The following is a 56,806-nucleotide window of genomic DNA, read 5'->3' on the forward strand; positions in this document are numbered from 1 at the left end:
GGGATCAGGTAAGGGTGAAAGGGTGCGGTAAGAGCGCACCGCGCGGCTGGTAACAGTCCGTGGCACGGTAAACTCCACCCGGAGCAAGGCCAAATAGGGGTTCACATGGTACGGCCCGTACTGAACCCGGGTAGGCTGCTTGAGCCAGTGAGCGATTGCTGGCCTAGATGAATGACTGTCCACGACAGAACCCGGCTTATCGGTCAGCTTCAACTTCTTCTAAAACAATACGTTGGTGTGTCTCAGGCCTTAACAGGTGAAAATATGACACAGACTGTGATACAGACGAGGCACACCAACGGCTGTTCCATCCCGAATATCTTAAAGCGTGGCAACCGCTACAGCCTTCATTTCAGACTGCCTTCAGGCGGTTTCTTTCGTGCATCCCTGGGATGCGATTCTGCCAGTAGAGCAAGGTTCATACGCTGTTGATATTTTTTTCTGTGTGCAATTTCGGGAGGGGGTACTTCTGGAATCTTTGCGGCGGGGGGGAGTTGGGTAAATCGCCGGGAATTTTACCCGGCAGACGGTATGACGTACTAATTAAACGTACAGTTGCCGCCAGACGGCGCACCAATGAAAAGCTGCATCTTTTCGCAAGTCACGGTGATCTTCTGACCCTTCTTCAACTTCGATGCTTGCGCCTTCTCTGAATCAGCCATGCTCAGACTGACAGGCATGAATCGATTACCGCTCTCAAAACGAAGAATAACGTCATTCGTGAAGTTTTTGGTTATATCCTGAACGGCCCCCGTTACCTCCACCTTTCGACCTCCAATCTTGTCATCGGCTGCGACTTCATTTTCATCGTACAGCGCTGCCAAATCTTTTGCCGTCGTCCGATAGACACTTTCATCTGAAGCCATCGCCTTTGGTTTTGCAACGGCGGGTTCTGCTGGAGTTGGATAAAGCAGGCTGGAAACAAATATCGTCATAAACTCCTTTTGCATCGCGATATCAGCCGCAACCCCCTGACAGCTATCAATTACAATCTTGTCTGTTTTGGTGATTATCTTCCCTTTTTCTTTAAGTGCATGACCTGCCGCCGCGCCCATGATGAGCGAATCGTGGATTTCGTAATAGCTCGGAGTATCTTTCTTCATGCCCTGCGTTGCTTGCTTTATCAGCTCATCCTCAGAACCCCCTTTCAACGTCTGCTCACAACTGGCAGTAATCAGCGTTCTTACGTAAGCCGCCAGATATTCAGGATATGCCTGTACTTCGCCTGACGGAACGCCAGCAGCAATTGAAGCAAACGAAGCGAGCACTAAAGGTAACGCTATGACTTTTCTCATTTTCACTTTTCCGTATGTAGTTTCCCTGATGACTTATAATAGATTTAATCGATCGAAATCAATTAAATTGATCGTTTTTACAGATCAATAATTGAGACGTATCTTACATACGCCGCTTGCAGGAAAGCGGCAGAAATCAGCTTCAACGGAGGTTTAGAGATGGTAAGAAATGTGTTGTTGATGGGGATTATTTTTGCTGCGTTTAGTGCCACCGCCGGACGCGTGACAATGAGCAACCCGGAACAGTCCACCACGGCGAACGGGCAGACCCTGTGCGTCTACTCCAACAGCATCTACACCTTTACTTATGTCACCAGGTCGAAAAAATGCCCGTATAGCAGAACTTTCGACACTGCCGACAGTGAATAGAAAAACCGGAAATATTCACGAGATGAATAATGTGAAACGCAATTTCATTTTGAGGAAAAACCGCTTCCTCTGTATGGATGTTATTTGTACAATTTATCTTTCGGGATTTTTCACAAATAAGTACAGGACGTTATGAGCAAGAAGATTCATTTTTACGCACCAGCGACAAACGATTACATCAGCCCGACTTCGCTTTTCTCAGTCGCCCGAATGACAGTAAATGATGATGGGGTCCAGTGGTTAGAGACTCAATGGGTTGGCGGTGGTGAGTATCGTGGAATGGCTCTATACACCTCAGCGCTTGATGCGGCGATTGCTGCCGAGGTACTGAACCAGAGTGAAAGCCCATCAGAATGGCAGGTTTACCCCTTCTCTGATATCAACATCACAGAGATGATGAGAGATGATGATCAATACGAAAACTCAAAAATCACATTACGGTATCATGCTTGTGTTTGGCTTCTCAATTGACGATTTCAGAAACCTTGTCCTCAATTCGGCACTCTACCGCAGCCTGCAATTTCCTGAATCATTCCCCATCGGTGACGGCTTAGACCCCATAACGAATAAAGCTATCCTCAAGTTTGATGAAAGCCTGTTCGAGGGGATGAATGGTTACTGGCATGAAGAATTTGCAAACTATTGCGACGCGATGGACAAGCAGAACGCTCTGCCTCTCGAGCTCATCAAAGAGCACGCCCGAAATGCAGTATCAACGGCGCTTGTCACCTCAACACCAATGCTCAGCACTTCCTCGCAATACTGCGTAACCAGCTATTCCATCGAAAAACAAATGTGGATTGTGTCTTCCCTGGCGGTGAATGGCGCTAAACCCGCGAACAAACTTCATTAAGGATGATTCTATGCCAACTGGTCATTTTCTACGTATCGGCGATAAAACCTCATGCGGTGGCAGTATTCTCTCAGGCTCCCCGAATCACAGCTTTGGTGGCATTGCGACCGCGAGGAATGGTGATTCTGTATCGTGTGGAAAAGATAGCAAAATCTATCATATCGCTGGCGGCATCCCTTCCTACTCTATTCACGGCGTTGCAGCCGCTGGAACTTTGCACAGCCGCAGCACATGCCCCTGTAGGGCAAGATTCATTTCATCATTTCCAAATGCTTCTTACTGGGTTGAAGAAGAAAAGAAAGTTAAAGCCGCTCCTGCTGCTGCTCCACTGGTAGCCGCTGCACCTGCTCCTGAACCTGCAAAAGTTGCTGAACCTGAACAACATGCACAGGTAGCAAAGAAGAAGGTAGAAGCAAAGCGCGACCCTGTAGACTCTGGTTTTTGCGTTCTTCCATACGGTGCCGAAACCGGAGCCTATGAACCGTGGTTATTCGAAAGCGAACCACCAGCGGGAACACGTGAACTTTACCGCTCGCTGAACGGTGCAGGTAAGGAATACAAAGCCGGGTCTATTCTGCTGGTGGTCGATCCTGATAAGCAGGACAGTGAGCAAATCGCACATATGCAGGCCGCAAAACAGCGTATTGATACAGCGTTAGCGCCTCTCTCACACCAACAGGCGAATTTTCTTTTCAAGCACAAAGACACCATTGAGATGTTCGCCGCTGCTGCCAGTACGGCGAGCGATACCTACGGATATTCAGGACAAGCGACCGAGGCCGCGAAGGGGTATTTCGAACAGGTAGAAAAAATCCTTGTCGAGATTGAAAAAACCTACAAAAACCAGTACATCACCAGCGGCACACTGATCGGAGAACAATTCTTCGTTGAACGCCGTCGCCTGTTTGGTCAACTTGATAGCGTCCTCAAGATGTTCATGAAGCATCGTTTCATGTTCAATGAATACACCGACCTGAAAAGCGCCCTTGGTCTGTCCAGCAGTTCAATCACTCATCGCTGGAATGAAACAGGCGTTAGTGATATCGAAGGTTACGCGACACACATTGAGAAGCTGGCGAAGTACGTCAAGTGGATGGAAACCGCCGGGAAGATTGGCATCGGCCTTTCTGCCTTTGATACCGCAGCGAAGATCACCGAAGCCTGCACCGTAGGGCGAGATTGTGCCAAAACTTCGTTTACCTCCATTGGGGAATTTGCGGGTAGCTTAGCTGGGGGGGCTTTGGCAAGCAGAATTATCCAAAGCAGCGCAGCAAGTTCAATCTGTGCCGTAGTACTGGGGGCTGCAACCATAGAGGCAGGTGGTGCAGGTGCCTTGCTCTGCACGATCGGCGTAAGTGGTGGTATAGCATACGGAACTGATAAAGCTCTAAGCGAACTGTCCGGGGCTACTGGCGAATTCATTGGGGAAAAACTGGGCCTTTATGAGGTAACCAGCAATGATTGATATAAAAATGATTTTTATAATAACGATGTTTATAGGCTTATTATTCTTGGCAGCCAGCGTTATAGCCTCACTTCTGAACAGGAAGAGATTTAAGGAGGTCTGCCAGCTATACAAAGAGAAGTTCGGCAGTCTTCCCGATGCCGTATTACTGTTCGAAAACGTTAACTCGCTTTACTTCAAGGGCGCATACGGCATAAAAACGCAGTTCATAATCATGCCGCTATTGTGGAATAAAAGCTCAATACTGACCAAAAATGATGATAAAGATTTCATCCGGGGACTACCAAAACGGATTATCAGACCATTTTATGTAGAGGCAATTCTTGGTCTGATTAGTATAGTATTTTTTGTCATTGCAGGGATTTTGATGTTGGCGATAAAACGCGGTTGGGTGTGAAAGGCGCGTGCCTTGGCTGGCTTTGCACTGCAACACAAAGTGCGATACAGTCTGCGGCACAAGACAACTCCAGCGCCGCAGATGCCTGACGTATGGTTGAACGAAGCCGCCTTATCGGTCAGCTTCACTCATATAAAGACGCCCGCAGGTGAAAACCTGTGGGCGTTTTGCTTTTCTGGGCCAGAGATCAGTACTCCCGAACACACTGAATGTATTTCTGCGTCGACCGCTGAACAATGCCTGCGGCATCGCTCGGGATATCTTTTCCTTCAAATGCCCCATACAACGCATCGAACGGCACGTTTTCCAGCCTTTGTGCGATATCGGCGACGGTCGTTTCGGAAAGGGGGAGCATGTTGGGATAACTCCACATAAATGACACGCTCTTCGCTCCCGGTGCCACCTGAATAATATCCCCGGAGAGCAGCACGCCATTATCTTTCTTATGATGGAGCACACAGCCGCCAGCAAAATGGCCGCCGAGGCGTAGCAGCCTCACATGGCTATTAATATCGAATGATTCCCCCTGCCATAAATGAATATGAGGGCTGTCGCGTTGGGTCCACGCTTTGTCATCGGCATGCAAATAAATGGGCGCGTCAAATGCCTCCGCCCAGTCCTGCATCGTGGTGTAATAGTGAGGATGTGAAATCGCAATAGCTTTCAGTCCTCCCAGCGCGGTGACAATAGCCCTGGTGGCATTATCCAGATTGGCGATGCAGTCCCAGAGAATATTGCCTTCAGCACTTTGCACAATAAAAGCACGTTACCCGATGGCAAAGTCGGGCACGGTTTCAACGCTCAGAAGCCCCGGAGATATCTCTTTCCATTTATTAACGTGACTCGCATGAAGCGCAGAAGGCGTTATCCACGCCTGCCCGCTTACCGGAATATATTGCCGCTCGTCCTCGCAAATCGGACAGCATTCAGGCTGGCTGCCGCTCATCTCATAGGAAGTACCACACGCTTTGCATAACGTTATCATCGCGATCCTCGATGCCTGTTTACGGATAATCGAGCATGGCACAGTGCCGGTCGGGGATGTGTTGTATCGTGCTTAAGGCATACTTTTCTACTCTCGTTACGCCTTGAAATCTCTCCCCGACAATCCTGACATTTTCATTAACGGACTTTGCATTGCTTATATTTCCTCTGACGAAGCGAGGAGCATAATTATTTTGCAAATGCTGTTATCTCTATAAGCTTTTCCATCAATGATGAGAGGATGTAAAAATGAAAGTGACTTCTCTGCTGGCGGGTGCTGTATTTGTTTTTCTTTCCGGGGCCGCGCTGGCGGTGACACCGGAGCATATCAATTCCGATCGCGCTGACGGGTTGCAAAAAGTCGGCACTGTTCAGGTCTCGGGTGTCCCCGGTTCACCGGATGATGCGGTGAATGCGCTGAAAGCCAAAGCGGAGCAGCAGAACGCCCGCTACTTCCGGGTCGTTGCTCTGGGCAATTCTGCCGACTCCAGCCTCTGGCGCGGCAGTGCCGTACTTTACAAATAATGTCGCGGTTGCAATGCGTTGAGCTGTCCGCATTGAAGACTTCTCTAAAAAGCTCCATTCCTTCTCATGGAGCTTTTTATTTTGACCGCTGCAAGCGCAACGCGAAACGCATTGAAACCCCTTCTCCACAATCCTGTCACAAAGATTAACTGACTTTGCATTTGTCTTATATCGCCTGACTGAGCGGGCGACATACTTATTGATGTAAACGCTTCTACATCTCTTCTTCGAGGGTGATAAAAATGAAAACGACTTCTCTGCTGACAGGTGCTGCCTTCATGTTACTTTCTGCGGCTGCGTTGGCTGCTGGTCCAAAACAGGTCGATTCCGATCAAGCCAGTGGGTTGCAGGAAATGGGGACCGTACAGGTTTCTGGTGTGGCGGGTTCTTCTGACGATGCCATTCATGCACTCAAAGCAAAAGCGGCTCAGGATAATGCCGGTCACTATCAGATTGTTGCGTTGGGCAATTCATCTGACTCAAGCCTGTGGGGTGGTACAGCGATTCTGTACAAATAAAGACCTCGCAAGCACGCCTTACTCAATGCCTCACGATGCCTGTGAGGCTTTTTTATGTCCGCCCTGTTATTGTTGCCAGGATGCGATAAATGTTAACAACTATTCATTAGTCTGATGGGTTTTCCTCGTAATAACCTGAATAAGTAACAACTGATGTGAGCGCGATCGTATTTACCCTCATGGAATATTCTTATATTTAAATTATTTTTATTTCTTAAAAATATCCTGCTGTCTTATTGTGTAAATAATCACCTCTAACTGCTTTAAATATAATCTAAAACTCGTGTTTTTTAATAAATCAAGAGATTATTATTATCACCATAAAATAAAGTTATTCGTCTGATGTTTATTGATTGATATCAGACTAATGTGGGTTTGTGGTTTTTGTAATTTGTTGTTTTTAAATGTTTATATCGCTTTTTGTGATGAGTGTTGGACAACGGTCCAGATGAATTGTGAGTCATCGCACATACTCCGCTGTGGGTAATTACTAGAATCGCTCTCGAAAAATGGAATATGGATAGAGCGATATGGAAAATGTAATTCTGCCAAAAACTCAGCACCTCGTCGTTTTTCAGGAGGTGATTAGATGTGGCTCTATAGGTTCTGCTGCTAAACAGCTCAAATTAACGCAACCGGCGGTCAGTAAAATTATCAGTGATGTCGAAGCCTATTTCGGTGCTGAATTGATGATTCGCAAAAACACCGGTGTGACGTTAACAAGCACAGGTCAGGTACTGCTCGCCTATGCCGAATCCATAACCCGTGAAATGAAAAACATGGTCAGCGAGATCAACAGCCTCAGTTCGGGCGGCGTGGTCGATGTGTCATTCGGATTTCCGTCACTGATAGGCTTCACGTTTTTGCCTGAAATGATGAAAACATTCAAAGAACTGTTCCCGACCGCGCAGGTGTCCATGTTTGAAGCGCAGCTGTCATCCTTCCTGCCCGCACTGCGCGATGGCCGTCTCGATTTTGCGATCGGCACGCTGGATGACGATATGCAGCTTCAGGATCTGCACGTTGAACCGATGTTTGAATCTGAATTTGTGGTGGTGGCTAATCAGTCCCGAACATGCCGGGGAGCGATCACGCTGGAGTCGTTGAAAAACGAACAGTGGGTCCTCCCGCATACCGAAATGGGCTACTACAAACAGCTGCTTGCCATCCTCGAAAAACATCACATCAACCCAGACCACATTGTTAAAACCGATTCCGTTGTCACGATCTATAACCTGGTGCTGAATGCCGATTTTTTAACGGTGATCCCGTGCGATATGACAACCCCTTTTGGATCGGAACAATTTATTACGTTACCGCTTAAAGACACGTTGCCCTTGGCTCGCTATGCGGCTATTTGGTCTAAGAATTATCGAATTAAAAAATCAGCTTCGGTTCTCGTTGAACTGGCGAAACACGCCTCTTTACAGAAAGGAAGAAAACGAAGGCCGCTGGTCGAAGTATGTTGAATTAAATAAATATTAATATAACAGAGTTCTGTTATTCAGACCTCTATACCCTGTTATTGCCTGACATCAGAATAATGCCTGAAAAGAGGAACCTATGCACATTACTTACGATCTCCCGGTTACGCTCGAAGATATTCAACAAGCCAGGCAACGTCTTGCCGGGAAAATATATAAAACTGGCATGCCAAGGTCGAATTATTTGAGCGAACGCTGCAAAGGTGAGATCTATTTAAAATTCGAAAATATGCAACGTACCGGCTCTTTTAAAATTCGTGGGGCATTTAATAAACTGAGTTCATTAACCCTTGAAGAACGCCGTATAGGTGTGGTGGCCTGTTCGGCCGGGAACCACGCTCAGGGCGTGTCTTTATCCTGCGCCATGCTGGGCATTGACGGAAAGGTTGTGATGCCGCGCGGAGCGCCGAAATCGAAAGTGGCCGCCACGCAGGATTACTCGGCGGAAGTGGTGCTGCACGGAGATAACTTCAATGACACCATCGCCAAAGCCAGCGAAATCGTCGAAATGGAAGGGCGTATCTTTATTCCCCCTTACGATGACGCGCAGGTTATTGCCGGGCAGGGCACCATCGGTCTGGAAATTTTGCAGGACCTGTATGATGTCGATAACGTCATTGTGCCTATCGGCGGCGGCGGCTTAATTGCCGGTATTGCAACGGCGATTAAATCCATCAACCCAACCATTAAAATTATCGGCGTGCAGTCTGAAAACGTGCACGGTATGGCGGCCTCCTGGCAGGCAGGAACGATTACCCAACACCGCACTAACGCGACATTAGCCGATGGTTGCGACGTGGCACGCCCTGGCAATCTGACGTTTGAAATTGTCCGTGAATTAGTGGATGACATTGTGCTGGTCACCGAAGATGAAATTCGTGACAGCATGATTGCGTTAATTCAGCGCAATAAGGTCATTACCGAAGGGGCCGGGGCATTAGCCTCTGCGGCGCTGCTCAGCGGTAAGCTGGATCACTATATTCAACACCGTAAAACCGTCAGCATTATTTCTGGCGGAAATATCGATCTCTCCCGCGTATCACAAATTACCGGCTTTGTCGGGGCGTAACTGCGCCTGCGAACCGGTCTGACTATTTTCGCTAAGGACACGATATGAGTAATACTGAGACCCTGGTCGCCGGCCAGGCAAAAACCTCGGCATGGCGTAAATCGGATACCACCTGGACACTTGGGCTTTTCGGCACGGCGATTGGTGCCGGGGTGCTGTTCTTCCCGATTCGGGCAGGTTATGGCGGCCTGATCCCCATTTTAATCATGCTTCTGCTGGCCTACCCAATCGCCTTTTATTGCCACCGGGCACTGGCTCGCCTGTGCCTGTCAGGGAAAAATCCCTCCGGTAACATTACCGAAACGGTGGAAGAGCACTTTGGTAAAACCGGCGGGGTGCTGATCACCTTCCTCTATTTCTTCGCGATTTGCCCGCTGCTGTGGATTTACGGTGTCACCATTACCAACACCTTTATGACGTTCTGGGAAAACCAGCTCGGCTACGCGGCGCTGAACCGCGGCGTGGTGGCGCTGTTCCTGCTGCTGTTGATGGCTTTCGTTATCTGGTTCGGTAAAGACCTGATGGTGAAAGTGATGAGCTACCTGGTGTTCCCGTTCATTGCGAGCCTGGTGCTGATTTCACTCTCCCTGATCCCTTACTGGAACTCGGCGGTTATCGATCAGGTGAGCCTGAGCGATATCGCGTTCACCGGGCATGACGGCATTCTGGTCACCGTGTGGCTGGGCATCTCCATCATGGTGTTCTCTTTTAACTTCTCGCCGATTGTCTCTTCTTTCGTGGTCTCCAAGCGTGAAGAGTACGAGAAAGACTATGGCAACGCCTACACCGAGCAGAAATGTTCGCAGATTATCTCCCGCGCCAGCATGCTGATGGTGGCGGTGGTGATGTTCTTTGCCTTTAGCTGCCTGTTCACGCTCTCTCCACAGAACATGGCGGAAGCGAAAGCACAGAACATTCCTGTGCTGTCTTATCTGGCAAACCACTTCGCGACCATGACCGGCACCAAATCCACGTTTGCGACAGTGCTGGAGTTCGGCGCATCCATTATCGCACTGGTGGCGATTTTCAAATCCTTCTTTGGGCACTATCTGGGCACCCTCGAAGGGCTGAACGGCCTGGTCCTCAAATTCGGCTATAAAGGCGATAAAACCAAAGTCACGATGGGTAAACTGAACACCATCAGCATGGTCTTCATCATGGGCTCCACCTGGGTCGTGGCGTACGCCAACCCGAACATTCTGGACCTGATTGAAGCCATGGGTGCGCCAATCATCGCTTCGCTGCTGTGCCTGCTGCCGATGTATGCCATCCGTAAAGCGCCGTCTCTGGCGAAGTACAAAGGCAAAACGGAAAACATTTTCGTGACCGTCATTGGCCTGCTGACCATCCTGAACATTGTCTACAAGCTGTTTTAACTCTCCGGGCCACGAGTGTCTGTGGCCCGACTTCATTCGACAGAGAATGCTCAACATAAGGACGAGCGGAGAATTCTAATGATTGAATTTCCTGTAGTGCTGGTCATTAACTGCGGTTCCTCTTCTATTAAATTTTCAGTCATGGACGTGGATTCGCAGGATGTTTTACTGGCGGGTATTGCCGAAGGTATTAATACGGAGCGTGCCACATTAAGCGTCAATGATGATGCGCCCGTTGAATTATCAAAACAACATTACGAATGTGCGCTCAGTGCCATTTCAATGGAGCTGGAGAAACGGAATTTAATGCGCAGCGTGGCGTTAATTGGTCACCGTATTGCGCATGGCGGCAGCATATTTAATGAATCGGTGTTAATTACGGATGAAGTGATTGAACTTATTCGTCAGGTTTCACCCCTGGCGCCTCTGCATAATTTCGCCAACCTGAACGGGGTGGGATCCGCTAAACACCTATTCCCGGGCGTGAAGCAGGTGGCGGTGTTTGATACCAGCTTCCATCAGACGCTGGAGCCTGAAGCTTATCTGTATGGCCTGCCGTGGCGTTATTTCGAAGAGCACGGTGTGCGGCGTTATGGTTTCCATGGCACCTCACATCGCTACGTGGCGCAACGGGCTTATGAAAAGCTCAGTCTGGATGAACATGATTCTGGGTTGGTGATTGCTCACTTAGGGAATGGCGCCTCTGTTTGCGCGGTTCGTGACGGGAAAAGTGTCGATACCTCGATGGGCATGACGCCGCTGGAAGGGCTGATGATGGGCACCCGCTGTGGCGATGTCGATTTCGGGGCGATGGCCTGGATTGCCAGCCAGACCGGGCAAACGCTCAGCGAGCTGGAGCGGGTCGTGAATAAAGAATCCGGCCTGCTTGGGATCTCTGGTTTGTCATCGGATTTACGCGTGCTGGAAAAAGCCTGGCATGACGGTCATTACCACGCACGCTTAGCGATTAAAACTTTTGTGCACCGTATTGCCCGGCATATTGGCGGACACGCCATGGCATTAGGCCGCCTTGATGCCCTTATTTTTACCGGTGGTATCGGTGAAAACTCAGCGCTCATTCGTCAGCTGGTGGTTGAGCATTTGCAGGTATTAGGCATAGAGCTCGATCCGGAGAAAAATAAGCTGCCAGGAAGAGGCGGGGAGCGAATTATTTCCACGCCAACCTCCCGCGTGGCCTGTGCGGTTATTCCTACCAATGAAGAAAAAATGATTGCCATGGATGCGATTGCGTTAGGAAAAATACACGCACCCGCCGAATACGCCTGAAAAAGTGAAGAGAGAGTGACGTCATGAAGGTGAATATCGATATTAACGATATGCAGTATGCCGATGCCTGGCAGGGATTCAGCGGTGCCGACTGGAAACGCGAAATTAATGTCCGTGATTTTATCCAGAATAACTACACCCCTTATGAGGGCGATGAAACCTTTCTTGCGAATGCCACGCCTGCGACTACGGCGCTGTGGCAACGGGTGATGGAAGGCATTCAGGTGGAAAACGCCACCCATGCGCCTGTCGATTTCGATACCCATGTCGCGACCACCATCACCGCGCATGCGCCGGGCTACATTGAGCAAAGCCTGGAGACGATTGTCGGCCTGCAAACCGACAAACCGCTGAAGCGCGCGCTGCATCCGTACGGCGGCATCAACATGATTAAGAGTTCCTTTGATGCCTATGGCCGCGAGATGGACCCGCAGTTTGAATACCTGTTCACGCATCTTCGTAAAACGCACAACCAGGGCGTGTTTGATGTGTATTCCCCCTATATGCTGCGCTGCCGTAAATCCGGCGTGCTGACAGGGCTGCCGGATGGCTACGGCCGCGGGCGGATTATCGGCGACTATCGCCGGGTGGCGCTCTACGGCATCGCTTATCTGGTTCGCGAGCGTGAATTACAGTTTGCCGATCTGCAATCTTCCCTTGAGCGTGGCGAAAACCTGGAAGCCACGATCCGTCTGCGTGAGGAGTTGTCAGAGCATCGCCGCGCACTGCTTGAGATCCAACAAATGGCAGCCAGCTATGGGCATGACATTTCTCGCCCGGCCCGCACGGCGCAGGAAGCCATTCAATGGCTCTATTTCGCTTATCTGGCTGCGGTGAAATCGCAAAATGGCGGCGCGATGTCGCTTGGGCGAACGGCTTCTTTCCTCGATATTTATATTGAGCGCGACATGAAAGCGGGGCGCCTTGACGAAACTCAGGCTCAGGAACTGGTCGATCACTTCATCATGAAGATCCGCATGGTGCGCTTTCTGCGCACGCCGGAATTCGACTCGCTGTTCTCCGGCGATCCGATTTGGGCAACCGAAGTGATTGGCGGCATGGGGCTGGACGGCAGAACGCTGGTGACGCGCAGCTCGTTCCGCTACCTGCATACTCTGCACACCATGGGGCCCGCGCCTGAACCGAACCTGACCATTCTCTGGTCGGAAGCGCTGCCGATTGCCTTCAAGAAATATGCCGCGCAAATGTCGATTGCAACCTCGTCGTTGCAGTATGAAAACGACGACCTGATGCGTGCAGATTTCAACAGCGACGACTATGCCATCGCCTGCTGCGTCAGCCCGATGGTTATCGGCAAGCAGATGCAGTTCTTCGGCGCTCGCGCCAATCTGGCGAAAACGCTGCTGTACGCAATCAACGGCGGAGTGGATGAAAAACTGAAGATTCAGGTCGGGCCGAAAACCGCGCCGCTGATGGATGACGTGCTGGATTACCCCACCGTGATGGCAAGCCTCGATCACTTTATGGACTGGCTGGCGGTGCAGTACATCAGCGCCCTGAATCTCATTCACTATATGCATGATAAATACAGCTACGAAGCGTCGCTGATGGCGCTGCACGATCGCGATGTGCATCGCACGATGGCGTGCGGCATTGCAGGGCTTTCCGTGGCTGTTGATTCGCTGTCTGCCATTAAGTACGCGAAAGTGATGCCGGTGAGGGATCACAACGGGCTGGCGGTCGATTTTGTTATCGAAGGTGAGTATCCGCAGTACGGCAACAATGACGAGCGCGTCGACAGCATCGCCTGTGATTTGGTCGAACGCTTTATGCGTAAAATTGCGGCCCTGCCAACCTATCGCGACGCGGTCCCGACACAGTCGATTCTGACCATCACCTCGAACGTCGTTTACGGACAGAAAACCGGAAACACGCCAGACGGACGCCGGGCAGGAATGCCGTTTGCACCGGGCGCAAACCCGATGCACGGCCGCGACAGAAAAGGGGCTGTGGCCTCGCTGACTTCCGTCGCAAAACTGCCTTTTGCCTATGCCAAAGATGGGATTTCTTACACCTTCTCGATTGTTCCTGCCGCGTTGGGCAAAGAGGACGGGGCAAGGAAAACGAATCTGGTGGGCCTGCTCGATGGCTATTTCCACCACGAGGCGTCCATCGAAGGCGGGCAGCATCTCAACGTCAACGTGATGAACCGCGACATGCTGCTGGATGCGATTGAACACCCGGAAAAATACCCGAACCTGACCATCCGTGTTTCAGGGTATGCGGTGCGTTTCAACGCGCTGACCCGTGAGCAGCAGCAGGATGTGATTTCCCGTACCTTCACCCACGCGTTATAGCCGCCTGATGCGCACTCGGGCTCAATAGCCCCGAGTGCGCTGGGCAAACCGGAGTGTGGATATGATTAGCGCATTCGATATTTTCAAAATTGGCATTGGCCCCTCCAGCTCGCACACCGTCGGGCCAATGAATGCGGGTCAACAATTTATCAGCCTTCTTACTGACTGCGGTGACCTGCTCAACACAACCCATATCACGGTCGACCTTTACGGTTCGCTGTCGCTGACCGGAAAAGGGCACGCCACCGACGTCGCCATCATCATGGGGCTGGCGGGCCATAGTCCGCAGTACGTGGACATCGACCGCATTCCGGCCTTTATTCAGGAAGTGACCCGCAGCGGGCAACTGCCTGTGGCTGGCGGCGTGCATCAGGTTAGTTTTTCCGTTGTGGAAAGCATCCATTTTCATGCTGAAGCGCTGCCACGCCATGAGAATGGGATGACGATCACTGCATGGCGTCAGCAGCTTCCGTTACTGAGCAAAACGTACTACTCCGTGGGCGGCGGATTTATTGTCGAAGAAGAACGCTTTGGTCAGGTGTACGAACTGGAAACGCCGGTGCCGTACGCGTTTCATTCGGCGAGTGAATTGCTCACGTTGTGCGAGCACAATGGGCTCTCGGTTTCCGGGCTGATGATGCAAAACGAACTGGCTTTGCGCAGCAGGGACGAGATTGACCGTAATTTTGCCAGCCTGTGGGAGGTGATGCTCGGCGGCATTGAGCGAGGAATGAATACGGAAGGTGTGCTGCCTGGCCCGCTCAGCGTGCCGCGTCGCGCCGTGGCCCTGCGCCGTATGCTGGTCTCCAGCGATACGCTCTCAAGCGATCCGATGAACGTTATCGACTGGATCAACATGTTCGCGCTGGCGGTCAGTGAAGAGAACGCGGCGGGAGGGCGCGTGGTGACTGCGCCAACCAATGGTGCCTGTGGCATCATTCCGGCAGTGTTGGCCTATTACGATAAATTCCGTCGCCCGGTGAACGTCAATTCGATTGCCCGCTATCTGCTGGCCGCCAGCGCCATTGGGGCGCTGTACAAAATGAACGCTTCTATTTCCGGCGCGGAAGTGGGCTGCCAGGGCGAGATAGGCGTCGCCTGTTCGATGGCGGCTGCGGGGCTGATGGAACTGTTAGGAGGAAGCCCCAGCCAGGTTTGTATCGCGGCAGAAATCGCCATGGAACATAACCTCGGGCTGACCTGCGATCCGGTTGCCGGGCAGGTGCAAATTCCGTGTATAGAACGCAATGCGATTAACGCCGTGAAGGCCGTGAATGCGGCGCGTATGGCGCTGCGCCGAACGTCTGAGCCCCGGGTCTCGCTGGATAAAGTGATAGAGACGATGTATGAGACCGGGAAAGACATGAACGACAAATACCGCGAAACGTCGCGCGGCGGGCTGGCGATAAAAGTCCTCTGTGCCTGATTTTCCTTCCTGTTTTCATGGCGCATTTCGGTGCGCCATGCCTGTTTTACTCACGCCGTCTATCTGCTTTAAATACAAATTTGTATGAATAATTCATTACACACATTCACGGGAAGGTGAAAAATAATGCGCTCTCTTCCATGGCACCCTTAACAGGATGAAATAATGAAAAAAATGACACGCATTGCCCTACTGACGGCTTCTCTGATTGGCTTCACCGGTCTGGCTCAGGCGGCAGACGTAGCGCCAGCGCCTTCTCAGGACCCGGTTGTTCAGCATCTGAAACTGAGCAATGAGCAGGTGGCGAAGATCAAAAACCTGCATGATGCGATGGTGAAAAACGTGGGACAGGTTTCCATGAAGGATGTGAAAGACGGCGCGATTATTGACGTGATCCAGTCCGGAAAATGGGACGAGAAAGCGGTGAAAAGCCAGCTTGAAGCATTCAGTAAAGTTGAACAGCAAACCCGTTATTACCGTGTGAAGTACTACTTCGACGTGAATCAGGTGCTGACGCCAGAACAGCGTAAGCAAGTGCGTAAAGATTTGATTGAGTCTGCCAGCGAATAACGCACAGACGCTAACGCCGGGTGGGCCGGCCTGGTGTAGGCCTGGCGCTGGCCTATGGCGTGTCTTACGTCGGTGTTTGGTAGGTCTGGCAAGCGCAGTGCCACCGGGCAATAAAGCAAAAGCCCGCAACGCTTAAGCTTTGCGGGCTTCTGTCATATCAATTGCGCTTCCTGCGCCAGCCGAACCTCAGCTTCTGCAACAATTGCCGCCAGTTCATCAGGCACGTCATCGCAGCCAAATACTTTTCGTGTTTCTTGCTCAGTTGCCGCGGTATTCGTTTCGGCGACGGCTTTTTTCGACGCCGTTTTCTTCTGGTGTTTCTTGCTCACAGTGACCTGCCGGTGTTCAGGGCTATACCGGTAAATCTATCAGCAAACCGCGCAGCGGCGTATCAGCAACAAGTGTTATGTTAGCCTCGTCACGAATAAAAGCGCCGTCGCCACAGGTAAGGGCTTCCCGCTCTTCGCCAGGTGTGACTGCGTGAACCGTGCCATGGATAGACTGCAAATACGCGCGTGGCCCATGCAGCTGGAAGCTCAGTTGTTCACCTTTCTCCATCTGAATATGGTGTATCCAGACCTGTTGGCGCAGCTGCAAACTTTCCTGACTGCCGTCCGGCGATGCGATGAGCTGGCGGGCGCCATCGGTGAGCACCAATTTTTGCACCTGAGAATTTTCGCGCTCCGGACACGCATCCAGCCAAAGCTGCATTCTCGTCAGGGATTTCTCTTTGCTGAGGTTGTGTTCGCTGTAGCTGATGCCCGGCTGAGTGGCAATCAGCAGCGCTTCGCCCGCTTTCGCCTGAACATGGTTGCCTTCGCTGTCCCGATACTCTGCTTCCCCTTCAAGGATGATATTCAGGATATCGACTTTCGGGTAGGTGCGAGCCTGGAATGACGCGCCCGGGCCGAGCACTTCCTGATTCAGGACGCGCAGGGAGGCGTAGCCCAGTAGCTTAGGATCGAAGTAGTGTCCAAAGGAGAACGTGTATCGGGCCTGCAGCCAGCCGAAGTCTGCTTGTCCACACTGTTTGGCTGTTCGGGTAGTAATCATAATTCTTGACCTCTCTTTACACTAAAACAATGGTAAAGCTATGGACGCTGTATTGTTAGCCAGTTATTCTGCCGGGTATGTTCAAATTTACTGAATGAGAACGCCATGGCTAAAGAAAGGGCATTGACGCTGGAAGCGTTAAGAGTAATGGACGCCATCGACAGACGCGGCAGTTTTGCCGCCGCCGCCGATGAGCTGGGACGCGTGCCGTCTGCGTTGAGCTACACCATGCAAAAGCTGGAAGAAGAGCTGGATGTGGTGTTGTTCGACCGTTCAGGGCATCGCACAAAATTCACCAACGTGGGGCGAATGCTGCTGGAACGCGGACGCGTCCTGCTGGAAGCCGCCGACAAACTCACTACGGATGCAGAAGCGCTGGCGCGCGGTTGGGAAACGCACCTGACGCTGGTCACCGAAGCGCTGGTGCCCACGCCGGAGCTTTTCCCGCTGATTGAAAAACTGGCGGTGAAAGCCAATACGCAGTTATCCATCATCACCGAAGTGCTGGCGGGCGCGTGGGAACGGCTGGAGCAGGGCCGGGCGGATATCGTGATTGCCCCGGACATGCATTTCCGTTCCTCCTCAGAAATCAACTCACGTAAGCTGTACTCGATACTCAACGTGTATGTTGCCGCGCCGGATCATCCGATTCATCAGGAGCCAGAACCGCTTTCTGAGGTGACGCGAGTGAAATACCGTGGCGTGGCGGTGGCCGATACGGCACGCGAACGTCCTGTGCTCACGGTACAGCTTCTGGATAAACAACCGCGTTTAACAGTCAGTACCATTGAAGATAAACGCCAGGCGCTGCTGGCCGGATTAGGCGTGGCTACCATGCCTTATCCGCTGGTGGAGCAGGATATTGCAGAAGGGCGGTTGCGGGTGGTGAGCCCGGAATACACGAATGAAGTGGATATCATTATGGCGTGGCGGCGAGACAGTATGGGCGAAGCCAAAGCCTGGTGCCTGCGTGAAATCCCGAAATTGTTCGCCGGAAAGTAAGCTCTGGAGCAGGCCGGGTAGGCGTAGCGCCACCCGGCATTTTTTATCAGGAAACGATCCGTTGCGGAGCGTCTGCCGCTTTCGGATCTGGCCCGAAGCGGTTATCGCCTGGCGTGCCGTTCTGGCAGTTAAAGACCAGAATAACCAGCCAGCCGACAATCGGAATCAGCCAGATTAGCAACCACCATGCCGAGCGGTCGGTATCATGCAAGCGGCGGAACTGCACAGCCAGCGTGGGCAACAGCACCAGCAGGCCATAAATGCTCGCCAGCACGCCTTCTCCGCTCGCACGCTCCCAGCCAAGTATTTTATCAATAATGCTCAGCACGCCCGCCAGCACGAAACTCACCAGCACGAACATCCAGTATTCTTTACGGCGCGCACGGCCACCAAACCCGATGTAATTCTTGAGTACTTTTAGATACCAGTCCATTTTCCTTGCCTCGATAGTCAGTCAATTACTTGTTTTTTAAGCAATCGAGGTAAGGATAGATGGAATTGATCAATTAAAAAAGGGCATCCTCTGATGCCCTTAGAAATTAGCGGAAACGCACATCGCGGCCATGGGGCTCATCAAGATCCTGCCACGGCCCGATGGAGATGATGCCCGTCGGGTTGATGGTTTTATGGCTGCGGTAATAGTGGTTGCGGATATGGTCCATATTGACCGTTTCCGCCACGCCCGGCAGCTGATAAATATCGCGCAGGAAACCGTACAGATTCAGGTAGTCGCTGATGCGGTGCTTGTCGCATTTGAAGTGGGTGACGTAAACCGGATCAAAGCGAACCAGCGTGGTCCAAAGGCGAATGTCGGCTTCGGTCAGCTGATTGCCCGTCAGATAGCGATGCTGGCCGAGAAGTTGCTCGACGCGTTCCAGCGACTCAAACACCTTGCCCACCGCTTCGTCGTAAGCTTCCTGGCTAGTGGCAAACCCGGCTTTGTACACGCCGTTGTTGATGCTGTCGTAAATCCAGTCGTTCAGCTCATCAATCTTGCCGCGCAGCGCTGGGGGATAATAATCACCGGCGCGGGCGCCCAGCCCGTCAAACGCCGTATTCAGCATGCGGATGATTTCTGCCGATTCGTTGCTGACGATGGTGTGATTCTTTTTATCCCACAATACCGGCACGGTGACGCGCCCGCTGTAGTGAGGAAAGGCGCGCAGATAGAGCTGGTAGAGAAACTCGTGCTGATACAAGCTGTCGCCGGTTGCGCCCGGGAAGCTGTCATCAAAGGTCCAGCCGTTTTCAAACATCAGTGGATTGACCACGGAGACATCAATAAACGGTTCAAGGCCTTTCAGCGCGCGCAGGATGAGCGTGCGGTGCGCCCAGGGGCAGGCGAGGGACACGTAGAGATGGTAGCGATCTTTTTCAGCGGCAAAACCGCCTTCTCCGGAGGGGCCTGGTGCGCCATCGGCGGTCAGCCAGTTGCGAAACGCTGACACAGAACGTTTGAAACGTCCCCCGGTTGATTTCGTGTCATACCAGGTATCATGCCAGACGCCGTCAATCAGTTGTCCCATGGTTCTTTCTCCATCAAATGACAAAAGCGAGGAAGTCTCCTCGCTTTTGGGATGCATTCAGTATAGATGCCTTACCACTTTTTGTTCAGCACGCGGTCAATACTGAACGCGCCAGGGCCTGTCACGGCGAGCAGGATAAAGCCGCCAGCGATGGTCAGGTTTTTCATGAACATCAGCGAGTTAACGCCTTCAGCAAAGTTGCTGTGGAAAATAAACGCGGTCAGCAGGGTAAAGGCTGCGGTGATCAGCGCCGTTGTACGGGTCAGGAAGCCAAACAGGATGGCCAGGCCGCCGCCAAACTCAAGCAGGATGGTCAGTGGCAGCAGTGCGCCCGGGACGCCCATGGCTTCCATGTACTGTTGGGTACCCGTATAGCCGGTGATTTTGCCCCAGCCAGCAGTGATAAACAGGATTGGCATCAGAATGCGCGCGACCAGTACACCAACATCTTCTAATTTTTTCATTTTACTCTCCATCAAACCACACAGGCGGCCATATTGATTTATTGTGCAATTTCGCGGAGATACCGCGTACTTGCTGTCGATGGAAAGGAGTGTAATCGGGGCGGTGCGGGATTGTTAGCAAGGAAAACTGTCAGTCTTCTTCAAATATATTGAGTGTTGGAGAGATTGCCTGATGGCGCATTCGCTTATCAGACCTACAGGGAGGAAAAATTTGTAGGCCGGTTAAGCGAATGCGCCACCTGGCACAGGCAGCATTAACGCGACTGCTGCTGGCGCAGCGTGCTTTTGACCAGCCGCCAGGCGCTCCAGGCACCAAAGCCGCGACGGCCCCAGCGTACCAGGAAGCGAGGGTGGCGAACTGACCAGATGGCCATGATACTGCTGCCAACCAGCGCCCACGAGCGCAGGTTAAGCAGCGTGTTCCAGCCACGATCGTAGACGCCGGTCGCTTCCATCCAGTCACGACGACTGGCGGAAAGATCCAGTCGCTGCTGCTGGATTTGGCTTAGCAGACAGGCTTTTCGCTTTTGCAGCTCGAGCTTGCTACTCACGTTCGTCATCCTCAAGCAGTGCCCGGTCGTTTGCCAGCTCATTACGCGTATGGCGTAAGAAAGTAGAACGACGCGCTTTTCTGAGCGTCCAGATAGCGCCAATCAGCGCCAGCGCCAACAGCACCACGGTGGTGGCTATCATGGCGTTAAGACGATATTGCGGATCGATCGCCCAGATGACCAGCACCATCAGGCTCATCAGCCCAAAAGCCGCGAACAGCATGGTCAGGCCGAGCATCAGCAGCATCTGGAAGAGATTGGCTTTCTCCTCTTCCAGCTCAACGACGGCAAGCCGTAGCCGGGTTTCGACCATCTCGACGATAATCGTCACGATACGCTGTCCGATGCCGAAGACGCTTTTCCCCGGCCCGTGTGTGTGATGAGAGTCAGCCATAATTAACGTCGCGTCAGCAGCACACCCAGCACCAGCCCAACGGCTGCACCGATCCCGACGCCTGTCCATGGGTTTTCACGAACGTAATCGTCAGCATGCCCTGCCGCCTGACGAGCTTGTTTGGCGAGCGCGTCGCTGGTTTCACCCAGACGATGACGGCTGTCTTTCAGAGCGCGTTCAGCTTTGCTGCGCAGCTTGCTCAGCTCTTCTTTGGATTTGTCGCTGGAGGAGTTCAGCACTTCTTCCAGGGTGTCGGTCAGGGATTTCAGTTCGGCACGCAGATTTTCTGAGGTGGTATCTTTTGACATGATTTTCTCCAGTGTAAGATGTTCAGATTTCCATTAACTCAATAGTCACGAGACTCCAGCGCTTTCAGTTCGTTCTGCGCTTCAGTGAGTTTGTGTTCACGTTTACTGATTTTCTCCGCATCGCCTTTGGTTTTGGCTTCTTCAAGATCATGGCGTCGTTCAGCGACTTCTTCTTTCTGCTCCGCGACTTTCTTGTGATGATCCTCGCGCAGCTTGCTGTCGCTGCAGTTGGCTTTGACTTCGCGCAATGCCTTGTTGAGGCCATCAATACGGCTCTGGTTGTGATGCTTTTGGGCGTAGTGGATTTCGCGCTGGATGTCCTGTTCCTTCTCCTGACAGGGGCTGACGGCAGAAGCCGTTGTGCTTAGCATGACAAGACCAAAAGCCAGAACGATGCGGTATTTCATAGATGAAACCTTCCCTTGTGTCGTGGGTAATTTCAGGCATTACCCCACCCAGTCGATGAAATCAGGCGAGTGACTTCCGCCTGTTCAATCATAGTAAGTAAACGGGAAATCACCAAAGCCTGTGAAAAGATTCAGAATCCTGGAAGGGATTAACCGAAGCGGCGCGGGGCATCGCGAAGACGGGACAACCACTGTGGTGCCAGGTCCTGATCCTCATCCTGTTGGGCAATGATGTAGCCGTGCGGCAGCGTTCTGTCGAGCACTTCCTTAGCGGCGGCGCTCTGGTCGCTGGATTCAAATTTAATCACCAGACCGTCATTTTGCGGCGTGATGCTCTTAAAGCGAATACCGTTGGCATCCAGGTGATGCCAGACGGAAAAACCGTCAGGCATGCTGATGTTTGAGCTTAGCGGGCGAATGGCGAGCGTGGACTCGCGCTTTTGCAGCGCTGCCCACATCCACAGCGTTGCGCACAGCAGAAGTAAAACGCCGAGGCTGATGCTGAACCGGCGAAGGGTAACATTCCGAAGCCCCATGGTTAGCTCCGGTTGCCGTATTTTTTCTTCCACAGAACGACCAGCGAGCCGATGAGGCCAAAGACCAGCAGCACCACGGGCAGCAGCATCAGGCAGGACATCAACGCGTCTTCGTATTTGAGGAACACCGGCGTTTTCCCTAACAGGTAGCCGAGGCTCGTCAGGATCAGCACCCACAGCAGGCCGCTCATCCAGTTAAAGAACTGGAAGCGTGCGCTGCTCAGGCCAGAAAGGCCTGCAATGGTGGGCAGTAACGTACGGACGAATGCGATAAAGCGGCCCACCAGCAGCGCAGACAGGCCATGCTTATGGAACAAATGATGTGCGCGCTGGTGATAGTGCGCGGGCAGATGTGAAAGCCAGTTTTGCACAATGCGGGTGTTGCCAAGCCAGCGCCCCTGAATGTAACTCAGCCAGCAGCCAAGGCTTGCGGCGGTGGTGAGCAGTAACAGGGTTTGCGGGAAGCCCATCGCGCCTTTGGCAATCAGTACGCCAACCAGCACCAGCAGGCTATCGCCCGGCAAAAAGGCAGCCGGCAGCAATCCGTTCTCAAGGAACAGGATCATAAACAACACAAAATAGAGCATGCCGATCATGGAGGGGTTGGCGAGGGTTTCGAAATCCTGGCTCCACAAGGCATTAAGTAATTGGGTTAACAGTTCCATTCACGATTCCTGGTACATCGATTAATGTCACGCCTGAACGCGTTGAGTTGCCGCACGAGGGTTGTCTTTTATCATTATGGTCGTCGGCGATGCGTTCTGAACTTTTCCATGTTTTTTCTGAATTGGCGAAAGCCAAATTCGTAAACGTCAAAATGCATCTAAGTGTAACAAAGCCTTTGGTTTCACGTCACAGAAATTGCAGCTTGTTGCACATTGATTTTGCTGGTTGAGGCGGGGAAGGGCGAGGGATTTTACACAGGCTGACACTATATTTTGTTAACTTACCCTCAGGCCTGGGCTGAGGGTAAGATTATCCTTATTTTGAACCGGTTGCGGCGGTATCGAGATGAACAACCGGATTTTCCGCAAACAAGTAGCGATCGGCATTGAATTCAAAGTCATCGCTGGTTTCGTTAAACAGCATCAGTTTGGTGTTTTCAAGATGCTGCCACATCGCGAGTTTTGCCGCATGTGGGTCTTTACGAATCAGCGCTTTAAGGATTTGGTCATGATCGTCACACCAGTTATCGACGGTGCGAAGATCGATATGATCGTGCAGTTTTTTCCAGTACGGGTTGTGAACACGCTGAGTCCACATTTTTTCCACGATTGCCGCTAACGCCGTATTTTGGGTGGCCAGCGCAACCTGCACGTGGAACTGAAGATCCCACTCTGAATCACGGAAGCACTTCTCTTTGCGCGCCTTCTCCTGGATCTCCATCAGCTTCATGATGTCCTGCTTGGTGACCTGAGTGGCGGCAAATTCGGCAATATTACTTTCGATAAGCTGGCGAGCCTGCAACAGCTCGAAAGGCCCGTAATTGGCAAATTCGAGTGATTCATCCGGAACCTGATAGTGCTTCGCCGTACTGGAGATGACATGAATGCCGGAGCCTTTACGGACTTCTACATACCCTTCGACTTCCAGCATGATGATGGCTTCACGAACCACCGTGCGGCTGACGTTTTTCTCATCGGCAATAAAGCGCTCTGCGGGGAGCTTGTCACCCACAAGATAGACGCCGTGCTCGATGCGATCTTTCAGCTCAGCAGCGAGTTGTTGGTACAAACGGCGTGATTCAGTGATTTCCATATACGCTCCAGGAAGGGTACGGCAGGTGAGATTTGTTATACCACTTTTACCCCATTCTCACCAGTCGGAAACAGCAAAAAGCCAACCCTGAGGCCGGCTTTCAAAGAGCGTAAACCAGACTTAGTTTTGCGTCGCCGGGCTTCCTACCGTCTGGGCAACCTCAGAAGCCGGTTTGTTTTGCAGAACCGTCCAGATAACCAGCGCACCAATCAGGTCGAACACCGCCAGTACTGCGAACAGTGGGCTGAAGCCCAGCGTATCGGCCAGTGCACCCACCACCAGAGCAAACAGGGTGCTCGCGGTCCAGGCCGCCATGCCGGTCAGGCCATTTGCGGTAGCCACTTCGTTACGACCAAATACGTCGGAAGAGAGCGTAATCAGCGCGCCAGACAGAGACTGGTGGGCAAAGCCACCCACGCACAGCAGCGCAATCGCCACATAAGGGCTGGTGAACAGGCCGATCATGCCAGGGCCAATCATCAGCACCGCACCCATGGTGACCACCAGTTTACGGGAAACGATCAGGTTCACACCAAACTTGCGCTGGAACAGAGGTGGCAGGTAGCCGCCAACGATACAGCCCAAATCCGCGAACAGCATAGGCATCCACGCAAACATCGCGATGTGCTTCAGGTCAAAGCCGTAGACTTTAAACATGAACAGCGGGATCCAGGCGTTGAAGGTACCCCAGGCCGGTTCTGCCAGGAAACGTGGCAGCGCGATGCCCCAGAACTGGCGGTTGCGGATGATCTGCCAGGCAGACATTTTCTTGCCATTGTCTTTCTGGTGCTGAGCTTCCTGACCGCCGATGATGTATTCACGTTCTTCGTCGGTTAATTTTTTCTGGTCACGCGGGTGTTTGTAGAAGATAAGCCAGGCCATTGCCCAGGCAAAGCTCAGCACGCCGGAGATGATGAACGCCATCTGCCAGCTGTGCATCACGATGGCCCACACGACCAGCGGTGGCGCAATCATACCGCCAATGGAGGAGCCGACGTTGAAGTAGCCGACGGCAACAGAACGCTCTTTCGCCGGGAACCACTCGGAGCTGGCTTTCAGGCCAGCCGGGATCATCGCAGCTTCCGCCGCACCGACGGCACCACGAGCGACAGCCAGACCGCCCCAGCTGCCTGCCAGCGCGGTCGCGCCACAGAAAACAGCCCACAGCACGGCAAACATCGCATAACCAATTTTGGTGCCGAGCAGGTCAAGCACATAGCCTGCAACAGGCTGCATGACGGTATAAGCTGCTGAATAAGCGGCGATAATATAGGAATATTGCTGAGTAGAAATATGCAGTTCTTGCATTAACGTCGGTGCGGCCGCAGCCACAGTGTTACGGGTGAGATAGCCCAGAATGGTGCCCAGTGTCACCAGGGCGATCATATACCAACGTAACCCTTTAATTTTACGCATGTAAACCTCGTCGTTTTGTTTTATCCGCGCTTAGCACGGTCACCTTCCCGGGTGACGGGAGGATGATTAAGTAACGGTGAGGCGTAACAGGAAAACCTGATACGGCCCGAACCTTGCCATCAATAAACTTGCGAATTCGGTGTCCGTACCGATAACTCCGGGGTGAAATTCCCCGGTAATGCACTCCGTCGGCTTGTAGGTTGCGACGGCAGGAAAGATAACTTGTCATACAACTTTAAAAGGTGAGAACCGTCACAAAAGCAGGAATAGCTGTAGGGTCTTTCTTTGCGGCTGGGAAAGCGAGAAATGGCGCGGTCTGGCGGGATATTTACCTCTTTTTAAGTATATTATTTGTCGGCTTTTATTGATCTCACTCACGAAAAATTCTTCGGTTGCTGGAAATTGGTGTGATAACTTTGACACCATTGCAGTTAAGCATCTGACGCACTCCTTCAGAGGAAGACGATAATGACTCAGTTTATGACCGAAGATTTCCTGCTCGACACCGAATTTGCCCGCCGTCTGTACCACGACTACGCGAAAGACCAGCCGATTTTCGACTACCACTGCCACCTTCCGCCGCAGCAGGTTGCCGAAAATTACCGTTTCAAAAACCTGTATGACATCTGGCTGAAAGGCGACCACTACAAATGGCGCGCTATGCGTACTAACGGCGTGGCTGAACGCCTGTGTACTGGCGATGCAACCGATCGTGAGAAATTCGACGCCTGGGCCGCAACGGTGCCGCACACTATCGGCAACCCGCTATATCACTGGACGCACCTTGAACTGCGTCGTCCGTTTGGTATCACCGGCAAGCTGCTGTCGCCCTCTACCGCTGATGAAATCTGGAACCAGTGCAACGATCTGCTGGCGCAGGAAAACTTCTCTGCTCGCGGCATCATGCAGCAGATGAACGTGAAAATGGTGGGCACCACTGACGATCCAGTCGATTCTCTGGAGCATCACGCCACAGTGGCGAAAGACAGCACTTTCACTATTAAAGTGCTGCCAAGCTGGCGTCCTGACAAAGCGTTCAACATCGAACAGGCCACCTTTGGCGACTACATGGCGAAGCTTGGCGAAGTGGCTGATACCGATATCCGCCGTTTCAGCGATCTGCAAACCGCGCTGGGCCGCCGTCTGGATCACTTTGCCGCCCACGGTTGTAAGGTGTCTGACCACGCGCTGGACGTGGTGCTGTTTGCTGAAGCCAGTGAAGCGGAGCTGGACGGTATTCTTGCCCGTCGTCTGTCTGGTGAAACGCTGAGCGAGCGCGAAGTGGCGCAGTTCAAAACGGCTGTGCTGGTCTGGCTGGGTGGCGAATATGCTCGTCGCGGCTGGGTGCAGCAGTATCACATCGGCGCGCTGCGTAATAATAACCAGCGTCAGTTCAAACTGCTGGGTGCTGATGTTGGTTTCGACTCCATCAACGACCGTCCGCTGGCTGAAGAACTCTCTAAATTGCTGAGCAAGCAGAACGAAGAGAACCTGCTGCCGAAAACCATTCTTTACTGCCTGAACCCGCGCGACAACGAAGTGCTGGGCACCATGATCGGCAACTTCCAGGGCGAAGGGATGCCGGGCAAGATGCAGTTCGGTTCCGGCTGGTGGTTCAACGATCAGAAAGACGGCATGGAACGTCAGATGACGCAGCTGGCGCAGCTGGGCCTGCTGAGCCGCTTCGTCGGTATGCTGACCGACAGCCGCAGCTTCCTGTCTTACACCCGCCACGAATATTTCCGCCGCATTCTGTGCCAGATGATTGGCCGTTGGGTGGCTGCGGGTGAAGCGCCAGCGGATATCCAGCTGCTGGGCGAAATGGTGAAAAACATCTGCTTTAACAATGCCCGCGATTACTTCGGCATTGAACTGAACTAAACCCTGAGGTTGGTTGATATGCAATACATCAAGATCCATTCGCTGGACAACGTGATTGTCGCGCTGGCTGACATCGCAGCGGGCGAGGAAGTGACCGTCGACGGTGAGACAGTTCGCCTGCAGTCCGACGTGGTGCGCGGGCATAAGTTTGCTCTGCGTGCGATAGCGAAGGGGGAAAACGTCATCAAATATGGTCTGCCTATTGGTCATACGCTGATTGACATTGCGCCCGGGGAACATATCCATTCCCACAACACGCGTACGAACCTGAGCGATCTCGACGAGTATAGCTATCAACCAGACCTGCACTCCTCGCAAAGCCAGGCGGCAGATCGTGACGTTCAGATTTACCGCCGTGCGAACGGTGAGGTTGGGGTACGAAACGAGCTGTGGATCCTGCCGACAGTGGGCTGCGTGAACGGGATTGCGCGTCAAATTCAGACGCGCTTTCTGAAGGAAACGAATGAGGCCGAAGGCACCGATGGCGTGTTCCTGTTTAGCCACACTTACGGCTGTTCCCAGCTTGGCGATGACCACATTAATACCCGCACCATGCTGCAAAACATGGTGCGCCACCCGAACGCGGGCGCTGTCTTGGTGGTTGGTCTGGGCTGTGAAAACAACCAGGTCGATGCCTTCCGTGAAACGCTGGGGGAGTTTGATCCTGAACGCGTGCACTTTATGATTTGCCAGAAGCAGGATGATGAAGTGGAAGCGGGGCTTGAGCATCTGCATCAGCTGTATGACGTGATGCGCCATGACAAGCGAGAGCCGGGCAAACTGAGCGAACTGAAGTTCGGACTTGAGTGCGGCGGGTCCGATGGCCTGTCTGGTATCACGGCCAACCCAATGCTGGGGCGTTTCTCTGACTACGTGATTGGCAACGGTGGCACCACCGTGCTGACGGAAGTGCCGGAGATGTTTGGCGCCGAGCAAATCCTGATGAGCCATTGCCGCGACGAAGCGACGTTTGAAAAGACCGTCACCATGGTCAACGACTTCAAACAGTACTTTATCGCGCACAATCAGCCTATTTACGAGAACCCGTCACCGGGCAACAAAGCCGGGGGAATCACCACGCTTGAAGAGAAATCGCTGGGCTGTACGCAAAAAGCGGGCTCCAGCCAGGTGGTCGATGTGCTGCGCTACGGCGAACGTCTGAAAACCCATGGCCTTAACCTGTTAAGCGCGCCGGGTAACGATGCAGTAGCCACCAGTGCGTTAGCGGGCGCAGGTTGCCATATGGTGCTGTTCAGCACCGGGCGCGGTACGCCTTATGGCGGTTTTGTGCCGACAGTGAAAATCGCCACCAACAGCGAGCTGGCCGCGAAGAAAAAGCACTGGATTGATTTCGATGCCGGGCAGCTCATTCACGGGAAAGCGATGCCGGAAGTGTTGAATGAGTTTGTCGACGCGATCGTCGACTTCGCCAACGGCAAGCAAACCTGCAACGAGAAAAACGATTTCCGGGAGCTGGCGCTGTTTAAATCTGGCGTGACGCTTTAACAAGATGTCCGGCAACGCAGGCAGAGGAAGAAACGGCAACCCTGGGGTTGCCGTTTTGCTTTATTAGCTGTGCAGGGCGTTTTTCGCCAAACGTTCGTCTTCGGCCAGGCACGCCGCAGCGGTGAACAGTACGTCGGTGGAGGAGTTCAGCGCGGTTTCGCAGGAGTCCTGCAACACGCCGATAATAAAGCCGACGGCCACAACCTGCATCGCGACATCGTTCGGAATACCGAACATGTTACAGGCCAGCGGGATAAGCAGCAGTGAGCCGCCAGCCACGCCAGATGCACCACACGCACACAGCGCCGCTACCACGCTTAACAGCAGAGCTGTTGGCACATCTACAGGAATGCCGAGCGTATAAACGGCCGCCAGCGTCAGCACGGTAATGGTGATGGCCGCTCCCGCCATGTTGATGGTCGCACCCAGCGGAATGGAAACGGAATAGGTATCGCGGTCGAGGTTAAGCTTTTCCGCCAGCGCCATGTTTACCGGGATGTTAGCCGCAGAGCTACGGGTAAAGAAGGCATACACGCCGCTTTCACGCAGGCACATCAGTACCAGCGGATACGGGTTACGACGAATTTTCCACCACACCAGCAGCGGGTTAATCACCAGCGCCACCAGGAACATACAGCCGATCAGCACCGCCAGCAGATGCGCATAACCCCAGAGTGTTTCAAAACCGGTGGTCGCAAGCGTGGAAGAAACCAGACCAAAGATGCCGATCGGAGCGAAGCGAATCACCACTTTCACAATAAAGGTGACGGCGTCAGACACGTCGTTAATCAGGTTTTTGGTGCTGTCATTGCCGTGGCGTAACGCGAAGCCCAGACCCACAGCCCACACCAGAATACCGATGTAGTTGGCGTTCAGCAGAGCATCAATGGGGTTAGAGACCATGCTCATCAGCAGGCCACGCAGCACTTCTACAATGCCGGATGGTGGCGTGATATCTCCCGCGCCAGTGCTCAGATGCAAAGTAGAAGGGAACAGGAAGCTAAACACCACGGCGGTCAGTGCCGCAGAGAAGGTGCCCAGCAGGTAAAGAAACAGGATAGGGCGAATACTGGTTTTCTGGCCGTGCTGGTGGTTGGCGATTGAAGCCATAACCAGCATCAGAACCAGAACCGGAGCGACGGCTTTCAGTGCGCCAACAAACAGCGTACCGAACAGGCCAACCGCTTCGGCGGCAGGTTTGGAAATCCAGGCCAGCAGAATACCGAGCACCAGACCAACCAAAATTTGTTTCACAAGACTGCCGCCAGCGAGACGCTGCAGCAAGCCAGAGGGGCGTTGCGTAGTCATTTAACTTTTCCTTCAGTCGTAATGTCGTTTCATCCCGGCGACTCTTTGGTCACATTTGGCAGGATGTAACAAATGTTTGCACGGTTGAGTATAAGGATGTTCGGGCGGCGGGGAAGGGGAAAGTGCTGATTATTTCGTCCATGTCTTATTTTTTAACTGTTGACTAACATTTATTTGACATAAACCGCAAAAGAACATTGCCCGACGGCACTTCGTTTGCACGGGCCTACGAGCTCATCCTTTGTAGGCCCGGCAAGCCTGCGCCGCCGGGCAATGAGATTAGAGCGGCTGCTTTTTATCGTTCTGGTGGTTCACCCACATATTGATAAGCAGGGTCAGCACCAGGATGCCAAACACCACGCCAAGCGAGATGGCAATGGGGATGTGGTAGAAATCGACAATCAGCATCTTGATCCCGATAAACACCAGAATCACCGACAGACCGTACTTCAGCATCGAGAAGCGTTCTGCCACGCCCGCCAGCAGGAAGTACATCGCACGCAGGCCGAGGATCGCAAACAGGTTAGAGGTCAGCACAATGAACGGGTCGGTGGTCACCGCGAAGATAGCCGGAATGCTGTCTACCGCGAAAATCACGTCACTCAGCTCGACCAGAATCAGCACTAACAGCAGCGGCGTCGCATACAGCAGCCCGTTCTGACGCACGAAGAAATGCTCGTTCTCAATCTTATCGGTCATGCGCAGATGACCACGCAACCAGCGTACCAGCGGTTTATCGCCAATCCCGGAGTCGTCATCTTTCGCCAGTGCCATCTTCACGCCGGTAAACAGCAGGAAAGCACCAAACACATACAGCAGCCATTCGAACTGCGAAATCAGCCAGCTTCCGGTGAAGATCATAATAGTACGCAGCACGATCGCGCCCAGTACGCCATAAACGAGCACGCGGCGCTGTAGCGCAGCAGGCACAGCAAAGTAGCTAAACAGCATCAGCCAGACGAAGACGTTGTCGACGGCCAAAGACTTCTCAATCAAATAACCGGTGAGGAAAGCCAGCGCCTGCGGATCGGCGACGGCACGGCCCTGGGTCTGAACGAGATACCACCAGAAAGCGAGGTTGAACAGCAAAGAGAGCGTGACCCAAACCAGCGACCAGCTTGCCGCCTGTTTCATGGTCATGGTGTGTGCGCCGCGACGTCCCTGTAACAGCAGGTCGATCGCCAGCATAATGACGACCACAACAGCGAATCCGCCCCAGAGCAACGGTGTGCCGACAGTATTCATAATCTATCCTTTAAGCAAAAAAAAACGGCTAACGTCCAAAAGACGATAGCCGTTATGGGATTTTTTGCCCGGACCTCGCCTTTCGGCAAGGTCTCACTTACAACAGGAAAGGTCTCAGACTGCTGAACCCTTTCCTGTTGCCCGGCGACCGGATGCTTTCGCATCGTAATGACGATCCACCGGCAAACAAGTTACTCCCCATTGCGTGTTGCAAAGTATTACAGAGCATCGATAAGGTCAATGCCCTGTAACACCTGTTTTACATTCTTTTACGCGGTCGCGCTTTCGTTCACGCCATCGGCCGGGAAGACCACGCCGGTCTGACGACGAATTTCCGTGGACAATTTCGCGGTAGTGCGGCTCACGGCAAGTCCTGGATGATTCACTTCATTTTTTTCGACCAGCCGCGCAAACAGTTCTGCTTCGTACAACATGGTGTTGATGTGCTGCGGTTGGGTCAGATCCTGCGCTTTGCCGCCGCGAGGCACGAAGGACACTTTCTGGCATTCCGAAATTTTTTCGATAACCAGTGAACCGTCTTCACCCTGAACTTCGCTCGGCAGGACCGAATCGCTCACTTTGGAGTGCTGCAGCGTCACGCTGAAATCGCCGTAATCCAGCACCGCCACGCCATGAGCATCCACGCCACTTTCCAGCAAGGTCGCGGTCGCTTTTACGCCGTGCGGCTCGCCCCACAAGGCCACGGCCGACGCCAGGCAGTAGAAGCCGATATCCATAATCGAGCCGTTAGAAAACGCCGGATTGAAGGTGTTTGGGTTTTCACCGTCGAGATAACGCTGATAGCGAGAAGAGTACTGGCAGTAGTTGATCAACGCCTTACGCATCTTGCCCACTTTGCTCAGCGCCTGCTGCAATTGCAGGAAGTTCGGCAGGCTGGAGGTCTTAAACGCTTCGAACAGCACAACCTGATTTTCCCGTGCGACCTCAATAGCCTGTTCCACTTCAGCGATGTTTGAAGCCAGCGGCTTCTCGCAAATCACATGTTTTTTGTGGCTCAAAAACAGCCTGGTCTGCGGGAAGTGCAGGGAGTTCGGGCTGGCGATATACACCGCGTCGATCTCTTCGCTTTGCGCCATCTCTTCAAGCGAAGTGAACAGATGTTCAACCATATAGTCGCTGGCGAAAGCCTGGGCTTGTTCAAGACTGCGGGAATAAACGGCGGTGAGCTTATAACTGCCGGTTTCATGGGAGGCGTCGACAAACTGGCGGGTGATCCAGTTTGTGCCAATGACTGCGAGACGAATCATGAGAGTTCACGTACTCCAAAAAAGGGACCTTTTGCCACTTTAGCACGGCCTCATGACAAAACCAGTGCGCCCTCACGCAGAACCAGGCAGTGACAGCTGGGTGAGCCACAGGCGGGTATCAAACTCAAGCTGGTGATACTGCGGCTCCATATGACAGCACAACTGATAGAACGCTTTGTTGTGGTCTTTTTCTTTTAAATGCGCCAGTTCATGTACCACAATCATCCTTAAAAAGGCTTCCGGAGAGTTGCGGAACACCGTGGCGACACGAATTTCCGCCTTTGCTTTCAGCTTGCCACCCTGAACGCGTGACACCGCCGTGTGCAACCCCAACGCATTTTTGAGCACATGAATTTTGTTGTCGAACATCACTTTGTTGATCGGCGGAGCGCTGCGCATATAGCGGTTTTTCAGCTCCTGGGTGAAGGCCCAAAGCGCCTTATCATTCGTAATATCATGGCTTTCCGGATAGCGCTTTTTCAGAACTTCGCCAAGGCGCTGTTCGGCTATCAGGGTACGAACCTGGGCGAGCAACGGCTCGGGATAACCACTTAAGTACGTCAGTTCGCTCATGCTTGTCTCGAATTACGGGAAAAAAGGGTATACTCACGCCCCCCAACGGGGATTCCACCGAATTTTATCATCCAGGAGGGCCGATGAGCCAATCAGACAACGGTTTCCGTTCACTGACACTAAAACGTTTCCCGGAAACGGACGAGGTCAGCCCACTTCAGGCGTGGGAAGCGGCAGACGAGTATCTGCTGCAACAACTGGACGGCACCGACATCAGCGGCCCGGTCCTTATCTTTAACGACACCTTCGGCGCGCTGGCCTGTGCGCTGGCTGAACACAAGCCCTACAGCATCGGCGACTCGTATTTAAGCGAGCTGGCGACGCGTGAAAACCTGCGCCATAACGATATCCCGGAAAACAGCGTCACCTTCCGCGACAGCACCGCAGAGTATCCTCAGGCACCGGCGGTTGTGCTGATCAAAATCCCGAAAACGCTGGCGCTGCTCGAACAACAGTTACGTGCATTGCGTAACGTAGTGACGCCGGAAACTCGCATCATTGGCGGCACCAAAGCGCGTGATGTGCATAACTCCACGCTGGGGCTGTTCGAGAAAATCCTCGGCACGACTACCACGTCGCTGGCGTGGAAAAAGGCGCGTCTCATCCATTGCACCTTTACAGCGCCTGCGTTGAAAGAAGAGTCGCAAGTGACGAGCTGGAAGCTGGAAGGCACAGACTGGACCATCCACAACCACGCCAACGTCTTTTCTCGTACCGGCCTGGATATCGGCGCGCGCTTCTTTATGGAGCATCTGCCGAAAGATCTGGAAGGGGAGATTGTCGATCTGGGCTGTGGTAACGGTGTGGTCGGCATGACGCTGCTGGAACAAAACCCGCAGGCGGGCGTAGTGTTTGTTGATGAATCGCCAATGGCGGTCGCTTCAAGCCGACTGAACGTGGAATCCAACATGCCGGAAGCGCTGGATCGCTGCGAGTTTATGATCAACAACGCGCTCTCCGGTGTGGAACCCTTCCGCTTCAACGCGGTGCTGTGTAACCCACCGTTTCATCAGCAGCATGCCCTGACCGATGGCGTGGCATGGGAAATGTTCCACCACGCGCGCCGCTGCCTGAAGATCAACGGCGAGCTGGTTATCGTAGCGAACCGCCACCTGGATTATTTCCACAAACTAAAGAAGATCTTCGGCAACTGCACCACCGTCGCCACCAACAAAAAGTTTGTGATCCTCAAAGCCGTGAAGCTGGGTCGTAAGCGCTAGTTTTATCCGGTTGTCTCCCTCTCCCCGGCCCTCTCCCAAAAGGAGAGGGAGAAAGCTAAGCCTGCCTCCGATCGTTTCCCTCTCCCTGAGGGAGAGGGCTAGGGAGAGGGGGAAAGACGATATCCTCTCTAATCACCCGATAAGGCACGGTCCTTTTCTGGAAGCGTGTACGCAATTCTCCAACTAATCCCCACTTATCCCGCGTAAAGTCTGGTGAAGTTCTTACGCTTTCCCTTAATTTTCCTCGTCGGCGCTTAACTTGAAGAGTTGCCAGTTTGGCAACTTTGCGCATTGCATAACCATTTTGTCAGGGACATAATGAGCTTCGTTTGGTCGCCCTGATCTTTTTTGAAAGCCAGAAGTTTTATGTTCGTCATGTGTTTACGCACAAAGAGTACGATTCATTCACTGCCATGCACCGTACTAAAGGGAAAAACAGATGGTTATAGCTGACATTCTGCAAGCGGGCGAAGCGCTGACGGCGAGCGCGCCTTTTCTGGCGAAGATTCAAAACGAAGAGCAGTATGACGACGCGCTTGAGTTCGTCGAATATCTTCTGCTTAACGATCCCGAGAATCCCTTACTGGATATCGCCTGTAACAATATTACCGCCTATGAAAAAACAGCGCCGGAGTTTGCCGAGTTTAATGCGCTTAAGGCATCGATTCCTTCAGGCGTTGCCGTCCTCAGCACATTGATGCATCAGTACAAGTTAACCCTCTCCGACTTCCCGGAAATCGGCAGCAAATCGATGGTATCACGCGTTGTGAATGGCAAACGGAAGCTGACGCTGGAGCATGCCAAAAAGCTGTCGAAGCGGTTTGGCATCTCACCTGCGATGTTTATCGACTAACACTCTCCCCGGCCTGGGGAGAGTCGTTAAATCTCCAGCGCCAGCTTCGTGCCCTGAGCAATCGCCCGACGGGCATCCAGCTCCATCGCCACATCACAACCGCCAATCAGATGCACAGGCTTCGCGGCAGCACGCAACGAATCCTCCAGCTCGCGACGCGGCTCTTGTCCGGCGCAAATAATCACGTGATCGACGGCCAGCAGCTGCGGCTCACCGCCGATCGTCACGTGCAGACCCTGATCGTCGATCTTCTCGTAGCTCACGGCCGGGATCATCTTCACACCGCGCGCCAGCAAGGTTGTGCGATGGATCCAACCGGTTGTTTTCCCTAACCCTTCGCCGGGTTTGCTGGCTTTGCGCTGCAACATCACTATCTGGCGCGGGCTTGGGTGAAGCTGCGCGCCTTCAGGACGCAATCCACCTTGTTGGCTCAGGCTGGTATCAATGCCCCATTCCACACAAAATTCGGCGATATTCTGGCTGGTGGCCGCACCCGGCTGGCTTAAATACATCGCGGTATCAAAGCCAATCCCACCGCAGCCGATGATGGCCACTTTCTGCCCGACCGGGGTTTTATCGCGCAGTACATCGAGATAGTTCAGCACTTTCGGATGATCGATCCCGTCGATGGCAGGCATTCGCGGCTCAATACCCGTCGCGAGGATCGTTTCATCAAATTCCGCCAGGTCTTGCGCGCGAACAAAGCGATTCAACTCAACTTTCACACCATGCAGGTCGAGCATCCGGCGGTAATAGCGCAGGGTTTCGTAAAACTCCTCTTTGCCGGGGATCTGTTTGGCGATGTTGAACTGACCACCAATTTCACCGGCCGCATCAAACAGCGTGACCTGATGCCCACGGGCGGCGGCATTGACGGCGAAAGCTAGCCCCGCCGGCCCCGCGCCAACAACCGCCAGATTTTTTTTCTGTCGGGCAGGCACGATCGGCATTCGTGTTTCATGGCAGGCGCGCGGGTTCACCAGACAAGAGGTCACTTTGCCCATAAAGATTTGGTCGAGGCAGGCCTGATTGCAGCCAATGCAGGTGTTGATCTCATCGGCCCGGCCACTTTGCGCTTTGGAGAGCAACTCGGCGTCGGCAAGGAATGGCCGCGCCATCGACACCATATCCGCATCCCCGCGCTCGAGGATCTCATCGGCAACCTGCGGGTCGTTAATGCGGTTGGTGGTGACCAGAGGAATGTTCACTTTGCCTTTGAGCTTACGCGTCACCCACGTGAAAGCCCCACGCGGCACAGGCGTGGCGATAGTCGGAATACGGGCTTCGTGCCAGCCAATCCCGGTGTTGATGATCGTTGCTCCCGCCGCTTCAATGGCTTGTGCGAGCTGGACGGTTTCCTCGAAGTTGCCACCGCCTTCTACCAGGTCCAGCATGGATAAACGGTAGATAATGATGAAGTCGTCGCCGACCCGTTCACGCACGGCACGAACGACTTCGACGGCAAAGCGCATGCGTTTCTCCCAGCTTCCGCCCCATTCGTCTTCACGCTGGTTGGTGCGCGCCGCCAGAAATTCGTTAATCAGATAGCCTTCCGACCCCATCACTTCCACGCCGTCATAGCCTGCTTCACGGGCGAGCAGGGCACATTGCGCAAAGTCGTCAATCAGCACCAGAATTTCATCGTGCGTCAGCGCGTGCGGCTTAAAGCGGTTGATGGGGGCCTGGATCGCAGAAGGTGCCACCGGGCGAGGCTGATAGCTGTAACGCCCGGTGTGGAGAATTTGCAGCGCAATTTTGCCGCCTTCTTTATGCACCGCGTCCGTCACCGGGCGATGATGTGCCAGCTGGCTGGCATCGTTAAGCACCGCGCCGCCTTCCATCCCGACACCGGAAGGCGCAGGTGCTACGCCGCCCGTAACAATCAGCGCCACGCCGTGACGGGCACGCTCGGCATAAAACGCGGCCAGCCGTTCGGTGCCGTCCGGGCGCTCTTCCAGCCCGGTGTGCATCGACCCCATCAGAACGCGGTTCTTCAGGGTGGTGAAGCCCAGATTGAGCGGGGCAAACAGTGACGGGTAGTGGCTCATAATCGCTTCCAGTGTAAAATTATTGTTATGTGGTCGGATGAGTTGTTAATTTAGCTTTCGTAAGGCAAAAGGGGAAAGGGGGCGTGCGGTGATTGTGATAGCGGTCAAATTACGTCAGCGGTAAGGTGATGCACACCTGCAAACCGCCTTCCGGGCGATTTCGCAACCGCAGTTGTCCTCCGAGGCGTGCAACCAGCTGTGCCGCGATAGCCAGCCCCAGGCCCGTGCCGCCAGTGGTGCGGTTGCGGGAGTTCTCAATGCGATAAAAGGGCTGCAACACCGCCTCCAGTTCCTCCTCGGGAATGCCTTGCCCATTGTCGGTGACGGAAATAAGCAGAGTATTCGCCCCGCTACGGGTGAGCGACAGCTCAGCATTTCCGCCATATTTCAGGGCATTATCAAGCAGATTGGTAATAACCCGCCGCAACGCCTGCGGGCGCGTGGTGATAGCCAGGGTGGGCGTGCTGCTCTGAAACGTCACATCGTGCCCGATATCAGTGTAATCACAGGTGAGGCTGTCCAGAAAAGCCGGCAGTGCAATGCGCTGAAGCGGCTCTTCCAGCCTGTCGGCCGAGCGGGCATAAGCAATGCCTTCCCGGACGAGCTGCGTCATGGTGTCGAGATCCTGCGTCAGCTTATCGCTCAGGGCAGGATCGTCCGCCATTTCTACCCGCAGCTTCATACGGGTGATGGGCGTTTGCAGATCGTGAGAAATGGCGGCAAGAATGTGCGCCCGCTCTTTCAGGTGCCCCTGGATCCTCTCCTGCATGGCATTGAAGGCGCGTGCAGCTTGCTGAACTTCTCGCGGCCCTTGTTCCGGTAAAACCTGTGCCTCACCGGACGTGGGCTGCAGGCTGTCGACAGCACGAATAAAGCGGGTGAACGGACGGATCACCATTCTCACCGTCAGCCAGGCGCAGAGCAGAACCAGCAACAACTGAACACTCACGACCACCGGCAGCCAGCGGGCGACAGGGGGCATCTGCGGGAGTAAATCGAGCGTCAGCGGGCTGCCATCATGCAGCGTGATGTGAGCCTGAATATGGGAGACCGGGCCGGGGATGGCGGTAAAATGCAGAGGATAGCGCCCCTCCAGGGTTGCCGCTAATGAGCGAATGGCGTCGCGGGAGCGTTTGTCGCTGGGAGGATGACCTGTCTCACCGGGGCCCAGAATATAGCGATAATTGCCGCGCGCAAGCTTAGGCAGCCACTCATGGCGTTCCGCAGCAGGTAAGCGATCGAGGATCGCCACGCTGGTCGCCACGTCGTACTCAAGGTTTCCCAGCATCACATTGCGCACGCTGCTGGTGCGTTCGATCATCACCAGCGTCAGGCTCAGGCCGTTGGCCAGCAGCAGTCCTACCAGCACGACAACACTGAGCCTTGCCAGCAGCGATCGTGGCCACAGAGTCATTCCCGGCGTTCTTTTATCATTACCGGCATCGCCAGCACATAGCCTTCGCTGCGCACGGTTTTAATATAAGCAGGCGTGCGCGCATCGTCGTTAAGGCGCTGGCGCACGCGGCTGATCAGCAGGTCAATAGAGCGTTCAAAGAGTTCAGCGTCCCGGCCCTGCGTCAGATTAAGCAGCTGGTCGCGCGTGAGTACTCGCTGAGGATGATCGAGAAACACCCGTAAAAGCCGATATTCCGCGCCGCTCAGGGCAATGAAGGTGCCGTCGTTATCCAGCAGCTGGCGGGTGGCGGTGTCCAGCTGCCACTCGCCAAAGGCGATTAACCGCCCGGCTTCGGTGACCTGCAGGTTCGGGGGCAGCGTGCGGAAGCGGCGGAGGATCGCTTTGATCCGCGCCAGAAGCTCACGAGCGACAAAGGGTTTGATGACATAATCATCGGCCCCCATTTCCAGGCCAATTATCCGGTCAGTGTCGTCGTTCCGCGCGGTCAGCATCAGAATCGGCAGATCTTTATGCTCACCGCTGCGCAACTGGCGGCACAGCGTCAGGCCATCATCGCCGGGCATCATCACATCCAGCACCACCAGATCCACATGCTGTTTCTCCAGCGCGGCGCGCATCTCTTTGCCGTTGCCCGCCCCGCTGGCGCGATAACCTGATTTCAGCAGGTAATCCACCACCAGCTCGCGAATATCGCGGTCGTCATCGACAACCAGAATATGGTCAATGTGATCCACCCGACGCTCCTGACGTTGAAAGGGAAGTCTGGGAAAAAGCATAGCCGCTTTTAGCGTGAAAGCAGGTCAGCGTCGACCACGGCTTTGGCAAACTCCTGCGGCGCTTCCTGCGGTGGGTTATGGCCGATATTGCCGGTGAAAGTGAGGTGCTGATACTTGCCGGTAAATTTGGCGGCGTAGGCTTTAGGGTCCGGATGCGGCGCGCCGTTATCATCCCCTTCAATGGTAATGGTCGGCACGCTGATGGCGGGCAGCGTCGCCAGTTTTTGCTCATAAGCGCTGTACTTCGCTTCGCCTTTTTCCAGACCCTGACGCCAGCGGTAATTGCTGAGCGTCACCGCGACGTGATCCGGGTTATCGAGCGCTTTGGCGCTGGCGTTGAAGGTGGCATCGCTAAATTTCCAGCCGGGCGAGGCCTGTTGCCAGATAAGCTTTGCGAAGTCATGGGTGTTCTGCGCATAGCCTGCGGCCCCGCGTGGGGTGGCAAAGTAGAACTGGTACCACCATTGCTGTTCCGCTTTGGGAGGCAGCGGCTTTTCACCAATTTGCTGGCTGCTGATCAGGTAGCCGCTGACCGACACCAGGGCTTTTACACGTTCGGGCCACAGGGCGGCAACGATATCTGCCGTTCTGGCCCCCCAGTCATAGCCTGCAAACACGGCCTGTTTGATGTGCAGCGCATCCATCAGATCCACCGTGTCTTTTGCCAGCGCTGAGGGTTGACCATTACGAGGGGTCTGCGCAGAGAGGAAGCGGGTGGTTCCAAAGCCGCGCAGGTCCGGCACAATCACCCGATAGCCCTGGCGGGCCAGCTGCGGTGCGACATCGGCAAAGCTGCGTGCGTCATAGGGCCAGCCGTGCAGCAGGATCACCGCCTGGCCATTTTTCGGTCCGATGTCGATATAGCCGACGTTCAGCACGCCGGCCTGAATATGCTGCTGATTTTCGACATCGAAAGAGGTCGCTTCGGCCTGGCAGGCCGCGACGGTGGAGAGGGAAAGGGCGGCAACCCACGATGATGCTGTCAGTCTGGTGAACATGATGATCGCTCCGTTAAGGGTTATGTTGACGGAGCTATTTCATCATTGGGATGTATAGGGCATGTGTTCTGTCCCCGCCCTTTTTGCATGATTCTGTATGCGGCCTGGCCGCGGATACAGTGTGATACAAAGTGCTGCGCTTCCCTCTCCCTAACCCTCTCCCAGAGGGAGAGGGGACTAAAGCGGTTCTCCCTCTCCCTCAGGGAGAGGGCCGGGGAGAGGGGGAGCGTACCAGCCCCGGAGCCTGCCACATTGACGTCGTCAACCCGCTGTCCACCAGGCCGAGCTGATCGGCATACACTTTCTGCCATTTCTCCAGCATGCCGTTGTACAGCTCGCGGTGCTCCCGGTTTGGTGTGAACACCCGGCTCCAGCTCACCAGTTTCTCCCCTGTGCTTGCCATATCGGGATACACCCCGGCACCTGTTCCTGCCGCAATGGCACAACCCAGCGCGGTGGCTTCTTTGACTTCAGGCACTCGCACGGGCAATCCGGTGACATCGCTTAAAATCTGGCTCCACAGTGCGCCTTTTGATCCCCCGCCGGCGAAGACCAGGCTGTCGAACTTCACGCCGGAGAACTGAGAGATCTGCGCCAGGTTACAGGCTGAGACAATAGCGGCATTCTCTTCCAGCGCACGGAACAGCGTGGCTTTATTGCATTTCTCCGGGTCGATGGAGAGGTTAATGAACGAAGGCGCGGCGTGATACCACTGCTTGAAATGCATCGCATCAGAGAAAATAGGCATCACGCCGTGCGAGCCCGCAGGCACGCGGCTCGCCATCTCTTCCAGCAGGGCATAGGTATCGGTACCCAGACGTTCAGCGATCAGTTTTTCTTCCGCACAAAACGCATCGCGGAACCAGCGCATGGTCAGCCCGGTGAAAAAGGAGATCGACTCCGCCTGCGCCATGCCGGGGATCACGTGTGGATTCACGCGGATATTCATGTCCGGATCGGTGCGAACCTCCGGAAGATTCACTACCTGTTGCCAGAAGGTGCCGCCCAATACGGCGGTTTGCCCGGCTCGCACCACGCCCAGGCCCAGACAGCCAAGCTGCACGTCGCCGCCGCCCATCACCACGGGTGTGCCGACTCTCAGGCCACTTTGCTGCGCCGCTTCTTTGGTGACGGCGCCCAGCAGCGTGCCGGTTTCTTTTACCGGGGAGAGAATGTCCGCCCGCAATCCGGCCATGTCCAGCAGCGCCGGACGCCAGTCGCGGCTGAACAAATCGAGCATACCCGTGGTGCCCGCATTGGAAGGATCGACGGCCAGCTCGCCGGAGAGTTTCGCCGCCAGCCAGTCGCTGATCATGGTGATGGTGGCAGCTTTACGATAGATATCCGGACGGTGATGCGCCAGCCACAGCAAGCGCGGCATCGCGGAGAGCGCCAGCGTTTGACCGGAAACGCCGTACACCTCGGATTCAAAACGGTAGTCGTGAATTTCTTTCAGCTCAGAGACTTCATGACTGGCGCGGGCATCGACGTTGGCGCAGGCCCAGATGGCGTCGCCATTGCGGTCATAAAGCACTATCCCTTCGCGCATGGAACAACAGGCGACAGATTTGATGTCGGCGGCGCTGATATGCGCGCGTTCCAGCGCCTGACGGATGCACTGGCAGGCGAGCTGCCAGTTGGTGCCAAGGTCGAACTCCATCGAGCCGGGAACGCCTTCGACGCTCAGGTGCTTCCATTCGGCCTGGCCGACGGCTATCTGACGGCCTGCCAGGTCGAAAATCACCGCCCGAATGCTGCCGGTGCCGGCGTCTAACGCTAAAAGGTAACTCATGACGTGCGCCTCGCTGTTGTCGCGCGGCGCGCGGCGGTTATCCCGCCAGCGACAGCACCGCGCGTGCTGTTGTCTCTTCCGTTACCAGACCATTGATGCGCTTGCCGATAAGGGCCGCATAAATGGCCTGCGCTTTTTCTTCTCCCCCGGCGACACCGATGATGGTCGGCAGCTGCGCCAGCTCATCGAGGGTCACGCCAAGCAGTTCGCGGTGGATTTCCAGTCCTTCCACCCGTTGCCCGTCCGCTTGCAGGAAATAGCCGAGAATGTCGCCGACGGCACCTTTACGGGCGTACATCAGCTGCTCGCCTTCGCTGATGTAGCCGGAACGCAGGATCGTCGCGTCTTTCCGCTGATCGATAGCGCCAATCCCGACAACCGCCGCATCTGCCGCCCCCGCCGCCAGGATCACATCCCTCACGCTGGATTCACGCCGCAGGATCTCCGCCACTTCCGGAGACGACACGCGTAACGGCGCAGGGATCATGCTCACGCTGCACGCCGCATCCAATTGCCCGATGCCCGTCATATAAGGCCCTACGCCGCCAGAGAGTGTCACCAGCCTGATCTGCTGAGAGCCGATAAACCCGCTCAGGTGCTGAATGCAGCTCATGGTCGCTTCGCCAAACCCGACGGCCAGCAGTTGCCCCGGCTCCAGCACGCCCATTAAGGACTGCGCGGCCCCGACGCCTAATCGCGTATTCATCGGTGGCGTGTTCAGGGCTGGCAACACGCGGGCGATTTTCAGCCCGAAGCGCTGCTGTAATTCGGTTTCCAGCGCCAGACATCCCTCATAGCGAGAGTTGATCTGCACGCGGATCACCCCCGACTGGCGGCCTTTTTCCAGCAGCCGGGAAATCTTCAGCCTCGGCAGGCCCAGGCGCTCGCCAATGTCGTTCTGGGTCAGGCCGTCGTGGTAGTAACACCAGGCCACCCGCGCCACCAATTCTTCTTCCGCCAGCGCCAGCCCGGCGTAGCGGCTCTCTTCCGTAATGCGTTTTTCGCTCATAAAGTGAACTCTTATAAAAATCTAGATCATATGTTCGCAGTTGCGCGGACTGAAAGTGTGAAGCCACTGGCAAAACCAATCTTTCTTCACTGACAGCCTGTGCAGGGCGATCCAAACGCTAAAACTGTGATCCTTGCACGGTTGTAAATATAGTTCACGGTCTACGCTTTTGAACATTATTAATTCTAAAAATCATTTGTTCAACTGAGGCGTGATGATGAAGTCACTGATTGAAGCCCGCCAAATCCGCAAACAGTTCTCCGGCATCGCCGTGCTGAAGGGCATTGATTTCACTCTGCTTTCCGGCCAGGTGCACGCGCTGATGGGCGGTAACGGGGCGGGAAAATCGACGCTGATGAAAATCGTCGCCGGGGTAGAAACGCCGGATGAAGGTGAACTGATTATTAATGGCAAACCTTTTGCGCGTCTGAAGCCGGGCCAGGCGCACCAGTTGGGGATCTATCTGGTGCCCCAGGAGCCGATGCTGTTTCCCAACCTGACCGTGCGGGAAAACATTCTTTTTCGTCTGCCGCGCCAGGCGGGTGTCGACGCTCGTCTGAACGAAAAGCTACAGCAGTTGAACTGCCAGCTCAATTTGCAGGCCACCGCCAGCACGCTGGAAGTGGCGGATCAGCAAATGGTGGAGATCCTTCGCGGGCTGATGCGTGAAGCGCAAATCCTGATTCTGGATGAGCCCACGGCGTCTCTCACGCCGGGTGAAACTGAGCGGCTGTTTCGCCAGATCCGCGCGTTGCAGGCCTTGGGCGTCGGCATTGTCTTCATCTCTCACAAACTCCCGGAGATTCGCGCTCTCGCAAGTCATGTCTCGGTGATGCGGGATGGCGCAGTGGTGCTGAGCGGTGCCACGGCCGATCACAGCGATGCTGAGTTGATCGCCGCGATGACGCCCGTCAGCCGCGACAAAGACCTGAGCGATACGCAAAAGCTGTGGCTGGCGCTGCCGGGGAATCGGCGTACTCAGCCGCAGGATTTCCCGGTGCTGCGGGTGGAGGATCTGACGGGCGAAGGGTTTATCGATCTGAATCTGGAGGTCCACGCCGGGGAGATCGTCGGTCTGGCAGGATTGGTCGGTTCCGGGCGCACCGAGTTTGCCGAAACGCTGTATGGGCTGCGTCCGGTCAGAGCCGGGCGCGTGTGGCTGGAAAATCGTGATATCAGCCTGCACAACACTCGCTCACGGCTGGCAAGCGGGCTGGTGTATTTGCCCGAAGACCGTCAGGTGTCCGGGCTGTTTCTGGACGCGCCGATTCGCTGGAACACGGTGATGTTTAACCAGCCGTCCTTATGGCAGGAAAATAAACGTGAGGCGGCGGTGGTCGAGCGCTATCACCGCGCATTGGGCATCAAGCTCAACCATGCCGATCAGCTGGTGCGCACGCTGTCGGGCGGTAATCAGCAAAAGGTGCTGCTGGCGCGCTGTCTGGAGGCGAATCCGTTGCTGCTTATTGTCGATGAACCTACGCGCGGCGTGGATGTGTCGGCTCGCGCGGATATCTATCAACTGCTGAAAAGCGTGGCGGCGCAGAACGTGGCGGTGCTGATGATCTCCAGCGATCTCGATGAGTTTCCCGGCCTGGCGGACAGGGTGCTGGTGATGCATCAGGGGAGGCTGAACGGCGAGCTGGCAAAACAGGCGGTCAGCGTCGACAGAATGATGAACCTGGCCTTCGGAGGGCAGGCATGAAAACGTTGCTGAAAAATCGCGAGCTGACTGCATTGCTTGCCATCGTGGCGCTGTTTGCGGTGCTGGTGGCGCTGAACCCTTCCTACTTCAGCCTGCAAACGCTGGCGATGATTTTCTCCAGCTCGCAAATCCTTTGCCTGCTGGCATTGGGGGCCGCGCTGGTGATGCTGACCCGCAATATCGACGTTTCGGTTGGGTCGACCGTCGGCCTGAGCGCGATTGCGGTTGGCGTGGCGCTCAACAGCGGTTACGGCTTACCGGTCGCCATCGTGTTTGCGCTGGCGATCGGCGCGCTGGCCGGGGCTTTTAACGGGCTGCTGGTGGTGGGATTTCGCATTCCGGCGATTGTCGCCACGCTCGGCACTCTTGGGTTATATCGCGGCGTGATGCTGCTGTGGACCGGCGGCAAATGGATTGAAGGGCTGCCGGATAACCTGAAGGCGCTGTCGGAACCGGTTTTCGTCGGCATCTCGCCGCTGGGCTGGCTGGTGTTGGTACTGCTGCTGGCAGGCGCGTGGGCGCTGGCTCGCACCACTTTTGGCCGCGATTTCTATGCGGTGGGCGATAACCTCGCCGCAGCCCGACAGCTGGGCGTGGGCGTGAACCGTACGCGCATGCTCGCTTTTACCTTCAACGGTATGCTTGCGGCCTGCGGCGGCATCATCTTCGCCGCACAGATTGGCTTCGTGCCGAACCAGACCGGCAGCGGGCTGGAGATGAAGGCGATAGCCGCCTGCGTGCTGGGAGGCGTCTCGTTGCTGGGCGGCACAGGCACGCTGATTGGCGCTTTCCTCGGCGCGTTTTTCCTCACCCAAATCGACACCGTGCTGGTGCTGTTCAGGCTGCCCGCCTGGTGGAATGACTTCATCGCCGGAATGGTGCTGCTGGGCGTGCTGGTGCTTGACGGGCGGCTGCGCCAGGCGCTGATGCGTCATCAACGGGCGCAGAAATACAGCCGTTTCCAGCCGGGCAACAAAGGGGGAAAGCACGTCACCCCGTTCCCAAAACGTAAAAACAAAGAGGTCGCGTAAATGAAGCTGAACTGGGAAAGCGCGCTGCTGATTTTACTGGTGCTGGAAATCGGCCTCTTCGGGGCAGTGAACCCGCGAATGCTCGATGTGAACATGCTGCTGTTCAGCACCAGTGACTTTATCTGCATCGGCATTGTGGCGCTGCCGCTGACGCTGGTGATCATCAGCGGCGGCATCGACATCTCGCTTGGCTCCACCATTGGCCTTTGTGCTATCGCGCTGGGCGTGATGATGCAGGCGGGCTGGCCGATGAGCGTCGCCATTCCGCTGACGCTGGCGCTCGGTCTGCTGTGTGGCCTGGTGAACGCCGCGCTGATTCATTACACCGGGATTAGCCCGCTGGTTATCACGCTTGGCACGCTTTATCTCTACGGCGGTGCGGCGCTGCTGCTTTCCGGCATGGCCGGGGCCACAGGCTATGAAGGCATCGGCGGTTTCCCGGACAGCTTTACCGCCTTCGCCAATCTGACCCTTTTGGGTCTTCCTGTGCCGCTGGTGCTGTTTATCGTCATCACCTTTTTCTTCTGGCTGCTGGCTCACCGTGGGCGCTTCGGCCGCCATCTCTTTTTACTCGGGCAAAACCCGCGCGCGGCGCGCTATGCCGCGTTGTCGGTCAACGGCATACCGTATGTGCTGTACGGCCTGGTGGGGCTGGCTTCTGCCATTGCGGCGCTGGTGCTGGTCTCTTACTTCGGCTCAGCACGTTCAGATTTAGGCCGTGATTTGCTGATGCCCGCACTGACGGCAGCCGTGCTCGGCGGGGCGAATATTTACGGCGGGTCGGGATCGGTTATCGGTACTGCGCTGGCGGCTTTGCTGGTGGGGTATCTGCAACAAGGGCTACAGATGGTCGGCATTCCCAATCAGGTATCCAGCGCGCTTTCCGGGGCGCTGTTAGTGGTCGTGGTCATGGGGCGTTCGCTGAGTCTGCATCGTGAAGGGGTGCGCACGGTGTGGCGTCGGCTTCTTTCGCGCAAAACAATCGGAGCATGAGATGAAAGCAAAACTGTGTGTGCAGCTGAGCGCCCTGGCGCTGGCAATGAGCGTGGTCGCCGTGCAGGCGGCGGATAAAATTGCGTTTATCCCGAAACTGGTGGGCGTGGGCTTCTTCACCAGCGGCGGCAACGGCGCGAAAGAAGCAGGCAAGCAGCTCGGGACAGACGTTACCTACGATGGGCCAACAGAGCCGAGCGTGTCCGGCCAGGTGCAGCTCATCAACAACTTCGTTAATCAGGGCTACAACGCCATCATCGTGTCGGCGGTGTCGCCAGACGGGCTTTGCCCGGCGCTGAAGCGCGCAATGCAGCGCGGCGTGAAAGTGCTGACGTGGGATTCTGATACCAAGCCGGAATGCCGCAGCATCTACATCAACCAGGGCACGCCGGAACAGCTGGGCGGCCTGCTGGTCGACATGGCCGGAAAACAGGTCACTAAGCCCGACGCTAAAGTCGCGTTCTTCTACTCAAGCCCAACCGTGACCGATCAGAACCAGTGGGTGAAAGAGGCGAAAGCCAAAATCGCCAAAGATCATCCTCAGTGGCAAGTCGTCACCACTCAGTTTGGCTATAACGATGCCACCAAATCCCTGCAAACCGCCGAAGGCATTCTGAAAGCCTATCCGGACTTAGATGCCATCATCGCCCCGGATGCCAACGCGCTGCCCGCTGCGGCTCAGGCTGCGGAGAACCTGAAGCGCCAGGGCGTGGCGATTGTCGGCTTCAGTACCCCGAACGTCATGCGGCCTTATGTGGAACGCGGCACGGTGAAAGCGTTCGGCCTGTGGGATGTGGTGGAGCAGGGCAAGATTGCGGTTAACGTCGCCGATCATCTGCTGAAAAAAGGCGATCTGAACGTCGGCGACAGCGTGACGGTGAAAGACATTGGCGAGTTAAAAGTCGAGCCAAACAGCGTTCAGGGCTACCAGTATGAAGCCAAAGGCAACGGCATCGTCCTGCTGCCAGAGCGCGTGGTGTTCACCAAAGACAACATCGGCAAATACGATTTCTGAGGGAGGGAACAATGGCAGATTTAGACGATATCAAAGACGGGAAAGATTTCGGGCTCGACCGCCCGCAGAAAAATGCGCTCTATACCCTGAAAGGCTGCGGTTCGCTGGAGTGGGGCATGCAGTCGCGGCTGGCGCGCATCTTCAATCCGCAAAGCAACCGCACGGTGATGCTGGCTTTCGACCACGGTTACTTCCAGGGGCCGACCACCGGGCTTGAGCGCATTGATTTGTCGATTGCGCCGCTGTACGGCGAAACCGATGTGCTGATGTGTACCCGGGGTATTCTTCGCAGCACCGTGCCTGCGGCGACCAATAAACCCGTTGTGCTGCGGGCTTCCGGCGGCAACTCGATTCTGAGCGAGCTCTCGAACGAGTGCGTGGCGGTGACGATGGAAGACGCTTTGCGCCTCAACGTTGCCGCAGTGGCGGCGCAGGTTTATATCGGCAGCGAATATGAACATCAGTCAATCAACAACATCATCAAACTGGTGGATGCAGGCAACCGCTACGGCATGCCGGTGCTGGCAGTCACCGGCGTCGGCAAAGAGATGACGCGTGACGCGCGCTATTTCTCGCTCGCCAGCCGTATCGCCGCAGAAATGGGGGCCACATTTGTGAAAACCTATTTTGTGGAAGAAGGATTTGAAAAAGTTACCGCCAGCTGCCCGGTGCCGATTGTGATTGCAGGCGGCAAAAAGCTGCCAGAAGACGAAGCGCTGGAGATGTGCTGGCGAGCTATCGATCAGGGCGCATCTGGCGTGGACATGGGGCGTAATATCTTCCAGTCCAGTGCGCCGCTGGCGATGCTAAAAGCCGTGAAAAAAGTCGTGCACGAGAACGTGAGCGCCCGCGAGGCGTATCAGTTCTGGCAGGAAGAAAAACAGGGAGAGCAGCGATGAACGTGACGCTGGTAGAAATCAACATCAAACCGGAAAGGGTCGGCGAATTTCTCGACGTGTTTCGCGCCAACCACGAAGGCGCGCTGACAGAGCCGGGCAACCTGCGGTTTGACGTGTTGCAGGACCCGGAGATCAGCACCCGATTCTTTATCTATGAAGCCTACAAAGACGACGAAGCGGTGCTGGCGCACAAGAAAACCCCGCACTATCTGGCCTGCGTGGAAAAACTGGATGAGATGATGTCGGAGCCGCGTAAGAAACGCAGTTTTGTGGGGTTGCTGCCTGAATAAAAAATGCCCGGTGGCGGCTACGCCTTACCGGGCCTACACGGTGATGTAGGCCGGATAAGCGTAGCGCCATCCGGCAGTTATGCCTGCTCCACGGATACCCGAAGCGCAGCCAATGCTTTCCCCGTCGCTTTGATAACCTGCTCACACTGCTCAATCGTCAGGGTTAGCGGCGGTTCAATGCGAATGGTTTTAGCGTTGTTGAGCGTACCCGCCACCAGAATGCGCTGACGGAACATCTCGCTTGCGAAGCTGTAGCCAATTTCATTGTCGACAAACTCTATCGCAATCAGCATCCCTTTCCCGCGCGCTTCCTGCACCAGATCCGGGTATTCACGTGCCAGCAGGCGGAAGCCGTCCAGCAGCATGTCACCTTTCTGTTCGGCCTGAGCCGGCAGGTTCTGTTCCAGCAGCACGTTGATGGTCGCCAGCGCTGCCGCACAGGCGAGCGGGTTACCGCCAAAGGTGGTGGTATGCAGGAACGGGTTATCGAACAGCACCGAGAACACTTCTTCTGTCGCCACCGTCGCGCCAATCGGCATCACACCGCCGCCCAGCGCTTTGGCGAGGCAGAGGATGTCCGGCTGCACGTTTTCATGTTCGCAGGCGAACATTTTGCCGGTACGTCCCATCCCGGTTTGCACTTCGTCGAGGATCAGCAGTGCGCCAAACTCATCGCAGAGCTTACGCACCGCAGGCAGATAACCCTGCGGAGGCAGGATCACGCCACCTTCACCCTGAATCGGTTCGAGGATAATCGCCGCGACGTCATCACCCGTCTTTTTGCATTCGCTCAGCACGGTGCGCATGGCGTTGATGTCACCAAACGGCACATGGCGGAAGCCCGGCAGCAGCGGCATAAACGGTTTGCGGAAATTCGCTTTCGCCGTTGCCGACAGCGCCCCGAGGGATTTCCCGTGGAATGCGCCGCTGGTGGCGATAAACGTAAATTTCCCGCGTGGTGACTGATACGCTTTGGCGAGCTTGATAGCGGCCTCGACGGATTCCGTCCCGCTGTTGCTGAAGAAGCTGTATTTCAGTTTGCCTGGCGTCAGCGCAGCCAGCGTTTTCGCCAGCATCGCACGGAGCGGATCGAGCAGTTCCTGGCTGTGAAGCGGTTGTTTCGCGAGTTGATTCTGTACGGCGGAAACCACTGTTGGATTACGGTGCCCTACGTTGAAAATCCCAAACCCCCCAAGACAATCGATAAACTCTTGTCCCTGGGTGTCGACAAGCGTATTCAGACTGCCCGCTTGCCATTCTACGGCTCCGTAATCCCCGCCTGCAGTGACAGACTTGCGATACTCAAGAAACCCCGGATTCACATGCTCTTTGAAGTATTCCCGAACCTCCTGGTTGAGCGTTTTCATCTCCTCATGATCAAGCGTGCGCTTTTCAATGAGATTCAGTGCGTGCGCGCTGCAGGCAAGAGCCGAGGCGCTGGAAGGTAACCTGTTCAAAATATGCTCCTGGGTATCGCGTATCACATGATACTGATTTAAGTATTGCAGGGATTACGCCACCCTGGAGCGGAACGCAAAAATCAAGATAAACGGCTGTGGAGGGCTGAATGTTACAAAATTTAATCATTTCTATAACAACTATGCGGTTTTTACTCCTGAGCTTTCAGCATAAGTGCGGTCATTATATTGAACGGTTGCATCATGCTGGTGCAGCGGTTGCACCATCAGGGGGAAGGCCCAGGAAAATCAGGGTTTAAACGCAAAGTGCGATCTGTATCAACTTTAACAATTAAAGATAAAGTGGTTATCGCCGAAATAACAATTAAGAGAAAAATTAATAACCACTGATTCCAGCAAAGGACGCGTAAATGTCACCTCCATTAACAGTTACTCAGCGTGATTATCCGCTAGACGATGACACCACGTTAATGTCGACCACCGATCTGCAAAGCCACATCACCCACGCCAACGACACCTTCGTACACGTTAGCGGCTACCGCCTGGAGGAGCTGACCGGGCAGCCGCACAATCTGGTGCGCCATCCGGATATGCCGAAAGCCGCTTTTGCGGATATGTGGGCAACGCTCCAGCAGGGCGAGCCGTGGACCGGGATTGTCAAAAACCGCCGTAAAAATGGCGACCACTATTGGGTGCGAGCCAACGCGGTGCCGATGGTGCGCGAGGGCAAAATAATCGGCTATATGTCGATTCGCACCAAAGCGCAGCCGGAAGAGATTGCCGCCGTCACGCCGCTGTATCAGGCGCTGAACGAAGGGCGCTGCAACAAACGCGTGCACAAAGGGCTGGTTATCAGCAAACGCTGGTGGGGCAAATTGCCATCGTTACCTGTTCGCTGGCGAGTGCGTAGCGTACTCGCGGTAACTTGGCTGTTGTTGATGAGCACATTGTTGGCAACAGGGGCGCACTGGCTGGGATTGAGCGTCAGCACCGTGATGCTGCTTATCGGCGCGGCATTGCTGGAATGGCAAATTGTGCGTCCGCTGGAGAACGTCGCTCGCCAGGCTTTGAGCGTGGCAACCGGCGAGAGAAACAGCGTGAAACAGCTTAACCGTAGCGACGAGCTGGGCCTGATCCTGCGTTCGGTTGGGCAACTGGGGCTGATGTGCCGCTGGCTGATTCATGACGTTTCAGGCCAGGTGGCGAGCGTGCGCCAGGGCAGTGAGACGCTGGCGAAGGGCAATGACGATCTCAATGAACGCACGCGCCAGACGGTGGTTAACGTACAGCAAACGGTGGCAACCATGAGCCAGATGGCGGCGTCAGTGCAGAATAATGCCCAAACTGCGACGGCGGCGGATAAGCTCTCAAATGAAGCAAGCGCAGCGGCAACGCAGGGCGGCCAGGCCATGCATACCGTGGTGAAAACCATGGATGAAATTGCCGATAGCACACAGCGCATCGGCTCGATCACCAAACTGATTAACGATATCGCCTTCCAGACTAATATTCTGGCGCTCAACGCAGCGGTGGAAGCCGCAAGAGCAGGCGAGCAGGGCAAAGGTTTTGCGGTGGTCGCGGGAGAAGTTCGCCATCTGGCAAGCCGCAGCGCCAGCGCCGCGAACGATATTCGTAAGCTGATTGATGCCAGCGCCGACAAGGTGCAGTCGGGTTCCGATCAGGTTCATGCCGCCGGCAAAACAATGGACGATATCGTGAGCCAGGTTCGCCATGTGACAGGGCTTATCGCGCAGATCAGCCTTTCCACGTCTGAACAGGCGGCAGGATTGTCGGATTTAACGCGCGCAGTGGCTGAGCTGGACGCGATTACCCAGAAAAATGCCGGGTTAGTGGAAGAGAGTGCTCATGTTTCGGCGATGGTGAAACACCGCGCCGGGCGCTTACAGGATGCGGTGACGGTACTGCACTGATCGCACAAGCTGCCCTTTTGTGTTTTGTTGCAAATCATTATCATTTACGCTTAATGAGAATAACAGACTAAAAGAGGCATTCCGATGGCGACCCTGACCGACAAAAAATACCCGAAGCGCGTGCGCAACGAGCTGCGCTTTCGTGAGCTGACAGTGCTGCGCGTGGAGCGTATCAGCGAGGCATTCCAGCGCATTGTGCTGGGCGGTGAGGCGCTGGAAGGCTTCACTTCCCCAGGATTTGACGATCATACCAAACTCTTTTTCCCGGAGCCGGGCAGCCACTTTGCGCCGCCGACGGTGACCGATGAAGGCATCGTGTGGGCAGAAGGCGTGCGTCCTGCATCGCGGGATTACACGCCGCTGTTCGATGCGCAGCGCAATGAGCTGGCGTATGACTTTTTCATTCACGAAGGCGGTGTTGCAAGCCAGTGGGCGATGAAGGCCAAAGCGGGAGATAAGCTGACGATTGGCGGCCCACGCGGATCGCTGGTGGTGCCAGAAGACTACGCCTGGCAGCTTTATGTTGCCGATGAATCGGGCATGCCAGCGCTGTTGCGCCGTTTTAAAGCGCTGCTAGCGTTGCCTTCGCGCCCACAGGTGAAAGCGATTGTGACGGTGGCGGATGCCAGCTATCAGGATTACCTGGCGGATTGCGGCTTTGAGATTGACTGGGTTATCGGTCACAGCGAGGAAGCCGTCGCAGCAAAACTGAAAGCGGTGGCAGTGCCGGAAGAGGACTATTTCCTGTGGCTAACCGGAGAAGGTACTGTGGTGAAATCGCTGCTGGATAACTGCATTTCTGACGCTATCGACCCGCAGCTGGTGCGTTCTCAGGCTTACTGGCATCAGAAGTGATCGTGCCAGCCCCTCTCCCTAACCCTCTCCCGCGGGGAGAGGGAACCGAAATGTGCGGCCTTTGATTTTCTCCCTCTCCCTGGGGAGAGGGCAGGGGAGAGGGGGAAATCCCAAAACTCAAGCCACCTCATCAAACCCGGCATCAACAATTTGCCTCTCAAGCGTATAAATCGTATTGCGCATCGCCTTTTCCTGCTGTTGGAAATACCCTTCCGGGTCGCGAAGCGTGGTCACCAGCTGCCATGAGCCTTCTTTCTCCAGGCTAACCAGTTCCGCATTGAGCGCCTGAATTTGCTGGCGAATTTCCGCAACGCGCCGCGCCAGGCGTTCCAGATCGTTCAGCCTTTCGCTTGCCATCATCGGCTTCTGGCCCTGCATCAGCTTGCCGAGGATCATGCGGATGGTGGCGAGGTCGCTGCGCTGACGAGCCTGATTCAGCTGCACCATCAGCGAGGTGGCTTCCGCTTTCAGCTCATTGTCCACCAGATCCGGATGGCAGAGTTTGCTGGCCTGCCGCCACAAGCGTTTTAATTCCTGACGTTCTGACTCCGCCAGCCGCTGTTGTGCCTGCTGGTGGCGCTGAGCTTCCTGGTGGCGCTGCCGATAGGATTCATAATCCGCGTCGGCTTTCCGGGCTGATTCTTCGGCAACCGGTTCGCTGCGATCGCCTTCGCGTAGCTGCTTGCGAAGCATTTTCTCTGCCAGCACTTTGCGCAGACGGAGGATCTCGGTCATCAGCGGGCCGAGCCGAGTCATGTAGAGATTGTTAAACTCATCCAGCCGTTGAATGCGTGAGTTGCGGCGATCGATGAGATCCCGCAGTTCGGTTTCCAGAGCTTTGAGTTCGAGCTTGTTGGCAGCGATGCGCGGATCTTGCCAGGCCGTCAGCGCGCGCTGGTTTTGCAGCCAGGCGATGATAGCCGTCATCGCTTCGGCATAGTGTTTTTGTTCCAGCGTCTGAACGATGCTTTTCAGCTCGCTATCCAGGCACTCTTTTTTGAGTTGCAACACCTGGCCGTGGATGATGTCGTCATCCTCCAGCTCAATCGCATTCTTAATGATTTCCAGACGTTTGATCGGCTTGTTCATGGCGTGCTTAATTTCGCATCAGGCCTGCTATATGGCTGGCAGAGTAGCATTGCCCCGTTATGGCTTCCAGCCTGCAAGCAAGATTAAAAGTCTCACTATTTCATAAGCTTTACATTTGGTATTTTCTGTCACTTTAATGGGAATTTTCCAGCATAAATCCTGCCTTTGTGGTTGGAACTGCTGCACAGTTTGTTTATTTCTTTTGTGTGACTGTTCCTGACTCATGTAAATAGGGTGAGGGAATCTCTGATAATTTTTTTTTGGATAAATTGAATTTAAAAAATTCAGAAAACGGGTCGCCATGAAGAAGGGTAAGGAAACAATCATCTCTGTACTCAAAAAAAGAAAAATAGGAGTATTATAATGCATACTGTTGATTTAAAAGTACTACATGTCGTTCACGTTATTCTGACCAGCGGCAGCGTCACCAAAGCCGCTGAGATCCTCAACCTGACGCCGGGGTCTGTGACCTACTGGTTGAATAAGGCGAGGGAAGCCACCGGGTCAGCGCTGTTTTTTAGAAACAAAAATGGCATGCAGCCCGATAATGTGGCAAAAGAGCTGAGTGTGAGGTATCAGAAATTTGCGACTCAATTTCAGGAAGATAATAAAAAACTGCCTCTCGACGATCGAACTATCACTCTCAGTACCTACGCCCTTTTTGAGCTTTTTCTTGGCCTGTCGGTCCATGAACACTCCCCCAGTAAAAATATTGTGTTCACACCGTTACCTACGGATTCATGTGAGCGACTGACAAAGTTAAGGAATAAAGAGGTCGATCTTGATATCGGCTCCACACTGCCCGAAGATCGCAGTATTATTCGAACCCGGGTACTAAATTCCCCTATCCGGGCTATTGTCCGCAAAGACCATCCTTCGATTAAAGAGAGATTGACGCTGGATCACTGGAGTGAAAACCAGCATATTGCCTGGAGCCGGGAATCTCAATTGACCTGTGATGATCATCACGAGGCCACTCAATATTATGAGCTGTTGCAGAAGCGAAATTTTGTATGCACCTCAAGTAACTCTTCTAATATGATAATGATGGCCTGTCATACCGATAGTATTGTTCTAATGCCTGATTTTATTGCGAAAATATTTCAGAAAAAAATGCCGATAGCCATTTTTGATCTTCCGCTACCCTTTGAGTTGCATTATGAATTTAGTGCTCACTATCATTGCTCCATGATAAAAAATAAATGTGTGGAGGCCATGTTGGAGAAAATACACGGCATGCTGGATGTAAATCATCTATAAGCCCAGGCCTTAGACCCGCTTTTTTATTTTGAGTCAATGGCGTTAATCTTTTTCTGATTTATGAGGTTAGCGCTTTTGGTTGTGATGAATATCTGTTTCTACTTTGTGCTGCGCTATTCATAATATAATTCCTGTTCCATTAAGTTATTACTATAAGCAGGTACTGGCAGTGAAAAAGAAAGTTGCACCTCGCCAACATAACCACCCGTTTCAGCAGGAGATAACCCAACTCGTTATTCAGGGGAATGATCAAGAGGCGTTAACAAGAATTAAAAAACGCCTGCTTTTTCATCCTCGTGATGTCTGGTGTTTGCGGGAAGCGGGAAAGCTATCGCGACGGCTGAGAAAATTATCTGATGCAAAAGCATTTTATCGCAAGGCGTTGACGATGGCTCCGGGCGAGGCCGGTACGCTGGGCGGAATGGGGCTAACGCTGTATGACGAGAAAAACTACCTGGAAGCTGAGCGCTATTATCTGGCGGCATTGAAAAGCTACCCTGGCTATTCCGCCTGCCATAACAACTATGCCGTGATGTTGGGGAAAATGGAGCGCCATGATGAAGCGCTTCACCACTATCAACAGGCGCTATCCCTGAATCCCGACTACACCGATGCCTGTCTCGGGGTGTGCACGACCTTGACTCTCAAAGGGGAGCTTTCACAGGCTGAATCCTTACTTTGGCAGGTGCAGGCACAGCGACCCGACGATATGCACTGCCAGAACGTATTGGGTATGGTGTTGTTGCAGCAGGGGAAATATCAGCAAGGCTGGGCCTGTTACCGCGCGCGCTATGCCAGCACCAACCCACACCGCTTCTTTACCCTGCCCGCTCTCAATTTGCCTTACTGGCAAGGGGAGGATCTGACAGGCAAAACCATTCTTATCCGCACGGAACAAGGCTATGGCGATGAAATTCAGTTTTGCCGATTTGTTCGTCAGCTTAAATTGGAGAAAAATGCCGAACGCGTGGTGATGGTTGGGCGTAAGGGGCTCGAAAGCGTGATGAAGCATTTGCCGGGCGTGGATCGCTACCTGCTGCCTGCCGATAAGCTGGCGCTGGCGGAAGTAGATTGT

The 56,806-nt window shown here is 54.4% G+C and carries 55 protein-coding genes, 1 other RNA gene and 2 pseudogenes (1 of these 58 cut by a window edge); 31 read left to right on the forward strand and 27 right to left on the reverse strand.

What is annotated here, in order from left to right; genetic code table 11:
* An RNA gene (gene rnpB, locus ACRCWW_RS12925) (RNase P RNA component class A) lies at positions 1–215 on the forward strand; the annotation flags it as partial.
* A 324-nt stretch (positions 216–539) separates the two neighbouring features.
* Here rnpB and ACRCWW_RS12930 read toward each other — a convergent pair.
* Entirely contained in the window at positions 540–1,295 is a 756-nt protein-coding gene (locus ACRCWW_RS12930) for an OB-fold protein (protein WP_438682769.1), read from the reverse strand.
* Between the two features lie 159 nt (positions 1,296–1,454).
* On the opposite strand from ACRCWW_RS12930, the gene ACRCWW_RS12935 reads away from it, so the two are divergent.
* The 5 genes from ACRCWW_RS12935 to ACRCWW_RS12955 all read left to right on the forward strand — a co-directional run bounded on the left by ACRCWW_RS12935 (position 1,455) and on the right by ACRCWW_RS12955 (position 4,379).
* Entirely contained in the window at positions 1,455–1,664 is a 210-nt protein-coding gene (locus ACRCWW_RS12935) for a hypothetical protein (RefSeq protein ID WP_438682770.1), read from the forward strand.
* A gap of 132 nt (positions 1,665–1,796) precedes the next feature.
* Entirely contained in the window at positions 1,797–2,135 is a 339-nt protein-coding gene (locus ACRCWW_RS12940) for a hypothetical protein (protein ID WP_438682771.1), read from the forward strand.
* On the forward strand, positions 2,071–2,517 hold the full coding sequence (locus tag ACRCWW_RS12945) for a hypothetical protein (RefSeq protein WP_438682772.1): 447 nt from the start codon (positions 2,071–2,073) through the stop codon (positions 2,515–2,517). The genes ACRCWW_RS12940 and ACRCWW_RS12945 overlap by 65 nt, the downstream gene beginning before the upstream one ends.
* Before the next feature lie 10 nt (positions 2,518–2,527).
* On the forward strand, positions 2,528–3,982 hold the full coding sequence (locus ACRCWW_RS12950) for a PAAR domain-containing protein (protein ID WP_438682773.1): 1,455 nt from the start codon (positions 2,528–2,530) through the stop codon (positions 3,980–3,982).
* Complete coding sequence (locus ACRCWW_RS12955) at positions 3,975–4,379, forward strand: hypothetical protein (RefSeq protein WP_438682774.1); 405 nt, start codon at positions 3,975–3,977, stop codon at positions 4,377–4,379. The genes ACRCWW_RS12950 and ACRCWW_RS12955 overlap by 8 nt, the downstream gene beginning before the upstream one ends.
* Before the next feature lie 187 nt (positions 4,380–4,566).
* On the opposite strand, the pseudogene ACRCWW_RS12960 reads toward ACRCWW_RS12955, so the two are convergent.
* A pseudogene (locus ACRCWW_RS12960) lies at positions 4,567–5,364 on the reverse strand (MBL fold metallo-hydrolase).
* A 248-nt stretch (positions 5,365–5,612) separates the two neighbouring features.
* Here ACRCWW_RS12960 and ACRCWW_RS12965 point away from each other — a divergent pair.
* From ACRCWW_RS12965 to ACRCWW_RS13005, 9 genes are all read left to right on the forward strand, one after another.
* Entirely contained in the window at positions 5,613–5,888 is a 276-nt protein-coding gene (locus ACRCWW_RS12965) for a YdgH/BhsA/McbA-like domain containing protein (protein WP_438682775.1), read from the forward strand.
* A 242-nt stretch (positions 5,889–6,130) separates the two neighbouring features.
* Complete coding sequence (locus tag ACRCWW_RS12970) at positions 6,131–6,406, forward strand: YdgH/BhsA/McbA-like domain containing protein (protein WP_438682776.1); 276 nt, start codon at positions 6,131–6,133, stop codon at positions 6,404–6,406.
* 530 nt (positions 6,407–6,936) lie between these two features.
* Complete coding sequence (tdcA, locus tag ACRCWW_RS12975; RefSeq protein ID WP_438682777.1) at positions 6,937–7,875, forward strand: transcriptional regulator TdcA; 939 nt, start codon at positions 6,937–6,939, stop codon at positions 7,873–7,875.
* Between the two features lie 94 nt (positions 7,876–7,969).
* Positions 7,970–8,959 carry a bifunctional threonine ammonia-lyase/L-serine ammonia-lyase TdcB gene (gene tdcB / locus ACRCWW_RS12980; protein WP_438682778.1) on the forward strand — a complete coding sequence of 330 codons (990 nt, stop codon included), beginning with the start codon at positions 7,970–7,972 and terminating at the stop codon, positions 8,957–8,959.
* A 44-nt stretch (positions 8,960–9,003) separates the two neighbouring features.
* Positions 9,004–10,335, forward strand: a complete 1,332-nt coding sequence (gene tdcC / locus ACRCWW_RS12985; RefSeq protein ID WP_438682779.1) for a threonine/serine transporter TdcC — start codon at positions 9,004–9,006, stop codon at positions 10,333–10,335.
* Between the two features lie 78 nt (positions 10,336–10,413).
* Positions 10,414–11,622: a propionate kinase gene (tdcD, locus tag ACRCWW_RS12990; protein ID WP_438682780.1), complete on the forward strand. Its 1,209-nt coding sequence runs from the start codon at positions 10,414–10,416 to the stop codon at positions 11,620–11,622.
* A gap of 23 nt (positions 11,623–11,645) precedes the next feature.
* Positions 11,646–13,940, forward strand: coding sequence for a formate C-acetyltransferase (gene pflB / locus ACRCWW_RS12995; protein ID WP_438682781.1), 2,295 nt, complete (start codon positions 11,646–11,648; stop codon positions 13,938–13,940).
* Between the two features lie 61 nt (positions 13,941–14,001).
* Positions 14,002–15,366 carry an L-serine ammonia-lyase gene (tdcG, locus tag ACRCWW_RS13000; RefSeq protein WP_438682782.1) on the forward strand — a complete coding sequence of 455 codons (1,365 nt, stop codon included), beginning with the start codon at positions 14,002–14,004 and terminating at the stop codon, positions 15,364–15,366.
* Positions 15,367–15,531: 165 nt separating this feature from the next.
* On the forward strand, positions 15,532–15,936 hold the full coding sequence (locus tag ACRCWW_RS13005; protein WP_438682783.1) for a Spy/CpxP family protein refolding chaperone: 405 nt from the start codon (positions 15,532–15,534) through the stop codon (positions 15,934–15,936).
* A 152-nt stretch (positions 15,937–16,088) separates the two neighbouring features.
* Here ACRCWW_RS13005 and ACRCWW_RS13010 read toward each other — a convergent pair whose 3' ends face one another.
* Positions 16,089–16,265 (reverse strand): hypothetical protein, encoded by a 177-nt coding sequence (locus tag ACRCWW_RS13010; RefSeq protein ID WP_438682784.1) that lies wholly within the window; start codon positions 16,263–16,265, stop codon positions 16,089–16,091.
* A 22-nt stretch (positions 16,266–16,287) separates the two neighbouring features.
* Complete coding sequence (locus tag ACRCWW_RS13015) at positions 16,288–16,989, reverse strand: pirin family protein (RefSeq protein WP_438682785.1); 702 nt, start codon at positions 16,987–16,989, stop codon at positions 16,288–16,290.
* 105 nt (positions 16,990–17,094) lie between these two features.
* Between ACRCWW_RS13015 and yhaJ the strand changes: the two genes are divergently transcribed.
* The gene (gene yhaJ / locus ACRCWW_RS13020; protein ID WP_404657509.1) at positions 17,095–17,991 is read left to right on the forward strand and encodes a DNA-binding transcriptional regulator YhaJ; all 897 of its coding nucleotides are present in this window, start codon (positions 17,095–17,097) and stop codon (positions 17,989–17,991) included.
* Positions 17,992–18,037: 46 nt separating this feature from the next.
* Here yhaJ and ACRCWW_RS13025 read toward each other — a convergent pair whose 3' ends face one another.
* The 11 genes from ACRCWW_RS13025 to ACRCWW_RS13075 form a co-directional block, all read right to left on the reverse strand.
* Positions 18,038–18,424 (reverse strand): DUF805 domain-containing protein, encoded by a 387-nt coding sequence (locus tag ACRCWW_RS13025; protein WP_438682786.1) that lies wholly within the window; start codon positions 18,422–18,424, stop codon positions 18,038–18,040.
* 106 nt (positions 18,425–18,530) lie between these two features.
* Entirely contained in the window at positions 18,531–19,517 is a 987-nt protein-coding gene (locus ACRCWW_RS13030) for a glutathione S-transferase family protein (RefSeq protein ID WP_438682787.1), read from the reverse strand.
* A 71-nt stretch (positions 19,518–19,588) separates the two neighbouring features.
* Positions 19,589–19,981, reverse strand: coding sequence for a DoxX family protein (locus ACRCWW_RS13035; protein WP_438682788.1), 393 nt, complete (start codon positions 19,979–19,981; stop codon positions 19,589–19,591).
* 254 nt (positions 19,982–20,235) lie between these two features.
* Positions 20,236–20,532 (reverse strand): YqjK-like family protein, encoded by a 297-nt coding sequence (locus tag ACRCWW_RS13040; protein WP_438682789.1) that lies wholly within the window; start codon positions 20,530–20,532, stop codon positions 20,236–20,238.
* A complete protein-coding gene (locus ACRCWW_RS13045; protein WP_438682790.1) occupies positions 20,525–20,926 on the reverse strand; it encodes a phage holin family protein in 402 nt (133 codons plus the stop codon). Before ACRCWW_RS13045 ends, ACRCWW_RS13040 begins: the two co-directional genes overlap by 8 nt.
* Positions 20,927–20,928: 2 nt before the next feature.
* Complete coding sequence (locus ACRCWW_RS13050) at positions 20,929–21,234, reverse strand: DUF883 family protein (protein ID WP_404657505.1); 306 nt, start codon at positions 21,232–21,234, stop codon at positions 20,929–20,931.
* A 38-nt stretch (positions 21,235–21,272) separates the two neighbouring features.
* Positions 21,273–21,641: a DUF1090 domain-containing protein gene (locus tag ACRCWW_RS13055; RefSeq protein ID WP_438682791.1), complete on the reverse strand. Its 369-nt coding sequence runs from the start codon at positions 21,639–21,641 to the stop codon at positions 21,273–21,275.
* A 149-nt stretch (positions 21,642–21,790) separates the two neighbouring features.
* Positions 21,791–22,177 carry an EnvZ/OmpR regulon moderator MzrA gene (gene mzrA, locus ACRCWW_RS13060; protein WP_438682792.1) on the reverse strand — a complete coding sequence of 129 codons (387 nt, stop codon included), beginning with the start codon at positions 22,175–22,177 and terminating at the stop codon, positions 21,791–21,793.
* Positions 22,178–22,179: 2 nt separating this feature from the next.
* A complete protein-coding gene (gene yqjA, locus ACRCWW_RS13065; protein ID WP_438682793.1) occupies positions 22,180–22,842 on the reverse strand; it encodes a DedA family general envelope maintenance protein YqjA in 663 nt (220 codons plus the stop codon).
* Between the two features lie 316 nt (positions 22,843–23,158).
* Positions 23,159–23,935: a transcriptional regulator ExuR gene (gene exuR / locus ACRCWW_RS13070; RefSeq protein ID WP_438682794.1), complete on the reverse strand. Its 777-nt coding sequence runs from the start codon at positions 23,933–23,935 to the stop codon at positions 23,159–23,161.
* 120 nt (positions 23,936–24,055) lie between these two features.
* Positions 24,056–25,351: an MFS transporter gene (locus tag ACRCWW_RS13075; RefSeq protein ID WP_438682795.1), complete on the reverse strand. Its 1,296-nt coding sequence runs from the start codon at positions 25,349–25,351 to the stop codon at positions 24,056–24,058.
* 468 nt (positions 25,352–25,819) lie between these two features.
* On the opposite strand from ACRCWW_RS13075, the gene uxaC reads away from it, so the two are divergent.
* Together uxaC and ACRCWW_RS13085 are read left to right on the forward strand one after the other, a co-directional pair.
* Positions 25,820–27,232, forward strand: a complete 1,413-nt coding sequence (uxaC, locus tag ACRCWW_RS13080) for a glucuronate isomerase (RefSeq protein WP_438682796.1) — start codon at positions 25,820–25,822, stop codon at positions 27,230–27,232.
* Between the two features lie 18 nt (positions 27,233–27,250).
* Positions 27,251–28,738, forward strand: coding sequence for a UxaA family hydrolase (locus ACRCWW_RS13085; RefSeq protein WP_438682797.1), 1,488 nt, complete (start codon positions 27,251–27,253; stop codon positions 28,736–28,738).
* Between the two features lie 63 nt (positions 28,739–28,801).
* Here ACRCWW_RS13085 and sstT read toward each other — a convergent pair whose 3' ends face one another.
* The 4 genes from sstT to ACRCWW_RS13105 form a co-directional block, all read right to left on the reverse strand.
* Positions 28,802–30,046: a serine/threonine transporter SstT gene (gene sstT, locus ACRCWW_RS13090; RefSeq protein WP_438682798.1), complete on the reverse strand. Its 1,245-nt coding sequence runs from the start codon at positions 30,044–30,046 to the stop codon at positions 28,802–28,804.
* Positions 30,047–30,325: 279 nt separating this feature from the next.
* A complete protein-coding gene (locus ACRCWW_RS13095; RefSeq protein ID WP_438682799.1) occupies positions 30,326–31,291 on the reverse strand; it encodes a TerC family protein in 966 nt (321 codons plus the stop codon).
* Positions 31,292–31,560: 269 nt separating this feature from the next.
* On the reverse strand, positions 31,561–32,559 hold the full coding sequence (locus ACRCWW_RS13100) for a Gfo/Idh/MocA family protein (protein ID WP_438682800.1): 999 nt from the start codon (positions 32,557–32,559) through the stop codon (positions 31,561–31,563).
* A gap of 72 nt (positions 32,560–32,631) precedes the next feature.
* Positions 32,632–33,132, reverse strand: a complete 501-nt coding sequence (locus ACRCWW_RS13105; RefSeq protein ID WP_438682801.1) for a M48 metallopeptidase family protein — start codon at positions 33,130–33,132, stop codon at positions 32,632–32,634.
* Between the two features lie 83 nt (positions 33,133–33,215).
* Here ACRCWW_RS13105 and rlmG point away from each other — a divergent pair, with 83 nt between their 5' ends.
* The 3 genes and pseudogenes from rlmG to ACRCWW_RS13120 all read left to right on the forward strand — a co-directional run bounded on the left by rlmG (position 33,216) and on the right by ACRCWW_RS13120 (position 35,205).
* Positions 33,216–34,352: a 23S rRNA (guanine(1835)-N(2))-methyltransferase RlmG gene (rlmG, locus tag ACRCWW_RS13110; protein WP_438682802.1), complete on the forward strand. Its 1,137-nt coding sequence runs from the start codon at positions 33,216–33,218 to the stop codon at positions 34,350–34,352.
* Positions 34,353–34,663: 311 nt separating this feature from the next.
* Positions 34,664–34,801 (forward strand): annotated as a pseudogene (locus ACRCWW_RS13115) (type II toxin-antitoxin system HigB family toxin); the annotation flags it as partial.
* Positions 34,792–35,205, forward strand: a complete 414-nt coding sequence (locus ACRCWW_RS13120; RefSeq protein WP_438682803.1) for a helix-turn-helix domain-containing protein — start codon at positions 34,792–34,794, stop codon at positions 35,203–35,205. The pseudogene ACRCWW_RS13115 and the gene ACRCWW_RS13120, both read left to right, overlap by 10 nt.
* A 26-nt stretch (positions 35,206–35,231) precedes the next feature.
* On the opposite strand, the gene ACRCWW_RS13125 is transcribed toward ACRCWW_RS13120, so the two are convergent.
* From ACRCWW_RS13125 to lsrR, 6 genes are all read right to left on the reverse strand, one after another.
* Positions 35,232–37,253: an oxidoreductase gene (locus ACRCWW_RS13125; protein ID WP_438682804.1), complete on the reverse strand. Its 2,022-nt coding sequence runs from the start codon at positions 37,251–37,253 to the stop codon at positions 35,232–35,234.
* 109 nt (positions 37,254–37,362) lie between these two features.
* Positions 37,363–38,667, reverse strand: a complete 1,305-nt coding sequence (locus tag ACRCWW_RS13130; protein ID WP_438682805.1) for an ATP-binding protein — start codon at positions 38,665–38,667, stop codon at positions 37,363–37,365.
* Complete coding sequence (locus tag ACRCWW_RS13135; RefSeq protein ID WP_438682806.1) at positions 38,664–39,404, reverse strand: response regulator; 741 nt, start codon at positions 39,402–39,404, stop codon at positions 38,664–38,666. The genes ACRCWW_RS13130 and ACRCWW_RS13135 overlap by 4 nt, the downstream gene beginning before the upstream one ends.
* A 50-nt stretch (positions 39,405–39,454) precedes the next feature.
* Positions 39,455–40,444 carry an alpha/beta fold hydrolase gene (locus ACRCWW_RS13140; RefSeq protein ID WP_438682807.1) on the reverse strand — a complete coding sequence of 330 codons (990 nt, stop codon included), beginning with the start codon at positions 40,442–40,444 and terminating at the stop codon, positions 39,455–39,457.
* Positions 40,445–40,643: 199 nt separating this feature from the next.
* Positions 40,644–42,236, reverse strand: a complete 1,593-nt coding sequence (lsrK, locus tag ACRCWW_RS13145; protein ID WP_438682808.1) for an autoinducer-2 kinase — start codon at positions 42,234–42,236, stop codon at positions 40,644–40,646.
* Positions 42,237–42,273: 37 nt separating this feature from the next.
* Positions 42,274–43,245 carry a transcriptional regulator LsrR gene (gene lsrR, locus ACRCWW_RS13150; RefSeq protein WP_438682809.1) on the reverse strand — a complete coding sequence of 324 codons (972 nt, stop codon included), beginning with the start codon at positions 43,243–43,245 and terminating at the stop codon, positions 42,274–42,276.
* Positions 43,246–43,462: 217 nt separating this feature from the next.
* On the opposite strand from lsrR, the gene lsrA reads away from it, so the two are divergent.
* The 6 genes from lsrA to lsrG are packed head-to-tail and all read left to right on the forward strand — an operon-like array spanning position 43,463 to position 49,178.
* On the forward strand, positions 43,463–44,950 hold the full coding sequence (gene lsrA, locus ACRCWW_RS13155; protein ID WP_438682810.1) for an autoinducer 2 ABC transporter ATP-binding protein LsrA: 1,488 nt from the start codon (positions 43,463–43,465) through the stop codon (positions 44,948–44,950).
* Positions 44,947–45,981 (forward strand): autoinducer 2 ABC transporter permease LsrC, encoded by a 1,035-nt coding sequence (gene lsrC, locus ACRCWW_RS13160; RefSeq protein ID WP_438682811.1) that lies wholly within the window; start codon positions 44,947–44,949, stop codon positions 45,979–45,981. The genes lsrA and lsrC overlap by 4 nt, the downstream gene beginning before the upstream one ends.
* Complete coding sequence (gene lsrD, locus ACRCWW_RS13165) at positions 45,982–46,974, forward strand: autoinducer 2 ABC transporter permease LsrD (protein ID WP_438682812.1); 993 nt, start codon at positions 45,982–45,984, stop codon at positions 46,972–46,974.
* 1 nt (position 46,975) lies between these two features.
* Complete coding sequence (gene lsrB, locus ACRCWW_RS13170; protein ID WP_438682813.1) at positions 46,976–47,989, forward strand: autoinducer 2 ABC transporter substrate-binding protein LsrB; 1,014 nt, start codon at positions 46,976–46,978, stop codon at positions 47,987–47,989.
* Positions 47,990–48,000: 11 nt separating this feature from the next.
* A complete protein-coding gene (gene lsrF, locus ACRCWW_RS13175; RefSeq protein WP_438682814.1) occupies positions 48,001–48,888 on the forward strand; it encodes a 3-hydroxy-5-phosphonooxypentane-2,4-dione thiolase in 888 nt (295 codons plus the stop codon).
* Positions 48,885–49,178 carry a (4S)-4-hydroxy-5-phosphonooxypentane-2,3-dione isomerase gene (gene lsrG, locus ACRCWW_RS13180; protein WP_438682815.1) on the forward strand — a complete coding sequence of 98 codons (294 nt, stop codon included), beginning with the start codon at positions 48,885–48,887 and terminating at the stop codon, positions 49,176–49,178. The genes lsrF and lsrG overlap by 4 nt, the downstream gene beginning before the upstream one ends.
* A gap of 77 nt (positions 49,179–49,255) precedes the next feature.
* On the opposite strand, the gene ygjG is transcribed toward lsrG, so the two are convergent.
* Positions 49,256–50,635, reverse strand: a complete 1,380-nt coding sequence (ygjG, locus tag ACRCWW_RS13185) for a putrescine aminotransferase (protein ID WP_438682816.1) — start codon at positions 50,633–50,635, stop codon at positions 49,256–49,258.
* A gap of 371 nt (positions 50,636–51,006) precedes the next feature.
* On the opposite strand from ygjG, the gene ACRCWW_RS13190 reads away from it, so the two are divergent.
* Both ACRCWW_RS13190 and ACRCWW_RS13195 read left to right on the forward strand, forming a co-directional pair.
* A complete protein-coding gene (locus ACRCWW_RS13190) occupies positions 51,007–52,527 on the forward strand; it encodes a methyl-accepting chemotaxis protein (protein WP_438682817.1) in 1,521 nt (506 codons plus the stop codon).
* Between the two features lie 84 nt (positions 52,528–52,611).
* On the forward strand, positions 52,612–53,382 hold the full coding sequence (locus tag ACRCWW_RS13195) for a siderophore-interacting protein (protein WP_438682818.1): 771 nt from the start codon (positions 52,612–52,614) through the stop codon (positions 53,380–53,382).
* 117 nt (positions 53,383–53,499) lie between these two features.
* Here ACRCWW_RS13195 and ACRCWW_RS13200 read toward each other — a convergent pair whose 3' ends face one another.
* A complete protein-coding gene (locus ACRCWW_RS13200) occupies positions 53,500–54,471 on the reverse strand; it encodes a DNA repair protein (protein WP_438682819.1) in 972 nt (323 codons plus the stop codon).
* A 363-nt stretch (positions 54,472–54,834) separates the two neighbouring features.
* On the opposite strand from ACRCWW_RS13200, the gene ACRCWW_RS13205 reads away from it, so the two are divergent.
* Together ACRCWW_RS13205 and ACRCWW_RS13210 are read left to right on the forward strand one after the other, a co-directional pair.
* Positions 54,835–55,731, forward strand: coding sequence for a LysR family transcriptional regulator (locus ACRCWW_RS13205; protein WP_438682820.1), 897 nt, complete (start codon positions 54,835–54,837; stop codon positions 55,729–55,731).
* Positions 55,732–55,900: 169 nt separating this feature from the next.
* Positions 55,901–56,806 carry the 5' portion of a tetratricopeptide repeat protein gene (locus ACRCWW_RS13210; RefSeq protein WP_438682821.1) on the forward strand. The gene runs 597 nt beyond the window's last position, so the window shows 906 of its 1,503 coding nt (coding positions 1–906); the start codon lies at positions 55,901–55,903; its stop codon lies off the right edge, out of view.

The sequence above is a fragment of the Scandinavium sp. genome (assembly GCF_051650185.1).
Classification (GTDB): domain Bacteria; phylum Pseudomonadota; class Gammaproteobacteria; order Enterobacterales; family Enterobacteriaceae; genus Scandinavium.

Excerpts from the sequence above, each read along its gene's own strand:
- ACRCWW_RS12930 (WP_438682769.1), bottom strand. The coding sequence starts at position 1,295 with ATGAGAAAAGTCATAGCGTTACCTTTAGTGCTCGCTTCGTTTGCTTCA.
- ACRCWW_RS12935 (WP_438682770.1), top strand. The coding sequence starts at position 1,455 with ATGGTAAGAAATGTGTTGTTGATGGGGATTATTTTTGCTGCGTTTAGT.
- ACRCWW_RS12940 (WP_438682771.1), top strand. The coding sequence starts at position 1,797 with ATGAGCAAGAAGATTCATTTTTACGCACCAGCGACAAACGATTACATC.
- ACRCWW_RS12945 (WP_438682772.1), top strand. The coding sequence starts at position 2,071 with ATGATCAATACGAAAACTCAAAAATCACATTACGGTATCATGCTTGTG.
- ACRCWW_RS12950 (WP_438682773.1), top strand. The coding sequence starts at position 2,528 with ATGCCAACTGGTCATTTTCTACGTATCGGCGATAAAACCTCATGCGGT.
- ACRCWW_RS12955 (WP_438682774.1), top strand. The coding sequence starts at position 3,975 with ATGATTGATATAAAAATGATTTTTATAATAACGATGTTTATAGGCTTA.
- ACRCWW_RS12965 (WP_438682775.1), top strand. The coding sequence starts at position 5,613 with ATGAAAGTGACTTCTCTGCTGGCGGGTGCTGTATTTGTTTTTCTTTCC.
- ACRCWW_RS12970 (WP_438682776.1), top strand. The coding sequence starts at position 6,131 with ATGAAAACGACTTCTCTGCTGACAGGTGCTGCCTTCATGTTACTTTCT.
- tdcA (WP_438682777.1), top strand. The coding sequence starts at position 6,937 with ATGGAAAATGTAATTCTGCCAAAAACTCAGCACCTCGTCGTTTTTCAG.
- tdcB (WP_438682778.1), top strand. The coding sequence starts at position 7,970 with ATGCACATTACTTACGATCTCCCGGTTACGCTCGAAGATATTCAACAA.
- tdcC (WP_438682779.1), top strand. The coding sequence starts at position 9,004 with ATGAGTAATACTGAGACCCTGGTCGCCGGCCAGGCAAAAACCTCGGCA.
- tdcD (WP_438682780.1), top strand. The coding sequence starts at position 10,414 with ATGATTGAATTTCCTGTAGTGCTGGTCATTAACTGCGGTTCCTCTTCT.
- pflB (WP_438682781.1), top strand. The coding sequence starts at position 11,646 with ATGAAGGTGAATATCGATATTAACGATATGCAGTATGCCGATGCCTGG.
- tdcG (WP_438682782.1), top strand. The coding sequence starts at position 14,002 with ATGATTAGCGCATTCGATATTTTCAAAATTGGCATTGGCCCCTCCAGC.
- ACRCWW_RS13005 (WP_438682783.1), top strand. The coding sequence starts at position 15,532 with ATGAAAAAAATGACACGCATTGCCCTACTGACGGCTTCTCTGATTGGC.
- ACRCWW_RS13015 (WP_438682785.1), bottom strand. The coding sequence starts at position 16,989 with ATGATTACTACCCGAACAGCCAAACAGTGTGGACAAGCAGACTTCGGC.
- yhaJ (WP_404657509.1), top strand. The coding sequence starts at position 17,095 with ATGGCTAAAGAAAGGGCATTGACGCTGGAAGCGTTAAGAGTAATGGAC.
- ACRCWW_RS13025 (WP_438682786.1), bottom strand. The coding sequence starts at position 18,424 with ATGGACTGGTATCTAAAAGTACTCAAGAATTACATCGGGTTTGGTGGC.
- ACRCWW_RS13030 (WP_438682787.1), bottom strand. The coding sequence starts at position 19,517 with ATGGGACAACTGATTGACGGCGTCTGGCATGATACCTGGTATGACACG.
- ACRCWW_RS13035 (WP_438682788.1), bottom strand. The coding sequence starts at position 19,981 with ATGAAAAAATTAGAAGATGTTGGTGTACTGGTCGCGCGCATTCTGATG.
- ACRCWW_RS13045 (WP_438682790.1), bottom strand. The coding sequence starts at position 20,926 with ATGGCTGACTCTCATCACACACACGGGCCGGGGAAAAGCGTCTTCGGC.
- ACRCWW_RS13050 (WP_404657505.1), bottom strand. The coding sequence starts at position 21,234 with ATGTCAAAAGATACCACCTCAGAAAATCTGCGTGCCGAACTGAAATCC.
- ACRCWW_RS13055 (WP_438682791.1), bottom strand. The coding sequence starts at position 21,641 with ATGAAATACCGCATCGTTCTGGCTTTTGGTCTTGTCATGCTAAGCACA.
- mzrA (WP_438682792.1), bottom strand. The coding sequence starts at position 22,177 with ATGGGGCTTCGGAATGTTACCCTTCGCCGGTTCAGCATCAGCCTCGGC.
- yqjA (WP_438682793.1), bottom strand. The coding sequence starts at position 22,842 with ATGGAACTGTTAACCCAATTACTTAATGCCTTGTGGAGCCAGGATTTC.
- exuR (WP_438682794.1), bottom strand. The coding sequence starts at position 23,935 with ATGGAAATCACTGAATCACGCCGTTTGTACCAACAACTCGCTGCTGAG.
- ACRCWW_RS13075 (WP_438682795.1), bottom strand. The coding sequence starts at position 25,351 with ATGCGTAAAATTAAAGGGTTACGTTGGTATATGATCGCCCTGGTGACA.
- uxaC (WP_438682796.1), top strand. The coding sequence starts at position 25,820 with ATGACTCAGTTTATGACCGAAGATTTCCTGCTCGACACCGAATTTGCC.
- ACRCWW_RS13085 (WP_438682797.1), top strand. The coding sequence starts at position 27,251 with ATGCAATACATCAAGATCCATTCGCTGGACAACGTGATTGTCGCGCTG.
- sstT (WP_438682798.1), bottom strand. The coding sequence starts at position 30,046 with ATGACTACGCAACGCCCCTCTGGCTTGCTGCAGCGTCTCGCTGGCGGC.
- ACRCWW_RS13095 (WP_438682799.1), bottom strand. The coding sequence starts at position 31,291 with ATGAATACTGTCGGCACACCGTTGCTCTGGGGCGGATTCGCTGTTGTG.
- ACRCWW_RS13100 (WP_438682800.1), bottom strand. The coding sequence starts at position 32,559 with ATGATTCGTCTCGCAGTCATTGGCACAAACTGGATCACCCGCCAGTTT.
- ACRCWW_RS13105 (WP_438682801.1), bottom strand. The coding sequence starts at position 33,132 with ATGAGCGAACTGACGTACTTAAGTGGTTATCCCGAGCCGTTGCTCGCC.
- rlmG (WP_438682802.1), top strand. The coding sequence starts at position 33,216 with ATGAGCCAATCAGACAACGGTTTCCGTTCACTGACACTAAAACGTTTC.
- ACRCWW_RS13120 (WP_438682803.1), top strand. The coding sequence starts at position 34,792 with ATGGTTATAGCTGACATTCTGCAAGCGGGCGAAGCGCTGACGGCGAGC.
- ACRCWW_RS13125 (WP_438682804.1), bottom strand. The coding sequence starts at position 37,253 with ATGAGCCACTACCCGTCACTGTTTGCCCCGCTCAATCTGGGCTTCACC.
- ACRCWW_RS13130 (WP_438682805.1), bottom strand. The coding sequence starts at position 38,667 with ATGACTCTGTGGCCACGATCGCTGCTGGCAAGGCTCAGTGTTGTCGTG.
- ACRCWW_RS13140 (WP_438682807.1), bottom strand. The coding sequence starts at position 40,444 with ATGTTCACCAGACTGACAGCATCATCGTGGGTTGCCGCCCTTTCCCTC.
- lsrK (WP_438682808.1), bottom strand. The coding sequence starts at position 42,236 with ATGAGTTACCTTTTAGCGTTAGACGCCGGCACCGGCAGCATTCGGGCG.
- lsrR (WP_438682809.1), bottom strand. The coding sequence starts at position 43,245 with ATGAGCGAAAAACGCATTACGGAAGAGAGCCGCTACGCCGGGCTGGCG.
- lsrA (WP_438682810.1), top strand. The coding sequence starts at position 43,463 with ATGAAGTCACTGATTGAAGCCCGCCAAATCCGCAAACAGTTCTCCGGC.
- lsrC (WP_438682811.1), top strand. The coding sequence starts at position 44,947 with ATGAAAACGTTGCTGAAAAATCGCGAGCTGACTGCATTGCTTGCCATC.
- lsrD (WP_438682812.1), top strand. The coding sequence starts at position 45,982 with ATGAAGCTGAACTGGGAAAGCGCGCTGCTGATTTTACTGGTGCTGGAA.
- lsrB (WP_438682813.1), top strand. The coding sequence starts at position 46,976 with ATGAAAGCAAAACTGTGTGTGCAGCTGAGCGCCCTGGCGCTGGCAATG.
- lsrF (WP_438682814.1), top strand. The coding sequence starts at position 48,001 with ATGGCAGATTTAGACGATATCAAAGACGGGAAAGATTTCGGGCTCGAC.
- lsrG (WP_438682815.1), top strand. The coding sequence starts at position 48,885 with ATGAACGTGACGCTGGTAGAAATCAACATCAAACCGGAAAGGGTCGGC.
- ACRCWW_RS13190 (WP_438682817.1), top strand. The coding sequence starts at position 51,007 with ATGTCACCTCCATTAACAGTTACTCAGCGTGATTATCCGCTAGACGAT.
- ACRCWW_RS13195 (WP_438682818.1), top strand. The coding sequence starts at position 52,612 with ATGGCGACCCTGACCGACAAAAAATACCCGAAGCGCGTGCGCAACGAG.
- ACRCWW_RS13200 (WP_438682819.1), bottom strand. The coding sequence starts at position 54,471 with ATGAACAAGCCGATCAAACGTCTGGAAATCATTAAGAATGCGATTGAG.
- ACRCWW_RS13205 (WP_438682820.1), top strand. The coding sequence starts at position 54,835 with ATGCATACTGTTGATTTAAAAGTACTACATGTCGTTCACGTTATTCTG.